46 protein-coding genes and 1 pseudogene (1 of these 47 only partly in view) are annotated in these 56,400 nt (G+C 70.7%); 24 read left to right on the plus strand and 23 right to left on the minus strand.

What is annotated here, in order from left to right; translation table 11 throughout:
• Positions 1-380 carry the 3' end of a M20/M25/M40 family metallo-hydrolase gene (locus G4D86_RS04770; RefSeq protein ID WP_163989900.1) on the plus strand. The gene continues 2,419 nt to the left of window position 1, outside the view, so the window shows 380 of its 2,799 coding nt (coding positions 2,420-2,799); its start codon lies off the left edge, out of view; its stop codon occupies positions 378-380.
• A 10-nt stretch (positions 381-390) separates the two neighbouring features.
• On the plus strand, positions 391-1,002 hold the full coding sequence (locus tag G4D86_RS04775; RefSeq protein ID WP_163989903.1) for a TetR/AcrR family transcriptional regulator: 612 nt from the start codon (positions 391-393) through the stop codon (positions 1,000-1,002).
• A 6-nt stretch (positions 1,003-1,008) separates the two neighbouring features.
• Here the strand turns inward: G4D86_RS04775 and G4D86_RS04780 are convergent, their stop codons facing one another.
• Positions 1,009-1,515: a lipocalin-like domain-containing protein gene (locus G4D86_RS04780; RefSeq protein WP_163989906.1), complete on the minus strand. Its 507-nt coding sequence runs from the start codon at positions 1,513-1,515 to the stop codon at positions 1,009-1,011.
• A gap of 148 nt (positions 1,516-1,663) precedes the next feature.
• Here G4D86_RS04780 and G4D86_RS04785 point away from each other — a divergent pair, with 148 nt between their 5' ends.
• On the plus strand, positions 1,664-2,275 hold the full coding sequence (locus G4D86_RS04785; RefSeq protein ID WP_163989908.1) for a CGNR zinc finger domain-containing protein: 612 nt from the start codon (positions 1,664-1,666) through the stop codon (positions 2,273-2,275).
• On the opposite strand, the gene G4D86_RS04790 is transcribed toward G4D86_RS04785, so the two are convergent.
• Positions 2,272-3,186 (minus strand): LysR family transcriptional regulator, encoded by a 915-nt coding sequence (locus tag G4D86_RS04790; protein WP_163989911.1) that lies wholly within the window; start codon positions 3,184-3,186, stop codon positions 2,272-2,274. The genes G4D86_RS04785 and G4D86_RS04790 overlap by 4 nt on opposite strands.
• A gap of 118 nt (positions 3,187-3,304) precedes the next feature.
• Here G4D86_RS04790 and G4D86_RS04795 point away from each other — a divergent pair, with 118 nt between their 5' ends.
• From G4D86_RS04795 to G4D86_RS04810, 4 genes are all read left to right on the plus strand, one after another.
• Positions 3,305-4,318 (plus strand): zinc-dependent alcohol dehydrogenase family protein, encoded by a 1,014-nt coding sequence (locus tag G4D86_RS04795; protein WP_205519464.1) that lies wholly within the window; start codon positions 3,305-3,307, stop codon positions 4,316-4,318.
• Between the two features lie 55 nt (positions 4,319-4,373).
• A complete protein-coding gene (locus G4D86_RS04800; protein ID WP_163989914.1) occupies positions 4,374-5,681 on the plus strand; it encodes a leucine-rich repeat domain-containing protein in 1,308 nt (435 codons plus the stop codon).
• A 150-nt stretch (positions 5,682-5,831) separates the two neighbouring features.
• Positions 5,832-6,374: a hypothetical protein gene (locus G4D86_RS04805; protein ID WP_163989916.1), complete on the plus strand. Its 543-nt coding sequence runs from the start codon at positions 5,832-5,834 to the stop codon at positions 6,372-6,374.
• 365 nt (positions 6,375-6,739) lie between these two features.
• Complete coding sequence (locus G4D86_RS04810) at positions 6,740-6,940, plus strand: hypothetical protein (RefSeq protein WP_163989919.1); 201 nt, start codon at positions 6,740-6,742, stop codon at positions 6,938-6,940.
• A gap of 687 nt (positions 6,941-7,627) precedes the next feature.
• Here G4D86_RS04810 and G4D86_RS04815 read toward each other — a convergent pair.
• Positions 7,628-8,893 carry a phospholipase D-like domain-containing protein gene (locus G4D86_RS04815; protein ID WP_240360048.1) on the minus strand — a complete coding sequence of 422 codons (1,266 nt, stop codon included), beginning with the start codon at positions 8,891-8,893 and terminating at the stop codon, positions 7,628-7,630.
• Between the two features lie 148 nt (positions 8,894-9,041).
• Here G4D86_RS04815 and G4D86_RS04820 point away from each other — a divergent pair, with 148 nt between their 5' ends.
• Positions 9,042-10,433, plus strand: a complete 1,392-nt coding sequence (locus G4D86_RS04820) for a hypothetical protein (RefSeq protein ID WP_163989923.1) — start codon at positions 9,042-9,044, stop codon at positions 10,431-10,433.
• A gap of 10 nt (positions 10,434-10,443) precedes the next feature.
• On the opposite strand, the gene G4D86_RS04825 is transcribed toward G4D86_RS04820, so the two are convergent.
• The 4 genes from G4D86_RS04825 to G4D86_RS04840 all read right to left on the minus strand — a co-directional run bounded on the left by G4D86_RS04825 (position 10,444) and on the right by G4D86_RS04840 (position 13,821).
• Positions 10,444-11,319 (minus strand): alpha/beta fold hydrolase, encoded by an 876-nt coding sequence (locus G4D86_RS04825; protein ID WP_163989926.1) that lies wholly within the window; start codon positions 11,317-11,319, stop codon positions 10,444-10,446.
• Positions 11,316-11,927 (minus strand): TetR/AcrR family transcriptional regulator, encoded by a 612-nt coding sequence (locus G4D86_RS04830; protein WP_240360049.1) that lies wholly within the window; start codon positions 11,925-11,927, stop codon positions 11,316-11,318. Before G4D86_RS04830 ends, G4D86_RS04825 begins: the two co-directional genes overlap by 4 nt.
• 130 nt (positions 11,928-12,057) lie before the next feature.
• The gene (locus G4D86_RS04835) at positions 12,058-12,831 is read right to left on the minus strand and encodes a glucose 1-dehydrogenase (protein WP_163989931.1); all 774 of its coding nucleotides are present in this window, start codon (positions 12,829-12,831) and stop codon (positions 12,058-12,060) included.
• 3 nt (positions 12,832-12,834) lie between these two features.
• Positions 12,835-13,821, minus strand: coding sequence for a zinc-dependent alcohol dehydrogenase family protein (locus G4D86_RS04840; RefSeq protein ID WP_163989934.1), 987 nt, complete (start codon positions 13,819-13,821; stop codon positions 12,835-12,837).
• A 280-nt stretch (positions 13,822-14,101) separates the two neighbouring features.
• Here G4D86_RS04840 and G4D86_RS04845 point away from each other — a divergent pair, with 280 nt between their 5' ends.
• Positions 14,102-15,151 carry a lysylphosphatidylglycerol synthase domain-containing protein gene (locus G4D86_RS04845; RefSeq protein ID WP_240360050.1) on the plus strand — a complete coding sequence of 350 codons (1,050 nt, stop codon included), beginning with the start codon at positions 14,102-14,104 and terminating at the stop codon, positions 15,149-15,151.
• Here G4D86_RS04845 and G4D86_RS04850 read toward each other — a convergent pair.
• Positions 15,087-17,300 (minus strand): molybdopterin oxidoreductase family protein, encoded by a 2,214-nt coding sequence (locus G4D86_RS04850; protein ID WP_163989936.1) that lies wholly within the window; start codon positions 17,298-17,300, stop codon positions 15,087-15,089. The genes G4D86_RS04845 and G4D86_RS04850 overlap by 65 nt on opposite strands.
• A 195-nt stretch (positions 17,301-17,495) precedes the next feature.
• On the opposite strand from G4D86_RS04850, the gene G4D86_RS04855 reads away from it, so the two are divergent.
• Positions 17,496-18,383, plus strand: coding sequence for a hypothetical protein (locus tag G4D86_RS04855; protein ID WP_163989939.1), 888 nt, complete (start codon positions 17,496-17,498; stop codon positions 18,381-18,383).
• Here the strand turns inward: G4D86_RS04855 and G4D86_RS04860 are convergent.
• Complete coding sequence (locus tag G4D86_RS04860; RefSeq protein WP_163989942.1) at positions 18,377-19,249, minus strand: arginase family protein; 873 nt, start codon at positions 19,247-19,249, stop codon at positions 18,377-18,379. The two genes, G4D86_RS04855 and G4D86_RS04860, sit on opposite strands and share 7 nt — an antisense overlap.
• Positions 19,250-19,459: 210 nt before the next feature.
• On the opposite strand from G4D86_RS04860, the gene G4D86_RS04865 reads away from it, so the two are divergent.
• From G4D86_RS04865 to G4D86_RS04875, 3 genes are all read left to right on the plus strand, one after another.
• Entirely contained in the window at positions 19,460-20,470 is a 1,011-nt protein-coding gene (locus tag G4D86_RS04865) for a 3-oxoacyl-ACP synthase III family protein (RefSeq protein WP_163989945.1), read from the plus strand.
• 96 nt (positions 20,471-20,566) lie between these two features.
• A complete protein-coding gene (locus G4D86_RS04870; RefSeq protein WP_163989948.1) occupies positions 20,567-22,294 on the plus strand; it encodes a hypothetical protein in 1,728 nt (575 codons plus the stop codon).
• A 14-nt stretch (positions 22,295-22,308) separates the two neighbouring features.
• Complete coding sequence (locus G4D86_RS04875) at positions 22,309-23,079, plus strand: hypothetical protein (protein WP_163989951.1); 771 nt, start codon at positions 22,309-22,311, stop codon at positions 23,077-23,079.
• 64 nt (positions 23,080-23,143) lie between these two features.
• Here the strand turns inward: G4D86_RS04875 and G4D86_RS04880 are convergent, their stop codons facing one another.
• Together G4D86_RS04880 and G4D86_RS04885 are read right to left on the minus strand one after the other, a co-directional pair.
• Positions 23,144-25,237, minus strand: coding sequence for a S8 family serine peptidase (locus G4D86_RS04880; RefSeq protein ID WP_163989954.1), 2,094 nt, complete (start codon positions 25,235-25,237; stop codon positions 23,144-23,146).
• A gap of 153 nt (positions 25,238-25,390) precedes the next feature.
• A complete protein-coding gene (locus tag G4D86_RS04885; protein WP_163989957.1) occupies positions 25,391-28,600 on the minus strand; it encodes an NEW3 domain-containing protein in 3,210 nt (1,069 codons plus the stop codon).
• 337 nt (positions 28,601-28,937) lie between these two features.
• On the opposite strand from G4D86_RS04885, the gene G4D86_RS04890 reads away from it, so the two are divergent.
• The 4 genes from G4D86_RS04890 to G4D86_RS04905 all read left to right on the plus strand — a co-directional run bounded on the left by G4D86_RS04890 (position 28,938) and on the right by G4D86_RS04905 (position 33,942).
• On the plus strand, positions 28,938-29,492 hold the full coding sequence (locus tag G4D86_RS04890) for a chalcone isomerase family protein (protein ID WP_163989959.1): 555 nt from the start codon (positions 28,938-28,940) through the stop codon (positions 29,490-29,492).
• 128 nt (positions 29,493-29,620) lie between these two features.
• The gene (locus tag G4D86_RS04895; protein ID WP_163989962.1) at positions 29,621-30,400 is read left to right on the plus strand and encodes an OmpA/MotB family protein; all 780 of its coding nucleotides are present in this window, start codon (positions 29,621-29,623) and stop codon (positions 30,398-30,400) included.
• Positions 30,401-30,451: 51 nt separating this feature from the next.
• Complete coding sequence (locus G4D86_RS04900; RefSeq protein ID WP_163989964.1) at positions 30,452-33,073, plus strand: TonB-dependent receptor; 2,622 nt, start codon at positions 30,452-30,454, stop codon at positions 33,071-33,073.
• A gap of 2 nt (positions 33,074-33,075) precedes the next feature.
• The gene (locus G4D86_RS04905; protein WP_163989967.1) at positions 33,076-33,942 is read left to right on the plus strand and encodes a hypothetical protein; all 867 of its coding nucleotides are present in this window, start codon (positions 33,076-33,078) and stop codon (positions 33,940-33,942) included.
• A 29-nt stretch (positions 33,943-33,971) separates the two neighbouring features.
• On the opposite strand, the gene G4D86_RS04910 is transcribed toward G4D86_RS04905, so the two are convergent.
• Positions 33,972-34,475: a hypothetical protein gene (locus tag G4D86_RS04910; protein ID WP_163989972.1), complete on the minus strand. Its 504-nt coding sequence runs from the start codon at positions 34,473-34,475 to the stop codon at positions 33,972-33,974.
• Positions 34,476-34,597: 122 nt separating this feature from the next.
• Positions 34,598-35,854 carry an Hsp70 family protein gene (locus G4D86_RS04915; RefSeq protein ID WP_163989975.1) on the minus strand — a complete coding sequence of 419 codons (1,257 nt, stop codon included), beginning with the start codon at positions 35,852-35,854 and terminating at the stop codon, positions 34,598-34,600.
• A 164-nt stretch (positions 35,855-36,018) separates the two neighbouring features.
• Between G4D86_RS04915 and G4D86_RS04920 the strand changes: the two genes are divergently transcribed.
• Complete coding sequence (locus G4D86_RS04920; RefSeq protein ID WP_163989978.1) at positions 36,019-36,936, plus strand: hypothetical protein; 918 nt, start codon at positions 36,019-36,021, stop codon at positions 36,934-36,936.
• A 225-nt stretch (positions 36,937-37,161) separates the two neighbouring features.
• On the opposite strand, the gene G4D86_RS04925 is transcribed toward G4D86_RS04920, so the two are convergent.
• From G4D86_RS04925 to G4D86_RS04955, 7 genes are all read right to left on the minus strand, one after another.
• Positions 37,162-38,064, minus strand: coding sequence for a CHAD domain-containing protein (locus G4D86_RS04925; protein WP_163989982.1), 903 nt, complete (start codon positions 38,062-38,064; stop codon positions 37,162-37,164).
• Positions 38,065-38,604 carry an inorganic diphosphatase gene (locus G4D86_RS04930; protein ID WP_163990821.1) on the minus strand — a complete coding sequence of 180 codons (540 nt, stop codon included), beginning with the start codon at positions 38,602-38,604 and terminating at the stop codon, positions 38,065-38,067.
• A 66-nt stretch (positions 38,605-38,670) separates the two neighbouring features.
• A complete protein-coding gene (locus tag G4D86_RS04935) occupies positions 38,671-39,174 on the minus strand; it encodes a hypothetical protein (RefSeq protein WP_163989985.1) in 504 nt (167 codons plus the stop codon).
• A gap of 78 nt (positions 39,175-39,252) precedes the next feature.
• On the minus strand, positions 39,253-39,882 hold the full coding sequence (locus G4D86_RS04940; protein WP_163989988.1) for a glutathione S-transferase family protein: 630 nt from the start codon (positions 39,880-39,882) through the stop codon (positions 39,253-39,255).
• The gene (locus G4D86_RS04945) at positions 39,879-40,721 is read right to left on the minus strand and encodes an SDR family oxidoreductase (protein WP_163990824.1); all 843 of its coding nucleotides are present in this window, start codon (positions 40,719-40,721) and stop codon (positions 39,879-39,881) included. The genes G4D86_RS04940 and G4D86_RS04945 overlap by 4 nt, the downstream gene beginning before the upstream one ends.
• A gap of 115 nt (positions 40,722-40,836) precedes the next feature.
• Positions 40,837-41,385: a DNA starvation/stationary phase protection protein Dps gene (dps, locus tag G4D86_RS04950; protein WP_163989991.1), complete on the minus strand. Its 549-nt coding sequence runs from the start codon at positions 41,383-41,385 to the stop codon at positions 40,837-40,839.
• Positions 41,386-41,480: 95 nt separating this feature from the next.
• Positions 41,481-42,872: a flavin monoamine oxidase family protein gene (locus tag G4D86_RS04955; protein WP_163989994.1), complete on the minus strand. Its 1,392-nt coding sequence runs from the start codon at positions 42,870-42,872 to the stop codon at positions 41,481-41,483.
• A 300-nt stretch (positions 42,873-43,172) separates the two neighbouring features.
• Here G4D86_RS04955 and G4D86_RS04960 point away from each other — a divergent pair, with 300 nt between their 5' ends.
• Positions 43,173-43,664: a DUF4442 domain-containing protein gene (locus G4D86_RS04960; RefSeq protein ID WP_163989997.1), complete on the plus strand. Its 492-nt coding sequence runs from the start codon at positions 43,173-43,175 to the stop codon at positions 43,662-43,664.
• Here the strand turns inward: G4D86_RS04960 and G4D86_RS04965 are convergent.
• Positions 43,658-45,463: a carboxypeptidase-like regulatory domain-containing protein gene (locus G4D86_RS04965; protein WP_163990000.1), complete on the minus strand. Its 1,806-nt coding sequence runs from the start codon at positions 45,461-45,463 to the stop codon at positions 43,658-43,660. The genes G4D86_RS04960 and G4D86_RS04965 overlap by 7 nt on opposite strands.
• Positions 45,464-46,145: 682 nt before the next feature.
• Here G4D86_RS04965 and G4D86_RS04970 point away from each other — a divergent pair.
• A complete protein-coding gene (locus G4D86_RS04970) occupies positions 46,146-47,000 on the plus strand; it encodes a TonB C-terminal domain-containing protein (protein WP_240360052.1) in 855 nt (284 codons plus the stop codon).
• A gap of 545 nt (positions 47,001-47,545) precedes the next feature.
• A pseudogene (locus G4D86_RS54255) lies at positions 47,546-47,671 on the plus strand (helix-turn-helix domain-containing protein); the annotation flags it as partial.
• Between the two features lie 996 nt (positions 47,672-48,667).
• On the opposite strand, the gene G4D86_RS04980 reads toward G4D86_RS54255, so the two are convergent.
• The gene (locus G4D86_RS04980) at positions 48,668-49,123 is read right to left on the minus strand and encodes a rhodanese-like domain-containing protein (protein ID WP_163990003.1); all 456 of its coding nucleotides are present in this window, start codon (positions 49,121-49,123) and stop codon (positions 48,668-48,670) included.
• 142 nt (positions 49,124-49,265) lie between these two features.
• Between G4D86_RS04980 and pdxR the strand changes: the two genes are divergently transcribed.
• Complete coding sequence (pdxR, locus tag G4D86_RS04985) at positions 49,266-50,747, plus strand: MocR-like pyridoxine biosynthesis transcription factor PdxR (protein WP_163990006.1); 1,482 nt, start codon at positions 49,266-49,268, stop codon at positions 50,745-50,747.
• Between the two features lie 4 nt (positions 50,748-50,751).
• Here the strand turns inward: pdxR and G4D86_RS04990 are convergent, their stop codons facing one another.
• Positions 50,752-51,891, minus strand: a complete 1,140-nt coding sequence (locus G4D86_RS04990) for an esterase/lipase family protein (protein WP_205519466.1) — start codon at positions 51,889-51,891, stop codon at positions 50,752-50,754.
• Positions 51,892-52,025: 134 nt separating this feature from the next.
• On the opposite strand from G4D86_RS04990, the gene G4D86_RS04995 reads away from it, so the two are divergent.
• On the plus strand, positions 52,026-54,104 hold the full coding sequence (locus G4D86_RS04995) for a S46 family peptidase (protein WP_163990011.1): 2,079 nt from the start codon (positions 52,026-52,028) through the stop codon (positions 54,102-54,104).
• A 171-nt stretch (positions 54,105-54,275) separates the two neighbouring features.
• Entirely contained in the window at positions 54,276-56,378 is a 2,103-nt protein-coding gene (locus tag G4D86_RS05000; RefSeq protein ID WP_205519467.1) for a serine/threonine-protein kinase, read from the plus strand.
• The last annotated feature ends 22 nt before the right edge of the window (positions 56,379-56,400 follow it).

Consider the following 56,400-nt stretch of genomic DNA (forward strand, 5'->3'; position numbering starts at 1 on the left):
GTATCGTCTCCACCGTCGCGTTGTCGCTGGACGGGAAGACGGCGCTCACCTACCGGAAGGTGCCGTCACCCGCGCCGCGTGGGGACATGCGCAGCTTCAACGCCTCGCTTGGCACCGTGCCGGACTACGCGGGCCCGCCGGACGGACAGAAGGGCATGCTGCTCGCGGGCGTGCGGGCCGGGGGCGCGGCGGACCAGGCGGGCATGAAGCGCGGCGACATCCTCGTGCGGCTCGGCAAGAGCGTGATTGGTGGCGTGGAGGACCTGATGTTCGTGCTCAACGCCTCCAAGCCCGGCGAGACGGTGAGGGCCGTGGTCCTCCGCGACGGGAAGGAAGTGCCTCTGGAGGTGACATTCCAGGAGAGCAAGCGGCCCCGGTGAGGGAGGCCCCATGCCGCGCAGGACGAAGCTCGCGCCGCGGAAGACGCCCACCCAGGAGCGCTCGCGCGCCACGGTGGACGCGCTGGTGCAGGCGACCGCCGACCTCCTGGTGCGCGACGGCTACGAGAAGCTGACCACCAACCGCGTGGCCGAGCGCGCCGGAGTCAACATCGCGTCGCTGTACCAGTTCTTCCCCGGCAAGGAGGCGCTGGTGGCGGAGGTGCGTCGCCGCCACGTTGAGGCGCAGCAGGTGGCCATGCGCGAGGCCATGACGGAGCTGCGAGGCCAGGGACTGGAGGCGACGGTGCGCGCGCTCGTCTCCATGGGCGTCGCGGCGCACGCGGTGAATCCGAAGCTCCACCATGCGCTCACGGAGGAGCTGCCGGCCCGTGTCTCGCGCGTGGGCCAGCCGGAGGAGGACCCCGTGCTCGCCGAGGCGCGCAAGGTGTTCGAGCGCCTCTCCGTGGGCGTCGAGGACATGGAGCGGGCCCTGTGGATGGTGGACACCGTCGCGCACGCCGTCATCCACCGGGGCGTCATCGAGCGTCCCGGAGACCTCGCGAGCGGCGCGCTCACCGAGGAGCTCGTCACCCTGCTGCTGCGCTACCTGCGGCGACGGTGAGGGCGGTTACCGCGCGCGCCGCCACTTCACCTCGCCCGTGGCCGCCGCACCGCCGCTCGTGGGAACGGGAACGGTGTACGTCAGCTCGTCGCCGGTGAGCGTGAAGGTGCGCCGCTGCTCGGTGCCCTCCCAGTTGGGGAACGAGGCGTGGTCGATGTGGAAGGTGAGGGTGCCTTCCGCGCCGTCCACCGTGTACCGGCCGAAGTGCGAGTTGCTCCCCTGCACCGTGGCCTTGTACTCGTCCGGCGTGCCCTGGCTCTTGTCATTGGACGCGAACCGGGCGCGGCCCGCGCGGAGGATGTGCAGGGAGTAGCGGCCCTGGCCGTCGAATATGAGCAACCCCTGGGGCTGGGCGCCGTAGAGCTGCACGCGCCGGCCGTCGGGGTACACGTTGTCGCAGAGGACCAGCGTCCACGTCCCCACGAGCTCCTTCGCGGACACCTTCTCTCGCGGGGCGGCGGCCAGGAGCAGCAGGGACACGGCGGCGAGGGTGATGCTTCGGGACAGGTGCATGAGGTGCCTCACATGAGCAGTCCGCCGCCGTCCACGGAGCGGACGGTGCCGGTGGAGTCAAGTAACCGTATTGACGGGTTACGTGGCATGGATATGGGCTGGAATCTGTAACCTGTCAATCCGGTTTCATGATTTGCTGATGACGCACATGTCACGCTCGAAACGTCCCACCCCGGAACCGCACGTGGCGCCGACAGGCGAGCTGCGAGATGGGTTCAAGTTCCGCTCCGGCCGGTTGGCCCTGGACCTGCCGGCGTCGCTGGCCGCGCGGCTCAAGGCCGAGCCGCGTGACTTGCTCGCGACTCCGCATGACCTGGGCCGCTGGCTCGTGGCCGCGGGGCTGGCGGCGAAGGACCCGAAGCCCTCGGACGAGGAACTGCGCCAGGCGAGAGACCTCCGGGAGGCTCTCTACCGGCTGGCGCGGGCGAGCGTGAGCGGTGAGGACTTCGACGCGAAGGACCGGGCCCTGGTGAACCGGTGGGCGGCGGAGCCACCTCCGGCGCCGCAGCTCGGGTCCGAGGGGCTCACCTGGACGAGCGGCGGCGTGCGCTCCCTGTTGGCGGCGGTGGCGCGGGACGGCGTGGAGCTGCTCGGAGGTCCGCTCGCGGAGCGCATCCGCAACTGCGAGGGGGAGGGCTGCGCGTTGCTCTTCGTGGACACCTCTCGCTCCGGCCAGCGGCGCTGGTGCTCCATGTCTGGCTGCGGCAACAAGGCGAAGGTGGAGGAGTTCCGCCGCCGGCAGCGGGAGGACGGCCGCTAACGGTGCACGGTGCTCAGCCGCCCCGGGATGTGCGCCACCAGCACGTCGATGGCGGTGCGCACCTTCGAGGGCAGGTGCTTGTTCTGCGGCCACACGGCGAAGATTTCATTGCCGTAGCGAGGCAGGTCCCGGAGCACCAGGGTGAGCTGCTTCTTGCGCAGGCGCTCCCCGACGAGCCAGCACGGCAGCCACGCCAGCCCGGCGCCCTGCACGGCGGCGTCGGCGATGGTCTCCACGTCGTCGAGGCGCAGGCGGGACGGCACGGCCACCTGCCTCATGCCGCCCTGGCCGTCCGGGAAACACCACTGCTTGGACACGCCGTTGCGGCCGTAGACGACGGCCTGGTGCCGCGCCAGCTCGTCCAGCGTCCGCGGGCTGCCGTGCTTCGCGACGTATGCCGGTGAGGCGCACACCACCATCTCCTGCACCCCCAGCCGGCGCGCCGTCAGGTTGGCGGTGTCGGCGAGCGGCGCGACGCGGACGGCCATGTCGTAGCCCTCCTCGATGAGGTCCACCACGCGGTCGCTGAAGGAGATTTCCACCTCCAGCCCCGGATGCTCGCGAGACAGCTCCCACAGCAGTGGCGCCGCGCAGTGCCGGCCGAACAGCACGGGCATGCTCACGCGCAGGCGGCCGGTGGGGGCGCGGCGGCCGGAGTCCAGCGCGGCCTCGGCGGCCTCCAATTCCGCCAGCGCGCGCACGCAGCGCTCGTAGAAGGCCTGCCCGTCGTCGGTGAGGCTCTGGCGGCGCGTGGTGCGCTGGAACAGGCGCGTGTCCAACCGCTCCTCCAGCCGGGCAATGCTCTTGCCAATGGCCGAGCGCGACAGGCCCATGCGCTCGGCGGCGAGCGCGAAGCTGCCGGCCTCCACGGCCTGGACGAAGGTGAGCACTCCGCTGAGTCGGTCCGTCATGACGCTGCTCCGATTGGTGCCTCCCTGTCCGCAGTGAGTCGACGAAGTGTCGCCACTGGAGACGGGGACGCGTCTCTATATCCGGCGTGCGGCTTTCACGCATGAACCGGAGCGGACGATGAGCGGCACGATGAAGCAGTGGCAGTTGGAGCAGCCCGGCCGGCAGCACCTGAGGCTGGCGGACGTGGCGATTCCGAAGCCGGGCGCGGGCGAGGTGCTGGTGCGCGTCTCGGCCGTCTCCCTCAACTACCGCGAGAAGCTCCTGCTGGATGGCGGAGGCTACGCGGGCATGACGGGGCCCCTCGTCCCGACGTCCGACATGGCGGGTGAAATCGTGGCCACCGGCGCGGGCGCGCGGCGCTTCCAGGAGAGCGCGCGAGTCATCGCCAACTTCCAGACGGACTGGGTGGACGGGCTGCCGCCCCGTCAGATGCGCAGCCTGGGCGCCTCGGCCCCCGGCGTGCTGGCCGAGTATGTGGCCATGCCGGAAGGCTGGCTGGTCGCCTCGCCCACGACGGTGGACGACGCGCAGGCGAGCACGCTGCCCTGCGCGGGGCTCACCGCGTGGACGGCGCTGATGGGCTCGGGCGCGCCGCTGCCGGGACAGACGGTGGTGACGCAGGGCACGGGCGGTGTGTCGCTGTTCGCGGTGCAGCTCGCCTCCGCGATGGGGGCGAAGGTCATCGTGCTGTCCGGGGACGAGGGCAAGCTCGTCCGCGCGAAGGCGCTGGGCGCGGCGCACGGCCTGCACCGGGGCCACACGCCCGACTGGGACGCGGCGGTGCTGGAGCTCACCGGGGGCCAGGGCGCGGACCACATCCTGGAGCTGGTCGGGGGCGACAACCTTGGCCGCTCCGCGAAGGCGCTGGCGCCGGGTGGACGCATCTCCCTCATCGGCGTGTTCGAGGGCTTCGACGTGCGCTTCCCCACCGTGCCACTGATGCAACGGCATGGCATCATCCAGGGCATCTTCGTCGGCCACCGGCGCGGCCTGGAGGACCTGGTGCGCGCGGTGGACGCGCTCGCGCTCAAGCCGGTCATCGACACCGTGTATCCGCTCGCGGAGTTCCCGAAGGCGCTGGAGCACCTGGACCGCGGGCCCTTCGGCAAGCTCGTCGTCCGCGTCCGCTGACTGTTCCTCGCAGCGGTTCCATGGCGTGATGGCTCCCGGAAGGGAGCACCGGAACATGGCGGAGAAGCAGGACTGGGGGCGGGAAGCGCCCGCGCAAGAAGTGTGGGCCCGCGTGGAAGCGGCGGGGACGCCCGGGTGGCGACACGAACTGGCCTCCTGGTGGCAGGGAGTCTCCGGGAAGGGTGTCCTCTTCCACGAGGGAGACCTGGAGGCCGACTCGCTCGTCATCGGCCCCCGGCCGCTCGTCGTCTCCGGCAGCGTCCGGCTGAAGGGGCTGCTCGAGGACGGCCACGCGGCGGACCACACCCTCCTGGTGGTGCTGGGAGATTTGGAGGTGGAGAACGTGGCGACGTTCTCCGCCATGTTCATCGCGGGCAACGTCCGGATTCGGGGACTGCTCTTCGGCGACTCGTATGGGGATGACGTCTTCCGTGTCGGCGGTGGGCTGAAGGCGCGTGCCCTCGTCGAGCAGCACCACCACCTCCGGGTGGACGGCCCGCTGGATGTGGACGTGCTCGTGGGCGACAAGCTCACCGCGACGGAGAAGCCCCGAAAGAAGCTGGAGCCGCACGAAGCGCTCCTGCCAGGTGCCTTCACCGTGGAGGACGAGGACGAGGGCGACGTCACCGACTCGACGGTGGACAAGAAGGGGCTTCTCGCGAAGCTGCGCGCGGGGCAGCCCCTGCTGGCGGACACCCGGCTCGGTCCCGTGGAGAAGGCCATCGCCGCCGTGAAGGAGAAGGCGGCGCGGGGCGAGAAGGCGACTCGACTGGGGCTCGCGCAGAAGAAGCTGAAGGCCATCCCCGAGGAGGTCTTCTCCCTCACCGGGCTGGAGAGCCTCACGCTGGACACCAACGACATCGCGGAGATTTCCCCGCGCATCGGTGAGCTGCGGGCGCTGAAGAGCCTCAGCCTGGAGAGCCTGCCGCTGACGACGCTCCCCGTGGAGCTCTGCCGCCTCCCCGCGCTGAAGAAGCTGAGCCTCCGTTACTGCAACAACCTCACCCGGCTCCCGGACGCGTTCGGCGAGCTGGAGGCGCTGGAGGAGCTGTACCTGGACGCGATGGCGCTGGAGGGCTTCCCCGAGGTGCTGACGCGGCTGCCGCGGCTGAAGAAACTCTGGTTCTGGCGCTTCTTCAAGACGACGCCGGGCCGGGTTCAGCTCCTGGTGGACGGGCTCGGGCGGATGCCGAAGCTGACGCACGCCGGCTTCTTCCAGGGGGAGCTGTCCGCGCTGCCGGGGGGACTCGCGCCGCTCGCCCGGCTCAAGCAGTTCAAGCTGGGGCTGGACCGCGTCCCCGAGCCGGAGGTGAAGCGACTGGAGGCGGCGCTGCCTCCTGGACGGCTGCACGTGGGGCACTGAGCCGGTGCACTACAAGCGCGTCGTGGCGCTGACCCGCATCGCGCAGACGAACCTGCGCGAGCTGAGCTGAGGGGCGCAATCGGGGGGCAGTTCCAGCGGCTGTGGGGCCAGGGTAGATTCCGCCGCACTTTCCTGGCGGCGGAGACTCGCATGCGAAGAATCCCTGGACTGACGTGGCTGAGCACGGCGCTGCTCATGGGCTGTGGCGGAGGAGCGGGCGGGGCGCTGGTGGAGGAGGAGCCACCGCCCCAGGCGGTCTGCGACATCACCGTCTCGGGTGCGGTGACGGGAACGCCCGTGTGTCGCAACGCGTCGCTCACCTACAGGGAGACGACTGACGACTTCAGCCTCACCCTGGACACAGGGACGGGCGCGAAACCCCTGGTGCAGATACATCCGAACGCGAATGGCCGTCCCTTCGTGGGGGACTTCGTCGGCCCCACCTCCGAGGTGGACTGCGCCGTGACGGTCCGCGACGGCGGCAAGGCCTGGTATCCGTACTACGAGGACCCCCGCGCGGGCGTGTCGCTGCGCGGGAGCTGCACGCTGACCTTCACGCAGGTGGAGGTCTACGTCGACAGCGGCACCGTCGTGTCGTACCGCTTCAAGGGCACCATGCAGGCACACCTGCTGGCCCTGGAGTCCTCGGGCGCCACCGGCACCGTGGACGTGGTGATGAACTTCACGTTGTGACGAGGGATTGACGGGCGCGCGAGGTGTCGTTACCTTGCGCGCATCCTCTCGACGTGGCGCCGCAGCGCCTCTCGCGTGAACTCCTCTACAGCTTGAGCTGAAGCCTCCCGGCGCCGCCTCCTCGTGGCAGCACGGCGTGAGCGGCTCGCGTCGTTCCCATTCCCAGCTCGCACGCTCGCGGGGCCATGAGGGCCTTGCCGGCTTCGTGCGTCCTTCGTGTCTCGGAAGGTGCACGGAGTCACTCCGGCCGTCCATCGCGGCCGGTCACCCGTCCCTCGGGGATTCAGCCACCCCGCGGGCTCGTCGTTCCCTCGGCTGTTCCGATGTATCGCTGTCAGTCGTGTCAGAAGTCCGTGGGTCCGGGTGTGTCCAGCCAGCTCGTCACCGTGGCCACGCGGCTCACCGAGTTCCCCGCTCGCCCCAGCACCCAGCGCTACGCCCAGGGCCGGCGCGTGAAGTGGAATGACGACCCGGGAGGCACGGGCCTTCAGATTGCCCGTGAGCTGCGTGTCTGCGCCGCGTGCGCCGCCACACGCCAGCGGCGCAGGCCCGTGCTCGTGTCGTGACGGGCGCTTCCGGCGAAGGGCGGTGCGGGCCCTTCGCCGGAGGACTTCTCGGGCTCACGCCGCACCATGGGGCTCCGGGCGGTGTGGCGAACTCGTCCCGCTGGTGCTGGACGAGCTGCCGCGCCGCACGGGCCACCGGAACCTATCGTCTGTGCTCGACCATCCCTGCTGCGCAGACGGAGTGCGCAAGCCCCGAAGCCAGAGGATCAGGGCACGCCACCTCGGTTCGCATGCCGCGGTGCGTGCGGGGCGGAGTGCCGTGCAGCCAGACCCCGCGACCGGGAAGTCAGGCCCCCCACTCAGTCGACATCACCCCCCCCCTCGGGGAAGGGGTCGCGGCGGAATGAACGTTCCTTCCGCGAGGCGGGTCGCCCGGAGGGGTGGGGACATGGGGAAGAAGTGCGCGATTGCTGGAGTATTGCCACTCCGTGAAAATGCGCGAGGCGGTAGGGGCTCCCGCAGGTGCATCTCCAGGGGGCAGGTCAGGCCTGGCGGGCGAGAGGCCTGTGGCCGATTCCAGGGCAGCAGGCCCGTCGCCATCCGTAGAGGGGCGGTGATGTCTGCACTTCCCCGCGCGGTCTCCAGCCGCGACGCCCGAAAGCGTCGCGGCGGCTCGTGGAGGTCGTCGCGTCCGGGAAGGGAGATGACGGTGACGGACGACACGCGGGAGCGGAGCGGGCAACCGCCTCAGCGGCAGGGGTAGTTGCTCCGCGTGCACGTCACGCCGCCGTTATAGGCGTCGTTGAAGTGCGTGTAATACGCGTCGTACATCGGGTGCACGGAGCCCGTTTCGGGAGCCATCTTCACGAAGAGCTCCTCGTTCTCGCTCAGCGCGTCCTGGGACCAGTTCTGCGAGCCCGAGTAGACGCGGTACGCGTAGCTGGAGCCGTACTTGCCGTACACGAGGAAGAACTTGTCGTGCACCTTGTCGCGGCGGTGGATGGCGACGCCCGCGTCGAGCAGCTCGTTGTAGACGGACTGCGACATGTCGATGCCGTCCGTCGAGTTGCCGCTCACCACCATCCACACCGCGCAGCCCCCGGCCTTCATGCGCTTGATTTGCGCCAGCAACTCGGGCCGCCCGGTGGTGACGAAGGCCATGCCGATGCGCACCCGGCAGTTACCATCCGGCGTGACGTCATTCAGGCGCGTGACGATGGTGTCCGTCTGTCCCGCCGCCTCGGGCGAGGCGTACGCGTCCGCCGGGTTCGTCAGGTAGTAGCCCCGGCCACTCGCCGAGTCGTAGTAGTCGTTGCCGGCGTAGTGGCGCCGGTTCCACATGTCGGAGTGGTTGGCGTTGAGGCCGTCGTACAGCGTGACGGCGTCGTACACGGTGAGGGTGTTGTTGAACGCGTCCGTGCCGCTCGTGTACGTCAGGTTCGCCGAGCCGAACCAGGACACATAGGGGCGCAGCACCCCGTTGGGGTCCTTGGTGGCGCTGAACGTGAACATCTTCGTGTGCATGTTGCTGGCGGACGTGGTGCTGATGCAGCCGCCGCCCCCGCTCGAGTTGGTGCAGAAGCGCGTGTTGGCGACCTGCCGGATGGTGTTCACCGCCGGGTCCGTGGACGGCGCATTCTTTCCGTCCAGCACCAGGTACACCGTGACGCCGCGCGTGTTCTGCGCCGCGAGCAGCGCATCCGCGACGCCGTCGATGCTCAGCGAGTGGATGGCACCGCGGATGGTGCCGCCCGCCGGGACTTCGTTGATGAGCCGCTTCAATTCGTCGGTGATGGTGTAATCCCGGCCGCTGTACGCGGGCGGGTTGTTGAAATGCGCCCACACGAGCTTGCCGCCCAGCGTCCCGGACGCGGAGCGGATGCCGCCCTGGAGCGTGCCCAGGTCCGCGTCACCGACGTCGGGCTCGGAGGGTGGCGGCTCGCAGCCGATGACGGCCGACGTGCAGAGGACGATGGCGAGTGCTCGCCGAAGCGAAGCGGACTTCCAAAGCATGGTGCTCTCCCGGAGGTTCATCGCCGCCGTGCTACGGGATGAAGGTGTGGATTCCGGGTAAAGCACTTGAAACGTGCCAATGCCAGAGGGGCGCCGCGGACCCCGGTGTACGATGTCGACGCGTCACCGGCTCCCCGCAGGAGGTCCCATGCACCGCCTCTCGTTCCTCGTCGCCTTCCTCGTGCTCGCGGGCGCGGCGCGTGCTGCCGATGACGCCGCGCTGTGGCAGGCCGCGTACACGCTGGACAAGCCGGGGAAGGGCGAGGGGGCGGAGGCCGTGCTGCTGAAGGGCGGCGCCGCCGCGTACGACGTGCTGGTGAAGCTGGCACGGGTGAGCGGCGAGGAGCGCGCGCTGGCGCTGGCCGCCGGCCCGAGGCCCTGCCCGATGTTCGCCGTGCACATGATGAGCATGGGCGGGCAGCTGGGGCAGTCCCGGCTGCCGGAGAAGACCTCGAAGCTGGCCCTCAAGCTGCTGGTGCAGTCCCCGGAATTGCGCCAGCGCGCCGAGGCGTCGGCGGAGCCCTTCGACCGTGCCCTGGCGCTGCTGGCCGCGGACGGCATACCCGATGCGCTGCCCGGTGCCGTGGAGCGGCTGGCCGGGGAGAAGGAGCCCTGGCTCGTGCTCTGGGCGGAGTCGTTCGTGCAGTGCACGGTGATGCGGCAGGGAGCGAAGGCGGCGTCGCTGGGCGAGCCGCTGAAGGCGCTGTCCGAGCGGGCCCGCGCGTTGCGGGAGGCGAAGACGTGCCAGGAGCCCTCGCAGGTCGACGCCCGGTGGGTGGAGCTGCTGGCAACGGGGACGGCGACCGCGAATGGCTGGTCCCGCTCCAACGACGAGCTACGGGTGCCGGTGCGTGCCGGGCCGGGTGAGTCGCTGGAGGTGGCCCCGGGCTGCGCGGTGGCGCTGTACGAGGCGGTGGCCGAGCGCGGCCGGTACCTGCCGGAGTTGCTGGTGCCGGTGGCCACCGACCAGTGGATTGCCGTGGGAAGCCGGCAGGCGGCCGGGGCGCGCGCGGTGAAGGACCTGGAGCGCTACCCCGAGGACCAGCGCAACCGGCTGGCGGCGAAGCTCGTCAACGCGGGCTTCACCGTCCCGCTGAAGGTGACCTTCAAGGTGGAGCACGCCTTCGTCCAGGAGGAGGAGCTGGAGGCGGCGGCGCGGCAGGGCCACCCGCAGGCGAAGGCGACCATCCTCCAGACCGTGTTCTGCCGGGACACGGGTGGCGGCTCGGGCGTGCAGCTGCTCGGCTTCGTGAAGGGGCGGGAAGCGGCGGACACGGCGTACCAGCTCGCGCGCAAGTGCCCGCGCGCCCGCGCGGATGCCACGGCGGCGCTGCTGCGGTTGAAGGACCGGCGGGCCCTGGAGCTGCTCGGCCCGTCGCTGGAGAGTCCGGGCTTCGGCCGGGAGGCGCTCCACCAGGCGCTGATGGAGTCGCTCACCCCGCAGGTGGCCACGCGGCTGCGCGCGCTGGTGGAGAAGAAGGCCCCCGGCGCGGAGGAGACGGTGCGCCTGCTGAAGGCCGCGCAGGTGATGCGGGACTAGGAGGCGCGCGTCAGCTCGCGAGCAGGAAACCGCTGATGCGCTCCGACAGCCAGCGCCGGAACGCGTCCGTCGTCGGCGGGCAGTGGAGGCAGTCCTTGATGAACTCCTGGTCCGCGAGCGTGGGAAAGAGCTCCGGCGCGCGAGCGAGCAGCTTCTGTCCCGGGATGCTCACGTCCAGGTCCGCGCCCAGCACCATCGTGGGCGCCTTCAGCCGTGAGAGCTCCTCCGGCTTCGCGAGCGCCGGCACCCGCATGTCCATGTTGTACGCACGGAAGGCGTCGCCCAGGTAGGGCCTCCAGTCGTCATCCCGGGTGGTGAGCAGGTTCCGGGTGAACGCCTCCAGGCGCCGCTCCGAGGGGAACAGGCGGTAGAGCATCATCGGGAGGCCCAGCTTGGTGAGCCCGTCCCACGGCGAGCCATTCACCACGCCGGCAGGGACGAGGAGGGCGAGCCGGTCGATGCGCTCAGGCGCGGACGCCGCGAGCCGGATGGCCACGAAGCCGCCCCAGCTCACTCCCACCACGTGCGTGCGCTGGAGTGACAGCCCATCGAGCACGTCCGTCAGCCACGCGCCGTACTCGTTGTTGGTCACCGAGGGCCGCGCGTCCGCGCTCTTCACCGACTGCCCGACGATGTCCACCGCGTGGACGCGGAAGCGCTCCATGAGCGGCGCCAGCTCGTGGAGCACGTGTGCGGAGCTCGCCAGTGCGCCGTGGAGCACCACCACGTTGGGGCCGGCTTCCGGGCCACCGACGAGCACGTGGGTGTCGCCGAAGCGCGTGCGCACCGTGCGGCTCTCGGTGGGCACCTTCAGGCGGCTGCGGAAATGGTCGTACCACTTCAGGAGCACACCCTTGGCCTGCTCGCCTCGAAACGCGGACTTCATCGGACCTTCCTCCGAGACGGTTTCTTCGTGGGACGGAGGCCCTCCAGGTGCTGGAGGACCAGGTGCTCCACCAGCGACACCGGAGTGCCGTGCGCGCCCTGCACCCACGAGATGAGGGCGAAGTAGAAGAAGGAGAGGTACGCGACGGCGAACAGCGCGCCGTCCACGTCGGGACGCAGCTCGCCCCGGGCAGCGGCCTCGGTGGCCAGCTTCGCGAGCGCCCCATGCACCATGCCCGCCTGCGCGGTGAACTTCCCGGCCCAGGGCGCGTCCGCGAAGAGCGACTCCTTGAGCAGGGTGCGCGAGAGCTTCGGCCGCCGCTGGTAGTAGGCGAATACGGCGCGGGTCAGCGCGGAGAGCTGTGACTCCAGCGGCCCCGGGCCCAGCCCGGAGAGCGCGCGCCGCAGCGTCTCGTCCAGGTCATCGAACAGCGCCGCGTGGAGCAGCTCCCGCTTGTCGCCGTGGTGGTGGATGACCGTCCCGGCGGACACCCCCGCCCGCGCCGCGATGGTGCGGAGGTTGGCCGCCTCGAAGCCGACGCGCTCGAACTCCTCCCGCGCCGCCTCCAGCACCGCCTTGCCGGTGGCTTCCTTCTGCGTCGCCCGCACGCCGGGCTGTTTCCTGGATTCGTTGGACACGTTCAATGAACGTGTTTAACGAAAGGGCGCGAGGATGTCCAGCCGACGTCGGGAAGGGGAGCGCGGCGGCGTCCAAGGGGCGCCGCCGCTCGAGACAGCGTCACTGCGCGGTGGCGCCTCCGTCGAGGACGAACTCCGAGCCCGTCATCAGCTTCGACTCGTCCGAGGCGAGGTAGACGACGGCGTACGCGAAGTCATCCGGCTCGCCCAGGTGGCCCAGGGGGATGGTGCGCGCCATGTTGGCGCGGGCCTTGGCCGCGTCACCGCTGCTCTTCGCCAGCGCGTCCACCATGTCCGTCTCGATGAACGTGGGGTGGATGGAGTTGCAGCGGATGCCGTAGCCCTTGTACGCGCAGTGCATGGCTACCGACTTGCTGAGCATGCGCACCGCGCCCTTGGCCGAGCCATACGCGACGATGGTGGGCACGCCCAAGAGGCCCGCCACCGAGGACACGTTGATGATGGAGCCCTTCGCCCCGCACTGACGCATGGCCTTGATGGCGTGCTTGCAGCCCAGGAAGACGCCGTCCAGGTTGACGGCGTGGACGATGCGCCACTCCTCCAGGGAGATGGACTCGATGTCCTTGGGGATGCCCATGCCGGCGTTGTTGACCAGCACGTCCAGCCGGCCGAAGTGCGCCAGCGTGCGCTCCATCGCGCTCGCCCAGTCCGCTTCCTTCGTGACGTCCAGCGGGAGGAAGAGGCCCACGCCCTCGCCCAGGGACGCGACGAGCGCGAGCCCGTCCTGCTCGCGCTCCTTGCGGTCCGTCACCACCACCTTCGCGCCCTCGCGCGCCAGCATCCGCGCCGCGGCGCTGCCCAGCCCGCCCGCGGCGCCCGTCACCAGTGCCACCTTGCCTTCGACTCGCTTCATGACTCAGACCTTTCCGTTGGGAGTGAGCAACACCTTGCCGCCGCGGCCGCCCTCCATGGCCCGCGCCAGCGCGTCCTTGATGTCCTCCAGCGCGAAGGTGCCCTCCACCGCCGTCTTCAGGGTGCCGTTGGCAATCAGCCCCGCCAGCCGGGTGAAGAGGGCGCGCTGCTCCTCGCGCGGGGTGCGCTTCATCCACAGCACCAGCCAGAAGCCGCGCAGGGTGATGTCCTTGAAGATGGTGGCCGCCGTGGACAGCTTCGGCGCCTTGCCGCTCATGCCGCCGTAGTTCACCACCACGCCGCCGGTGGCGAGCGAGTCGCCCAGGCGCATCGTGGAGTCACCGCCCACCGCGTCGAAGGCCAGCCGCACCTTCGCGCCGCCCGTCACCTCGCGCACGCGCTCGGGCAGGTTCTCCGCGTCCACCAGCACCGCGTCCGCGCCCAGTGCCGTCAATTCCGCCGCCAATTCCTCGCGGCGCACCACATTCACAGTCTTGTACCCGGCCAGCTTCGCCAGGGTGATGACGTAGCGTCCCACCGCCGAGTTCGCGGCGTTCTGCAGCACCCAGTCCCCGGGCTGCAGGGTGACGAACTGCCGCAGCATGATGTCCGCGGTGGGCGGGTTGACGAACATCATCGACGCCTGCTGCACGTCCGTGCCCGGGGGCAGCGGCATCAGCGCCTCGGCGGGAGCGGTGAGGTGGGTGCGCCAGGTGCCCGCGCCGAGCGGGAGGAACACGAGGTCCCCCACGCGCACGGCGGTGGAGTCCTTCACCTCCACCACGCGGCCCACGCCCTCGTTGCCGGGGGTGGCGGGCAGCTTGGGGAGCTGGCCGTACTGGCCGGTGAGGGTGAGCACGTCGGAGGGGTTGATGGGGGTGGCCAGCACCTCCAGCCGCGCCTCGCCGGGCTTCAGCGCCGCGTCCGGCTCCTCCACCAACTCCGTCACCTTCAGGGGATGTCCGAAGGTCGAGAACCGCACTGCTTTCATGCGTCGCTCCGTGTCCGAGGGGGAAAACCGGACCCACCCTAGCGGCCTTGCGAGCGGGAGCCGAGCGTGCAGGCAGGCACTGTCACCCGGCGTTCCCCGGCTCCGGGGGCGATGTGGGACAGGCCCGGAGGGTGGTGTGGGACGGGCTCGGGTGTCCACCCTCGAACGCGGAGGGCAGGCAGCGAACGCCTTCCGACAGTCCGCCCTCCCCGGCGGCGATCACGCTGCTCACCTTCAATCCAGGCCCAAGGGTGGGTGGGACGGCGAAGAGGGGGCGAGGGTGAGCGACGCGCACGGGGAGGTGTCCCTGGGCCAGCCGATGGGTGCCGTGATGACGGTGCCCGTGCTGCCTGGAAACGTGCGCCGGCGGATGACGGGGCTCTTGCGCCCCCTCTTCGCGCTGGCCGGAATGGGGATGCTGGCGCTGCTGGTGCGCAAGGCGGGCGCCCGCGAGCTGGGCGCGGTGCTGGCGGACGCCGCGAGCTGGATGCCCTGCGTGGTGCTGCTGGAGCTGGGCCGCCAGTGCATGGACGCGCTGGCCACGCGCTTCTCGTATGGCGCGGGCGCGGAGAAGGTTCCGCTCTCCGTGCTGGCGCGCGCGCAGCTCATCGGCACGGCGGTATCCAGCATGGCCCCGGCGGGCCGCGCGGCGGCGGAGGCCACCAAGGCGGCCCTCCTCGCGCCTCATATGGGCGGCGCCAACGCCACCGCGGCGGCGGCCACCTCGCAGTCCGCGTCCCTGGCGGCGGGGGGCTTCATCTCCTTCCCGTGCGCGGTGGCGTCATACCTCCTGACGGGCTTCTCGATTTTCACGGTGGCCATGCTGGCGCACGGCGTGTTGCTGGTGCTGCTGTCGGCGGGCGTGCGCGCGTGCATGCGCGCGAAGCGGCCCGGCGCGTGGATGGCGCGGCGCTTCCGCAGGTGGGCCTCGCACGCGGAGCAGTTCCAAGCGTCCGCCCGGTGCGGCGCGCTGTTGCCCTGCCGTCCCACGCTGGCCTTCCTGGGCAGCCGGGTGCTCCAGGTGTGCCAGTACGCGGTGCTGACGCACGCGGTGGGCATCGACACCTCGGTGGTGCAGGCCCTCTTCTCGCAGGGCCTCTACCTCTGCGCGCTGGCGGTGGGCTCGCTGGTGCCGGGGCAGGTGGGAGTGAGCGACGGCGCCTTCGCGCTCGCGGCGGGTGTGCTGGACACCACGGCCGCGCGCGCCATGTCGGTGGCGCTGCTCGGGCACCTGGTGCAGCTGCTCTTCGTCGCGGCGGGCGCGCTCACGCCGCTGGTGTGGCGAGCGCGGGCGACTCGGCCCGCTTCACCCGCACCGGCGTGCCACTGAAGGCGGCGTTGCCGCTGAGCGCGTCGAGCGCCCGTTCATCGGTGAGGTCGTTGATGCTGGCGCCCGCGCTCCCGGTCGCGACCTGGAGCCGCGTGCCCTGGCGCCCGTGCCCGTAGCCGTGCGGCAGGCTCACCACGCCGGGCATCACGTCGTCCGTCACCGCGACGGGCACCGTCACCTCGCCCACGCGGGAGGTGACGGTGACGTCCGCGCCGTCGGTGAGGCCCAGCCGCGTCGCGTCCTCCGGGTGCACCATCAGCGTGCAGCGCGGCTTGCCCTTCACCAGCCTGGGCACGTTGTGCAGCCAGGAGTTGTTGTCGCGCAGGTGGCGCCGGCCGATGAGGAGCAGCTCGCCGCTTGCCACCTCCGGAGTGGCGGCGTCGAGGAAGCGCTCGCGCAGCCGCTTCACGTCCGCCACCAGCAGCTCCGGGGCGAGGTGGATGCGGTGGTCCCTCGTCTGGAGGCGGTGGGGGAGGCAGGGCTTCAGCGGGCCCAGGTCCACGCCGTGCGGCGCCTCGCGCAGCTTCGCCAGGGAGAGGCCCTGCTTCAGCGGGTGGAAGCGGGCGCCGTGGGGCCCCAGCCGAAGGCCCAGGTCCAGCAGCCGCTCCGGGCCCATGCGCGACAGCGCCTGGTACTTCAGCGCGGCGCGCAGTGACTTGCGGCCCTTGCGCAGCACCTCCAGCCGGTGCTGGAGCGAGAGGAGAATCTGCCAGTCGTGGCGCGCGTCGGGCCCCGGCTCGAAGAGGGCGGGCGAGTACTTCGCCGTGTTGCGCACCGCGAGCACGTGGAAGGCGATGTCGTAGTGGCTGCGCTCCAGCGGTGACACGGGCGGGAGGATGAGGTGCGCGTGGCGCGTTGTCTCGTTGAGGTACGGGTCGATGCTCACCATGAAGTCCAGCCCGCTCAGCGCGCGGTCCAGTTGCGCGCCGTTGGGGGTGGACAGCACGGGGTTGCCCGCGAGCGTGACGAGCGCGCGGATGCGGCCCTCGCCCGGGGTGAGGATTTCCTCCGCGAGCGCGGCGACGGGCAGCTCGCCGCCGAACTCGGGCAGCCCGCGCACGCGGCTCTTCCAGCGGCCGATGCTGCCGCGCCCCAGGCCCAGCGCCTTGGGGCCGCCGACGATGTCGAACGCGGGCAGGGTGAACATGGCGCCGCCCTCGCGGTCCAGGTTGCCCGTCACGGTGTTGAGGACGTTGATGAGCCACTGGCACAGCGAGCCGAACGGTTGCGTGGACAGACCCATGCGGCCGTAGCAGACGGCCCCTTCCGCGGCGAGGAAGTCCCGGGCGAGGCCGCGCATCGTCTCGGGCGCCACGCCGGTGTGCGGGGCCACGCGCTCGGGCGTGAAGTCGCGGGCCAGCTCGCGCACCGCGTCCAGGCCGTCCACGTGCGCGGCGAGGTGGCCAGGACGCGGCGTGCCCTCCACCACGGCCACGTGCAGCAGGGCGAGCAGTAACAGCGCATCGGTGCCGGGGCGGATGAAGACGTGTGCGTCGGCGATGCGGGCGGTCTCGGTGCGGCGCGGGTCGACGACGACGACGCGGCCGCCTCGCTGCTGAATCGCGCGCAGGCGGGTGCGCACGTCGGGGGCCGTCATCAGGCTGCCGTTGGAGGCCAGCGGGTTGGCGCCCATCACCAGCATGTACCGGGTGCGGTCGATGTCCGGAATCGGCACCAGGAGCTGGTGGCCGAACATGAGGTACGCGACGAGCTGGTGCGGGAGCTGGTCCACCGACGTGGCGGAGAAGCGGTTGCGCGAGCGGAGCGTCCGCAGCAGCTCGGGCCCGAACATGATGCTGCCCAGGTTGTGGACGTTGGGGTTGCCCAGGTACGCGCCCACCGCGTCGCGGCCGTGCTCTTTCTGGATGGCGTGGAGGCGGCGCGCCACCTCGTCCAGCGCGTCCTCCCAGGAGACCTGCTCCCAGCCGCTCGCGGTGCGGCGCATGGGGTGGCGCAGGCGGTCCGGGTCCTCGTGCAGGTCCTTGAGGGCCAGCGCCTTGGGACAGATGTGGCCGCGGCTGAACGCGTCCTCCTCGTCGCCGCGGATGGAGGTGATGCGCTCCCCCTCCAGCTCGATGCGCAGGCCGCACATGGCCTCGCAGAGGTTGCAGGTACGGAAGTGGACCCGGGACGCGGCGGAGGCGCTCATGGCCCGGACTCTACAACGCCCCGGGCCGCCGACACGGCACGGTGCCCTTCAGTCGTAGACCCGACGGAAGGTCTTCGAGAGCCACTGCTCGATTTCACCCTGGCTGGCCGCAGCGGCGTACCGCCTGGCGAAACTGGAATCCCAGCCCCACGCGGCGGACCCGTGGAAGGATGGTCGCGAAAGGGAGAGCCTGACATGCATCGCGTTTCGTCGTTCATCGTCGCCGTGGGACTGCTGCTCGTGCCGTCCGTCGTTGGAGCCCAGGCCGAGGGCGCGCGGAAGGAACAGTCCTTCCAGCTGAAGAAGCGGCAGGCCGCGGTCGGCGACGTGGACACGGTGGACCTGCAGGTGGCGCTGCGGCTGGCTTTCGAGCTGACCGGGCCGGAGATCGAGCCCGAGCCGCTGAACGTGTCGAGCACGACGGTCAGCCACTGCACCACGACCGTGCTCGCCGCGCGCAAGGGCATCATCGACCGGCTGAAGGTGGCCTTCGGGGACATGTTCGACGAGACGGAGGAGGGCGGCAAGAAGGAGCGGCAGGCCAGCCCGATCAGCGGCAAGACGTACCTCGCCGGGATGACGAAGGGGCGCCTGGTGGTGACGGATGAGGCGGGCAAGCCCGTCTCCAAGGAGGAACAGGCCGCCGTGAAGGAGAACCTGCCGGAGCTGGGCAAGGCGGACCCGCTGGAGGCGGCGCTTCCCGACAAGCCCATCCGCGTGGGGGACAGCCTGGACCGCTTCGCCAAGGTCTTCACCGAGGAGTTCCTCCAGACGGGGGACCCGTCCACGCGCTTCCGTGGGACTCGCATCCGTCTCTCCGAAATCACCCAGGACGCGAAGGGCCCCGTGGGCATCTTCAGCGTGTCGACGACGATGACCCTCAAGCAGGCCGACTCGCCCGTGGTGATGACGATTCCCCTGGAGGGAAAGCTGTCCATGCTGTCGGAAGGCGCCCGCTTGCTTGAGTTCTCCCTCGCCGGCCCCGCGCAGGTGGCGCTGCTCGAGGAGTTTCGCAACCAGGGCGTGACGGTGGAGGGCGAGGGAGAGATGAAGCTGCACCTGACGTGCTCGGTTCCTCAGTGAGGAATTGGGACCAGCAGCGTGCGCACCTCGTCGAGGAGCGCGGAGAGCACCGCCTCGCGCGAGGCGGCCGAGTCCCCTGGCGCGTACTCGACGAGGCTCGCGCCCACCAGGTGGAGGGACTCGCGGAGGGCGCGGAGCTGGGCGACGAGCAGTGCCAGCTCCAGCCCGTGGGGCGTGGGACACGCGACGTCGGGCAGCTCGCCCGGGTCGGTGACGTCCAGGTCCATGTGGACGTAGACGTGGCGGAAGCCCGAGTCGCGCAGGGCCTGGGCCAGGGCGCCCGGCCGCGAGCGCAGGTCCGTGGGCGTGAAGCGGCGCAGCGCGTGCTCGCGGATGAAGTCGGCCTCGGGCGGGTCCAGCTCGCGCACGCCCGCGAGGAACACCTGCCGGGGCTCCAGGTGGGGCCGCGCGCCTTCGACGAATGCGGGGGCTCCCTGACCCAGCAGCACGCGCAGCGGCATGCCGTGGAAGAGCGCGCTGGGCGAGCTGTCAGGCGTGTTGAGGTCGGCGTGGGCGTCGAACCAGACCACGGCCAGGTCTCCGCCGAGCCGGGCGTTGAGGTAGCTGACGGGGGCCACCTCCACGCCGCAGTCGCCGCCAATCGTGAGCACCCGCGCGGGCTGGTGTTCGTCCAGCAACCGGCGGGCCGCACCAAGCTGTTCCACCAGCTCGCCATGTCCCCACACGCCCGCCTCGCGGCGCAGCGGATGCACGGAGGGCACGTCCACCCGGGCCCACGGGCCCACCCCATCGAGTCGTGCGCGCAGCCGCCGCGCTCCCGTCTCCAGCGCTGGCACTTCACCCGCGCCCTGCCACTGCGGAAAGAAGAGGCCGAGCGAACCGTTTCGTATCGTGGGGGGCGTCATTGGTCTGCCTTTCCAGTGCGGGTCGTGCTCGCACTCCCGGTCGGCGTGCAGCGTAGGCGCGTCATGGCCTGACGGGGATGACGTGTTGCGTTGCCGTTACCCTGCCGCGCCGCGGTGCCTTGCTCGCATGGCCGACGGCCCACCGACACGGCGGGGCCGTGACATGAGGCTGACAAAGAATTGTCAGTGTAGGGGGTTAGAGGTTCTCACATGTTCCTGCACGCGCTCGGCCACTTCCACCCGCCCAACCTCCTGACGAATGCCTTCTTCGAGGAGCTGGGCCTCGACACGAACGACGCGTGGATTCTGGAGCGGGTGGGCATCCGCACGCGGCACACGGTGCTGCCGCTGGACTACCTGCGCGAGACGCGCAACCGCGACGTGCGCGCGGCGCAGGAGGCGGCCCTCTTCAGCAACGCGGAGACGGGGCGGCGGGCGGCGCTGATGGCGCTGGAGCGGGCAGGGCTGAAGCCTTCGGACATCGGCCTGGTGGTGGCGGGCGGGTGCAGCCCGGACGAGTGCATTCCGGCCGAGTCCAACCGCGTGGCGCAGCTGTTGGGCATCGACGCGCCGGCGGTGGACCTGCAGAGCGCGTGCTCGTCGTTCTGCATGCAGCTCCACTTCCTCACGGGCATGCGGCCGGAGCGTCTGCCGGACTACGTGCTGGTGGTGAACATGGACAACTCCACGCGCGTGGTGGACTACACGGACCGCTCCAGCGCTGTGCTGTGGGGAGACGGCGCGTCGGCGGCGATTCTGTCCCCGAGGATTCCGGGGCGCTGGCAGGTGACGGAGACGCTGCTCGCGGGAGACCCGGCGGGCGCGGACAAGGTTCGCGTACCGCGCATCGGCCACTTCACCCAGCAGGGCGGCGAGGTGCAGAAGTTCGCCATCCGCCGCACGGGGGAGACGTTCCAGGACCTGCGCGGGCGCTACCTGGCGAAGCACCCGGCGAAGGGGCAGGGGGACGTCACCTTCATCGGACACCAGGCGAACCTGCGCATGCTGGAGTCGGTGCAGCGGCGCTGCGAGGTGCCCGATGCGCGCCACGTCTACAACGTGAACGTGCGAGGGAACACGGGCTCGGCGGGAGCACCGGGCGTGCTCAGCGAGCACTGGGATGATGCGTCGCTGGGCGACGCGGTGGTGCTGAGCGTGGTCGGCAGCGGGCTCACCTGGGCGGGCGCGCTGCTGGAGCGCACGGCGGTCGCGAAGCCGTAGCGCGAGGGCCGCACCCAGCGCTTTCGTAGGGTCGGGCCCACCTGAAGTCCCTTGTGGGCGTCTTTTGGTATTCCTTGGAATTCCAGGAGGCGCTGCATGGTGGATTGGCGGGCCCGAGATGTCGCGGCATTGGCGCTGGTGGGACTGGTGCTGCTGTCGGGCTGCCAGGGCTGGGGTGGACAGCGGCTCGAACCGTGGCTGGAGAGCACCCCGCTGCGCTACCGCCCCGCCTCGCCGCCACCGTTTCCCCGTGCAGAGCGGCAGGATGACGGTAGCGGCGGCGGCACCCTGGGCGGTGCCGAGCTGGGCCGCTTCATGGCCTTCGTGCGCGAGAAGCAGGTGGCGCTGCGCCGTCCCCAGGTGACGGAAGCCGAGCGGCGCGCGGGAGAAGCCGCACTGCTGGAGCTGCTGGCCTGGTTGCACAACCGGAGCGAGGAGCAGCTGGCGCGGGAGGAGCCGGAAGAGGTGTACCTGCGCTTCAAGGTGGCGCGGGTGCAACAGGGCCGCGAGGCCGAAGCGCGCGACAAAGCCGTGGAAGCGAAGCTGGAGGAGCACTGGCAGTGGGCGCGAGAGCGCAGCCGGCTGCTGGCCTCGCGCCACTTCCGCAAGGCCGGCCGCGAGTGGCTGGTGACGGAGAGTCCGCTCTACGAGGGTGCGCAGGACGCCCTCACCTCGGCGGTGCTGGCCTGGGCCTACGCGCATACCGAGGACCCGGACTACCTGCGCAAGAGTCCCCAGGAAGTGGCGGTGTACCTGCTGGCGAAGCGCAGCGCGCTGGCCACGGCGCTGGAGTTGGGCCACGCGTCGCCGCCGCACCTCGACTGGGTGCCCGAGTTCGCGGAGGCCGTGCCCGTCGAGGACGTGCTGCTGGAGGTGGCGGTGGGCCTGCTGCCGCTGGCGGGAGAGTCGGCGGACCTGCTGGGCGCGGCGATGGGCGTCAGCGTGCTGGGCCGGGAGCTGAGCCCCGAGGAGCGGCTGCTGTGCGCGGTGGCGGTGCTGATTCCCGTGGTGGCCGGCAGCGCGCTGTCCGAGGGCGTCGGTGCCTCACGGGCGGCGCTGCTGACCGGGCGCGGCCTGCAGGAGGCGCAGGTGCTCCAGCGGGTGGCGCAACACCTGACTCCCGGGGACGGGGAGCGGGTGCGGCGACTGCTGCGGCTGGCCGGGCAGGGCAAGAAGGTGCCCGCGGAGGAGCTGCAGTGGATGCACGCGCTGACGCAGCGGCTGCGTGGCCCGCTGGCGGAAGTCGCGGCGGCGGTGAAGTCGGGGGTCCGGGTACCGCTATTGGGCTCGCGTGCCACGGCGGAGGGCATGAGGCTGGTGCCGGGCAGTGCCGAGCACCTGGCGCAGGCGTGGGTGGACTACCAGTTCCGCCACCCGGGCAAGTATCCGCACTTCGAATTCGCTCCGGACTCCACGTGGGAGCGGATGTACCGCACGGTGCTGGAGAACAAGGGCCGCGGCAGCGAGTTCGAGCAGCAGGTGCTCAAGGCGCGAGGCTACGAGAAGAACACCGCCATGATGCTGCCTCCGCCGGGCAACCAGATGGACCAGGGCTTCATCCCGGACTCGGTGGTGGGCAGCCCCGAGGAGTTGGTGTGGGGCAGGCCGTATCGCTTCATCGAAGTGAAGGGCCGTGCCGAGATGTCACTGACCGGCAATCTCAAGAGCATGCTCGACTACGTCGAGGACCATGGCGGACATATTGAAGTGTGGTTCCGTTCCGCTCGGCACAGTCTGGGGCAGACCCAGCTCTCCTCCAAACTGAGCAAACAATTCAAGCAGCTCGTAGATCGAGGACAGGCGCATATTCAGTGGTACCCATGAGCCCGGGAGCGCTGGTGAGACACATCTCCACAATCGTTCATTTGCCGCCGGGCCAGCCCGCACTTCGAGAAGTGCAGACGCTATTCGACCTCGTGTTCACGAAGTACCGATGGTTCCAGCCAGTCCGGTACGGCCGCTTCGGTGACGAGGCAACGCTGGATCCGGGGAGCACGGATTACGGTGCCCTCCTCGCCTGCTACGACGCACGCCCGAGCATCACCATCAGCGGGCGCACGGAGCGGGATTACATGATGCTATTCCCTTCCCGTCGCTCTGAAGAGTTCCCCTTCACGGGGAAGCTCATCTGGACCACGTCCCTGTCCGAAGCGGAGAGCGCGGACTGGCGCCATGCCCACCTTCGCCAAGTTATGGAGGTCATGCGTTTGCTAGAATCCCCTCTTGCCTGCTCCGGTGCGGACGAGGATCTCGATCGCAAGAAGGATCGGTTCATCCCCAACCCCGATGGCTTCGGCACCGAGCAGACCTTCACCGTGAGAGACCCCAGCGAAGGGCTCGCGGGGCTCTACTGGCGCAACTTCTTCGGTCCCCCCTTCGTTCGCATGTTCGGCGAACGCCTCCTGTCACTCCCGCCAGAGACCCGCCAGGAACTCGGAGATGGAATCGTCCTCGTCCAGCCCTACGCACTCCCCACGCAGGCGATGACACCGGAAGGAGACGCCACCGAGCAGCGCCTCATCACAGTGCTCGGCTCCGAGTGCTTCTACGACCACGCGCATCACCGCAAGCCCACGCGTGTCCCGGAGCTCACCGTTCCATCCACGTGAGCGACTCACCACGGAACAACAGGCCGGGCCCCGAGCAACGGGCCCGGCCGTTCTTCACACAACGCTACGGCGTCACGCTACCCACCGCGAAGGCCACGTCGTCCACATCCATGCGGTAGTAGGCATCCGGGCAGGCGTTGCTGTTCGGGCCCCCGAAGTCGAAGTTCCCGATGACGGCGCGAATGGCCTGCACGCCGCCCTGGGGGAGCACGAAGGTGGCGGAGTACGTGTTGGGGCCGGGCCCCGTGGGGTAGTAATCGCTCACGTACGTCCACACGGGGTTGTTCGCGTCGGCGGCGTGGAAGAGCGACACCCCGTCATCCCACCAGCCCCAGTAGAAGCCCTTCGGACCGGACTGGTTGAGGCTGTGGTCCCACGCGAACACGTCCACCCGCACCGTCTTGCCCGGCGCGAGCGGACTGCCGTCGAGGGTGGAGACGCGGAGGCGCTCGATGGACTCGTCCTCGTGGTAGTAGCCCTCGGCGTCCCCGCAGCTGCCGGACAGCGTGTTGGGCGAGTGGGGCTCGGTGCTGGCGCCGCTCCCGGCGATGCGGGTGCCCGTGTCGCAGAAGGGGCCCGCGTCTACGCAGGTGGGCGCGCCGCGCACCGGGTCGAAGCTCGCGGAGCCCGGCGTGTTCACCGTGAAGGCCACCGGAGCGCTCCGGGCACCGTTGAACGCCGCGTCATACGCGCGCGCCTCCAGCGTCACCGGGCCGTTGCCGTCGACGAGGGTGTCATAGGCGAACTCGAACGGCGCGGAGGTGTCGGTCAGCCGCAGCCTGCCGTTCACCCACAGCTCCGCCCGCTGCGCGCCCACGTTGTCGGTGGCAAGGGCGGTGATGCCCACCGTGCCCTGCAGCGTGCTGCCAGCGACGGGGCCGCCCAGCTGCACCTGGGGCGCGACGGTGTCGCCCACGGCCGCGAGGAACGCGGTGTTGACCAGCCGGTTGGGCGAGCCGGTGCCCGCGTTCGTCACCTTGCCGGTGATGGCGCCCGCCGTCAGCGCGCTCGCGACGGTGGCCGCCGAGGCGGTGGGGTTGGCCTGGAGGTAGAGCGCGGCCACGCCCGCGACGTGGGCCGCGGCCAGGGAGGTACCGCTGTCGAAGCTGGTGATGGAGTCATCCCCGCCGCCCAGCGCGGTGGGCGGGCGCTCGCCCGGGGCGAAGAGGTCCACGCACGAACCGAAGTTGGCGTTGGCCAGGCGCGCGTCGGCGCTGGTGGTGGCCGACACGGTGATGGCCTCCGGCGCGTGGGCGGGCGAGAGGGTGCAGGCGTCGGCCGTGCCGTTGCCCGCCGCCACCGCGTAGACCACGCCCGCGCTGGCGGACTGGCGCACGGCGCGGTCCAGCGTATTCGAGGCGAACGCGACGAAGCTCATCGTGGCCACCGCGGGACGGATGCGGTTGGCCGTCACCCAATCCACGCCGGCGATGACGTCCGAGGCGTAGCCGCCGCCATTGCAGTTCAGCACGCGCACCGAGTGGAGCGACACGCCCTTGGCCACGCCGTACGTGCTGCCGCCCACGATGCCCGCCACCATGGTGCCGTGGCCGTAGCAATCCGTGCCGGCGGTGCCGTCGGTGGGAATGTTGAAGTCACCCGTGGCCCGGCCCTGGAGCTCCTGGTGGGTGAGGCGCAGGCCCGAGTCGATGACGTAGACATGCACGCCCTTGCCGGTGGCGTTGTGGGTGTAGCTGCCGTCGAGCGGCAGGTTCGCCTGGTCGATGCGGTCCAGACCCCACGGCGCATTCAGTTGCTGGCTCGCGGCCTCCACCACCGTGTCCTGCTCGACGGACTCCACGCGCGGGTCGGCGCGCAGCTGCTCCACCTTCGCGTCGTCCAGCTCCGCCACGAAGCCGCGCAGCGCATTCCGGTAGATGTGCCCCACCTTCGCGCCGTGCCGCTTCGCGAGGTCCGCCGCCACCTCCGCGGCGTCTGCCCGCATGGCCTCCGCGTGCACGCCGTCCGACGGCGCATCCTTGAGGACGACGATGTACCGGTTCGGAATGACCTTCCGCTCTGGAGCGCCGGCCTGTGCCTCGCTCTGTGAAGCGCCCTGTCCCGTACGCGCCGCATCCGGTGCCGTCGTGCCGCCACAACCCGTCATGACCAGCGCGGTCAGGACCCCCGTCAGGGACTTCAACCCATGGTTCTTCACGCCTGCTCCTCTCGGTGAAAGGTGCTGCGCGAAGCACGATAGGAGCAGGTCTGACATCGAAGTATAAACTGAGAAACATGTCAGATGAGACATCCGGGTCCGCGCGGACATGGGTCCGCGCGGCCCGGAAGGCGCGCCAGGTGGCGCGGTGCCTCACTGCACGGAGAAGCTCACCGTGTTGCTGGTGGCCGTCTCCGTGCCCGACGTGGCCGTGGCCGTCACGCTGTGGGTGCCGCGCACTCGCGCAGTGTAGCTCCACGCGGCCTTGCCGGTGACATCGGTGGACACGGTGAGCACCTCGGTGACGCCATCCGGCCGGCTGACGCTGAAGCGCACGCTGGCCTGCGCGGAGAGGGTGCCCCGCTTCACGGTGGTGGTGAGAGGCACCGCACTGTTGCGCTTGTAGCTCGTGCCCGGCACGGACACCGTGGCCTTGAGCGGAGGCGGGGTGACGTTCACCGTGAGGGCGCCCGTCGTCGTGCTCGCGCCCGTGTGCGAAGCGAGTGCGCTGAGCGTGTAGCTGCCCGCCGCCGTCTCCGGCGGAGTCACGGTGAGGCCCACCGTGCCGCTCGCGCCAGCAGCCAGCGTGAGTGACGGCTGCGCGAAGCCGTACGTCCAGCCCGCGGGCACCGTGGCGCCCACCGTGAAGCTGCTCGCGGTGCACGCCGTGTTGTCGGTGTTCGTCACCTTCATGGCGAAGGTGAGCGGCTTGCCTGCCTCCACGGTGCCAGTGGCTGGCGTGAAGCTCACGGCGGGCGCATTGCGCCGGCACACCACGCGCGCCTCCAGCTCCGCGCCGCCGACAGAGGTGCCGCCGCGCAGCACGCCCAGCTCGAAGTAGCGGCTCCCACTGCCCGCATTCACGGGGGCCGTGACAGTCAGCGTGGCGGTGGCCGAGCCCCCGGGCGTCACGGTGAGCGACGGCGCGGAGAGGACGGAGGCCCACGGCTCGGTGTCGGTCAAATCCAACGTGAAGGTGGACGCGCCGCACGACGCCGGGTCGTGGTTGGTGAGCGACAGCGTGTAGCTCGCCGAGCCGCCGGGCTCCACGTCCACCGTCGCGGGCTGCGCGGTGAACGTGGGCGCAACGCGCACGCACGGGTTCACCGTTACCGTCGCCGTGGCGGTGGCCTCCACCGTGTAGCCATCCCGCAGCACCTGCACGTCCACGCCGTACGTGCCCTGTGCGTCCGTGGGCACCGCCTTGTACATGGTGAACTCGAAGGAGCCGCCGGCCTCGATGTCGAAGCCGAACTGGTCATATTCAGTGGTCCAGCCCTGGGGCAGCGTGGACGCGGGCTCGAAGTACACCCAGCCGCAGGCGCGCGAGTCGTGGTTGATGAGGGTCACTCCGAAGGCGGCGGTGTCTCCGGCGGTGACGACCTGCGACTGCCGGTCGAAGCGCACCTCGATGGGCGCTGTCTGGCACGGCGCAATCACGTCCAGCGTGTCATCGACGGTGACGCTCTCTTCCTCCCGCGAGACGGTGAGGTCCACCGTGTACGTGGCGTACGGCGTGCCTTCCGGCACCTGCTTGGAGAAGTAGAGGAAGCGCTGCTTGCCGGGCTCCAGGGTGATGCTGGCGGGCAGGTCCGCCGTCGGCCAGCCCGCGGGCAGCGAGGACTGGAAGGCGAACGTGGAAGCGGGGCAGCCCACCGTGTCGTGGTTGGTGAGGGTGAGGCCGCTCTCCACCTGCCAGCCCGGCACGGCGTACTCGTACCAGGTGTCGAACTCCACCGTCGGCGGCGCGCGCACGCACGGCACCGGCTCGTAGTGGACGCTCACGGTGACGCCCGCGGGCGTGGCGCCGTCCACCGTCAGCCGCAGGTTGGTGTACGGGTCCGTCCACGTGGCGCCGGGAAGGAGCGCCGGGTCCAGCCACGAGGGCGTCTCCGGGGTGAAGTCCAAGAGGTGCGTGTAGCTGCTGGTGGACGGGTCCTCGTAGTGGATGACGGCGCCGCCGAACACCTGCGAGGGCAGGGTGACGTCGTAGTCGCCCACCGGGCGGCGGGCCTCCAGCCACAGCCAACCGTCACCGTGGAAGCCGCGGCGCACCTTCAGCGCCTGCACGCCGCTGCCCAGTGGCGCGGACAGCGGGGACACGGTGAAGGTGCCGTCGGTGCCATCCACCGTGGTCACCGCGCCCGGCTCCAGCCAGCCGATGCGCACCTTGTGGGGCGCGGCGTACTGGCCCAGGTTCCAGCTCCCCATGGTGGAGAAGAGGTCGCCGTACTCGGTGAGGCTGCCCGAGACGCCCACGGGTCCCAGCGCCTCCGCGCCGAAGTCGCGCGAGCTGGCGTGGTGCAGGGTGAGGTTGTGGCCCGCTTCGTGCGTCACCAACTCCACGCCCTGGTCATTGGGGCTCATGTACTCGGCGCGCAGCCACGACGTGGAGGCGGTGATGGGGCCGTCCTGCGTCTGCTGCGTGCCGCACGCCAGCGTGCCCAGGCCGCCGTAGTAGCAGCTCGTGCCGTTCGCCTCCGGGTGGACGATGAAGACGCGGTCGTACTGGCGGAAGTCCACGTCCGCGTCGGCGGCGGCGATGGCGGCGACGCGCATCGCGTCCGACTCGTTGCACGAGTAGCCGCGGTCCAGCGTGTACCAGCCCACCACGTCACCGCTGGCGGTGGTGCGGCCCTGGGACGCCTCGCTCCAGAAGCGCGTCAGCGAGCGCTGCGTGCTGGAGAAGAACACCTCGCGCACCTGCGCCACGGTGAGCGTCTGCGGCTGCCCCGGGAAGGTGGCCAGGATGACGAGCGTGCGCTGGTCCCCCGTGGAGGTGCACGCCGACGTCGCGGAGAGCGCCGAGCGCATCGGCACCACCGCCACGTCCTCCGCCGCAACCCGCGCTCCCAGCTTCAATCCCTGGACGCGCACGCGCAGGCCGCTGCGCAGCTCTCCCGGCGCCGTGTGGGCGAAGCGCACCTGGAGCCGCTCGCCCTTCACGCGCAGGAAGTGCTCCATGCGCACCTCGGTCCGCGCGGGGCTGTCCGCGACGAGGACTTCCCACTCGCCCTCGAACGCGCCGCGCTCCTCCAGGTGCCGCGCGGCCGCCGGGTGCTTGCGCGCCAGGCTCGTGCGCACCGACTCCGGCAGGGCCAGCGCCAGGGCGGCGCCCGCGTCCACGTCCATCAGCGCGGCCAGGGCCTCGGCGCGCTCGCTCAGCACGGGCGAGACATCCGCCGCGCCCCGGCGCAGCCGGGCGTTGAGCCGGGACACCTGCTCTTTCAGCGGCGCCACCTCGGGCCGCGTGGGGGCCCGGCCTTCCGTCTTCACGGGGGCCGGCGCGGACGGCGCGGGCTCCTCCTGCGTGGCGCAGCCCATGGCCAGCGCCAGCGTGACTGCCAGTAACGTGCGAAGCATTCCCTCTCCCGGATGAGCGGCGGCCCCGGCACATGGAGTGCGCCGTGCTGGCCGCCGCGCGCGCCTTGTGCACTGGGGTGCTGGATGTTTTCAACACCACTCCAGCACCCGGGGGTGCGAGGCCCGCGCCGTTGCGTGGAGTTGTCCTGGATGTCGCCCCTCCGTGTTACGGGACATGGGTGTGTTCACCGTCCTGGCACCCGAGGTGTGCCGCGCTTCACCACCCGTGGTCCCCGTCCACTGCCGTACAGCCCCGGGGTTTCAGACGGTGGCGGTCCGGAGCGTCCGTGCGCACCGTACGCGGTACCGGATTGAGAGGGGTTCGGGGGACCGACGCATGAGAACTCTGGCGGGGCGCATAGGTGCGCGGTGGCTCGTGCTCGGCATGGTGCTCGCCGTGGGTACGGCCCAGGCGGGGCAGAAGCAGGTCGGCGGCGTCGACATGCCGGACTCGCTGACGCTGCAGGGGCGCAGGATTGCGCTCGCGCATATGCAGTTGCAGAAGCGACTGTTCTTCAAGGTCTACGTGTGGAGCCTCTACCTGGAGAACCAGCCGCGCAGCGCGTCCGAGGCCATCGCCTCCAACTCCGTCAAGCGCCTCCACTTCCGCTTCCTGCGCAACATCAGCCGCGAGCAGCTCGTGGGCAGCCTGCGCGACGGCCTCCAGAAGAACCCGGACCTGAAGCAGGGGCCCATGGCCGACCACCTGCGCGTGATGCTGTCCTCGCTCAAGGACGTCCAGAAGGGCGAGGACCTCGTCATCACCTACCTGCCCGGTGTCGGGCTGGAGATTGGCGGCGGCGCCAGCGGAGGGGCCTTCATCCCCGGCAAGGGCTTCGCCGACGCCCTCTTCTCCGTGTGGCTGGACGCCCACCCCATCTTCCCCCGCTGAGCACGGGTGCGCTCCCTGCGAGCGGGCAGTCGTTGGTGTTCAAAATAATGTAGAGGTTCTTCCTGACCCGGGCCGTTGCTGGCGGTAGTCTGGCGGCCCAATCAACTCTGTCGGGAGGACACGTACACATGCGGACACGGCTGGTTCTGGCGGCTCTCGTCGCGCTCTCCACGGGCTGCGTCTCGAAGGGGAAGTTCGAGGCCAAGACGCTGGAGGCGGAGCAGCTCGCCAAGGGACTCAACGACGAGAAGGGCGCGCGTGCGGCCGCCGAGGAGAAGGTGAAGGCGCTGGAGGCGGAGCGGGACGCGCTCAACGCCCGGCTCACCACCGCCGAGTCGCGCCTCGGCGCCGCGGCCGCGGAGCGCCGTTCCCTGCAGGAGCAGCTCGCGCAGCTCCAGGCCCTCAACGACGAGCTGGCGCGTAACAGCAAGCAGCTCGCCCAGGCGAAGGCGGAGCTGGAGAAGAAGAGCTCCGAGTACGAGAACCTCGCCCAGAGCCTCAAGCAGGAGATTTCCGACGGGAAGATTCAGCTGTCCGAGCTGAAGGGGAAGATGACCGTCCAGCTCAAGGACAAGATTCTCTTCGCCTCCGGCTCGGCGCGCGTGGGCAAGGAGGGCGAGGATGCGCTGGCGAAGATCGCCGACGCGCTCAAGACGGTGCAGGGGAAGATCATCCGCGTGGAAGGCCACACGGACGACGTCCCCATCGGCAGCACCCAGTTTCCCACCAACTGGGAGCTGAGCCTGGCGCGGGCCATGGCGGTGGTGCGCAGCCTCCAGGACGCGGGCGTGGACCCCACGACGCTGTCCGCGGCGGGGTATGGCCAGTACCAGCCCATCGCCGCGAATGACTCGCCGGAAAATCGTTCGCTCAACCGGCGAATCGAAATCGTGCTCGCGCCCAAGTAACACCCGAAGCGCAGGGACGTATATGAGGGGCTCGGCACTTCCCCGCCCCTCATGAAAACACTCGCTCTCGTCCTCTGCCTCCTCGCCGCCGAAGCCCGGGCGCAGGTTCCCCAGTCTCCGGAGGACGCCGGCACCGTGGATGCCGGTGTCCCCACGGGCGTGCTGACGAAGCCGCCCGCCCTCCTGCGCCAGGTGGAGGCCCCGTACCCGCCGGACGCCGCCGCCCAGCAGCTCGAGGGCACGGTGGTGATGTTCATCGACATCTCGGAGACGGGCGCCGTCACGAATGTCGAAGTCACCCAGCCCGCCGGCCACGGCTTCGACGAGGCGGCGGTGGAGGCGGTGAAGCAGTTCCAGTTCGAGCCCGCCGAGGTGGACAACGTCCCCGCCCCGGTGCGCATCCAGTACGCCTACCAGTTCGTCTTCCGTCCCGCCCCGCCGCCGGAAGCGGCCGATGGCGGCGCCGCCACGCCCGAGGGCCCGGTGAATTTCAGCGGCCAGGCGTTGGAGCGCGGCACGCGCAAGCCGCTGAACGGCGCGGAGGTGGTGCTGCCGGAGCTGGACCTGTCCACCGTCGCGGACGCGGAGGGGCGCTTTTCGTTCAGGGGCGTCCCCCCGGGCAACCACGAGGTGCTGGTGGTCCAGGGCGGGTACGACCGCTTCCGCACGAAGGAGACGATTTCGGAAGGGCAGGAGACGCGCGCCACGTACTACGTGCGCAAGCGCATCTTCAGCCCGTACGAGACGGTGGTGCGCACGGAGCGCGAGCGCAAGGAGGTGACGCAGACCTCCATCCAGGTGGCCGAGGTGCAGCGCATCCCCGGCACGCAGGGCGACACGCTGAAGGTGGTGCAGAACCTGCCCGGCGTGGCGCGCCCCGCCTTCAACGGCGGCCAGCTCATCATCCGCGGCTCCAGCCCGCAGGAGTCCGGCGTCTTCCTCGACGGCCAGCGCATTCCCCTGCTGTACCACTTCGGCGGTCTCACCTCCGTGTACAACTCGGAGCTGCTGGACGCGGTGGACTACCTGCCCGGCAACTTCTCCGCCTATTACGGCGACCTCACCGGCGGCGTCATCAACGTGCGCAGCCGCGAGCCGCGCATGGACCGCATCCACGGCACCGTGGGCGTCAGCCTCATCGAGTCCAACGCGGTGATTGAAGGGCCGATTACGGAGACGCTGGGCTTCGTGGTGGGCGGCCGGCGCTCGTACATCGACCTGGTGCTGGGGCTGGTGCCCGAGGGCGACAATGGGCCCAGCCTCCAGGTGGCGCCGCGCTACTACGACGCGCAGCTCAAGCTGGTGTGGAAGCCCCTGTCGCGGCACACCTTCTCGCTGCAGGGGCTCACCTCGCGCGACAGGCTGGGCCTCGTCTTCGACCGGCCGTCGGACAATGACCCCACCGTCACCGGCGACCTGGATGTCACCACCGGCTTCAACCAGCTCCGGCTGCGCCACCAGTACCGCGGGGACGCGCTCACGCTGGACACGCAGGCGCTGGTGGGCAGCACGCTCCTGGACTTCGCCATCGGCGAGCGCGGCCTGCGCATCGACTCCACGGACCTGAATCTGCGCTCCACCGCCGAGTACGCCTTCGGCGACGCGCTCACGCTGGCCGGCGGCCTGGACGTGGTGAGCAGCTTCGCGCACGTCACCGCGCGCATCCAATCCCCGCCGCGCGAGGGCGAGCCGCCCACCCCCACCGTCACCGACGAGCTGCTCACCACCGATGGAGACTTCGTCCAGTACTTCCCCTCCATCTGGGTGGAGGCGCGCTGGCGGCCCATCAAGGAATTGCTGGTGGTGCCGGGCGTGCGCGCCGAGAGCTACGTCTTCACGGACCAGGAGTCGCCGAAGCGCACCCTCAACCCGCGCCTGGCGGTGCGCTACGCGCTCACGGAGACGGTGTCGCTCAAGGGCGGTGCGGGCGTCTACCACGGCCCGCCCATCCAGGATGAGCCGAGCGTCACCTTCGGCAACCCGGACCTCGCGGCGAAGCGCTCGCTCCAGTACGGCCTGGGCGCGGAGTGGCAGCCGAGGCCGGAGTGGTTCGTCAGCGGCGAGGTCTTCTACAACGACCTGGACGGCCTCATCGTCCGCTCCAACGGCACCGTGGTGCGCGACGGCGAGCCGGTGCCAGAGCGACTGAAGAACGGCGGGGTGGGCCGCATCTACGGCCTGGAGGTGTTGGTGCGCCGCTCGCTGACGGACCGCCTCTTCGGGTGGATTTCCTACACGCTCAGCCGCAGCGAGCGCCGCGACGCGCCCGACGCGGCGTGGCGCCTCTTCGACAATGACCAGACGCACGTGCTGACGGCGATTGCGTCCTACAAGCTGCCCAGGGGCTGGGAGGTGGGCGCGCGCCTGCGCTTCGCCTCGGGCAACCCCACCACGCCCGTGGTCGGCGCCGTGCGCGACGACGTGAACGACGTCTTCGTGCCCCTCTACGCGGCGGTGAACTCGGTGCGGCTGCCGTCCTTCAACCAGCTGGACATCCGCGTGGACAAGAACTTCGTCTTCGAGCGGTGGACCCTGGACGTCTACCTGGACCTGACGAACGCCTACAACAACCCGGCGGTGGAAGGCATCGCCTACAACTACAACTACTCGCAGAGCGCGTACTTCGAGGGGCTGCCCATCCTCCCGATTCTCGGCGCCAAGGGGAGCTTCTGACCATGCGCCCATCCCTCTTCGTCCTGCTGGCCGCGCTGCTCGCCGCGTGTGGCCCCGACCTCGAGCTGCAGAGTGAAATCCGCCGCGTGCGCGTGCTCGCGATTCGCGCCGAGCCCGCCGAGCTGGTGCTGGACCCGAACGCCACCACGCTCCCGGGCCCGATGACGTTCAACGCGCTGGCGGTGTCCGCGGACGCGCGCCCCGTCACCGTCGGCTATGCGCTGTGCCGCTTCACCGGCAACCCCTATGACGGCCGCTGCCCGGGGGACAACGGCGTCCCGCTGCCGGAAGGCGTGCTGTCGCTTCAAGACCCCAACGTGCAGGCGGTGCTGGCCGAGGCGCTGCAAGCGGCCAACCCCGGCGGCGGCCCGGTGGACCCGAACGACCCGGCGCTGCTCGAGGCGCTCCAGGAGGGCATCCCCCTCTTCATCGGCTACGAGGCCTCGGACAGCACCGGCACGCCCGAGGGCACCGAGCGCGGCGTGCGCCGCGTGACGCTGCGGGCGACGGCGGCGCCCAACCAGAACCCGTCGGTGGCGGACGTCCTCTGGGAGGGCGCGTCGCTCGCGGGCCCGCTGCCGGTGGCCACGGAGGTGACCTTCCGGCCGGTGCTCACGGAGGGCAGCGCGGAGGTCTACGAGGCGGAGGACGGCCCGCGCACGGAGCAGGTCTTCTACAGCTGGTTCGCCACCGGCGACGGCGAGGTGAAGGAGTTCCGCTCGATTGAGTCGGTGGACGACAAGCCGGGCGACCCGACGTCGAAGTACGAGACGCCGGCCGCGCCCCAGCGCGTCACCTTCTGGGTGGTGGCGCGCGACGGGCGCGGCGGGGTGGGGTGGCTGAGCCGCACGGTGGACGTGGGCCCGTAGGCGTCAGTGGTGGAGCTGGGGCTGGGGCCTCACAGCCACTTCAGCGTGTAGCGCACGGTGTCGCCCTTGCGCTCCACCGTCTCGGTGGTGACGAGCTTCCCGAAGCCGAAGAACAGCCCGCGGAAGTAGCCCACCATCAGCGAGGGCGGCACCTTCGATTCACTCTCCATCACCACGGTGTCCTTCGTCAGGGACACCGTGCGTACTGCTTCATCAGGAGTGGCGTTCCTCACCACGGCTGCCGACAGCGCGTTGAAGTCCTTGAAGACCTTCTCCATCGTGTCGAAGCCCTGGGCCTTGGTGAGGTGGAAGGTCTTCTGGACGGCGGCCTGGCCGAGCGCCGTCATGGTGGTGTCCCCCAGCTTCGCGTGCAGGTCTTGAATCATCCGCACGTAGTCCTCCATGGGGTACCAGGCGTCGTCCTTCATCTCCGCGATGCGCTTGCGGTGCTGGGGAAAGAGCAGCGTCGCGGTGGCGTCGAGCATGGAGCTCATGACGGCCTTGCAGTAGGCGCCCAGAATCTGACCAGCCATGTGGTGTGTCCGCCTTCGCGCGAGGGGGTTCGCGAAGGACATCCCTTTGCGCACGATGATGACGCACGCGTCGGGACGGGCGGAATGAGTCCGCCCGTACTCGCCCTGAGTCCGCCGCCTCCTCAGGAGGTCAGGTGGGCCGACGCGCGCCCGAGGCCCTCGGCCACCGAGGTGAAGGCATCCGCGGTGCGCACGCGCTCCTCGCCGAAGCGGCGCACGTAGAGCTGACGCACCGCGGGAATCTGCGACGAGCCGCCGGTGAGGAACACCGCGTCGATGGCTGCCGCCTCGGGGTGGCGGGCGAGCAGTCCCTCGGTGCACTGCTCCAGCTCGTCGAGCAGCGGCTTGCTGAAGGCGTCGAACTCGGCGCGCGTAATCGGCTCGTGGAGGTGGATGCGCCCCTCCTCGAAGTCCACCGTCGCCTGCTCGTCGCGGGACAGGCGCACCTTGGCCGCCTCAATCGCGCGGAAGAGGCGGTAGCCCAGGTTGTCCATGACCAGGTCATGGAGCGCCTGGATTTCCGCCTTCTTGTCGCTCGTCTCGAGCATCGTCTCGAGGAGCTCCTGGGTGGACTTCTCGCGGATGAAAGACATCTCGTGCCAGGAGAGCAGCTTGGCCATGACGTGCTGCGGAATGGGCAGCCGCTTGTCGCTGAAGCCGCGCACCCGGTACGTGGAGCCGGCGCCGAAGCGGGGCAGCAGCTTGTGGCGCATGATTTCGGCGTCGAAGCGGTCACCACCGATGCGCACGCCGGTGGAGCCCACCACGTCCGGGCGCCGGTCCACGTTGCCGCGGCGCGAGGGCCCCAGGCGCATGAGGGTGAGGTCGGTGGTGCCGGCGCCGAAGTCCGCCACGAGGACGAGCTCATCGCGGGTGAGCTGGGCCTCGTAGGCGAGCGCGGCGGCGATGGGCTCGATGAGGAACTGCACCGTCTGGAAGCCGGCCAGCTCGGCGGCGCGGAGCAGGCGCTGCTGGGCGAGCGCGTCCGCCTGCGGGTCCGGGGTGAAGACGGCGGGGCGGCCGAGGATGACGGCCTCCGGGGGGCCGCCCATGTGGACACCGGCGGCGTCGCGCACGCGGCGCAGAAGGACGGCGACCAGCTCCTCAATCGTGTACGTGCGCCCCTTCACCTGGGTGGCGCGGAACGAGTTGGAGTGGAGGAAGGACTTCACGGACTGGATGAAGCGCCCGGTGTTGTCCTCCATGTAGCGCTGGATGGCGTCCGCGCCCGCGTAGATTTGCTGCTCGTCGTCCGGGAAGAAGAGGACGGAGCGGAACAGGCGCGGCTCCGAGGTGTGGGGCTGCAGGGGCAGCACCGTGCCGTCGGGCAGCGCCGCGGCGGTGTTGCTGGTTCCGAAGTCGAGTCCACAGGCACGCATGGGGGTGCGCCCCTTACCCTCAAAGTCCGCTCAAGGGTAGCGCCGCGTGGAGGGCGCCGCCCGCTGGTGACCTGGCGGGTGGGCGGGCGCATGTCCGGGGTGTGGTTGGTTCCGCCGGAGGCCTCTCCATCTTTGCGCTGTCACTTTCACGACAGGAGATATCCATGAAATTCCGCGCGGGGTGTTTGATGGCTGGGGCGGCGGCGCTGGTGCTGGGCGTGGGCTGTGAAGAGCGGAGCAAGAGCAGTCCCGAGCAGCCGGGCGAGCAGGCGTCCGCGAGCAGCAAGGTGGAGCAGGCGCAGGAGCAGTCGGAGAACGCCTTCGACAAGGCCCGCGACTCGCAGAAGGAGGCCACCGAGCAGCAGAAGGAGGCCGCCAACGCCCAGCAGGATCTCCAGGAGAAGCAGAAGGAACTCACGGAGGCCCAGGCCCGCGCGGGACAGGAGTCGCAGCAGGCCCAGCAGGCGCAGCAGTCCGCCCAGCAGCAGACGCAGGCCGCGCAGCAGGAGGCGCAGTCGGCGCAGGCCAGCGCGCTGGAGGCCCAGAAGAAGCAGCAGCAGGAGCTGGCGCAGCAGGACCAGCTGACCCAGCAGCAGGCGCAGCAGCAGTCCGAGCAGCTCCGCCAGCAGGCGAAGCAGCCGGTGGCCGCGGCGCCCGCGCCGTCCCAGCCTTCGCAGCAGCCGGTGGCCGCGGCGCCCACGCCGTCCCAGCCTTCGCAGCAGCAGGCCCAGGCTCAGGGTGCGCAGGCGCAGGGCTCCGAGCAGCAGATTGTCGGCGAGGTGCTGACGTCGAGCGAGCAGGAGGTGCTGCTCAGCTCGCGCGGTGAGCCCCAGCTGCGGCTCCAGGTCGGTCCCCAGACGCAGGTGACGGTGGACGGCCGTCAGGCGAGCGCGGCGGACATCCAGGAGGGCAGCCAGGTGCGTGCGTCGTACCGCACGGACCAGGGCAGCGGTGAGCCGCAGGCGGTGCGCATCGAGGCCACGTCGCAGGTGAAGCCCACCGCCCCGGCCGCGCCGGAGAGCGGCGAGTCCTCTCCGGGCGCGCAGCCTTCGCAGCCCTCGCAGCCCTCGCAGCAGCAGTAACCGGGGTTCCACCCGCGCCCCGCCTGGACTCCGCCACTACACGGTGGAGGCCGGCGGGGCGCGGTGCATCAGGGGCACTGCCTCCACCCGCGCCTTGTTCGGACCCCACCGTCCGGTCCGGCGGGGCGCGGTGCAGGCCATGAATCGTCCGCGAGCCTGTCGTGCGAGAGCCGCCGCGAGGGTGGCGCCTCCCGATGAGGCCGAGGCGCCGGCCTGCGCGTCCCGTCACGCGAGCATCCGGCGCAGCCGCCGGGGAATCTCCTCGGAGTGCCAGCGCTGAAGCTCGCGGGCAATCTCCTTCGCCAGCTCCGCGCGCTCATCTCGTACATGCGGCAGCAGCGCCCGCGCGGCCTTGCGCTCCTTCGGCGCGGCGTCGGCGGCGAGCCGCTCGAAGAGTTCCAGCCGCACGTCCGCGTCGTGCAATTCGCCCAGCCCGTCCTGCAATGGAACGAGCACCTCCAGCATCGCGTCCATCGTCCTTCGGAAGGCCGGCTGGAAGATTTCCAGCTCGTAGCGCAGCTTCTTCAGGTCCTTGCGCAGCGCATGCGCGGACTCCGCATCCGGCGCGTCCGCGTACGTGTCCATCCGCTTGCGCACGGTGCGCACGCGCGCTCGCAGGACCTTCCGCACCCGCCGGCCACCGAAGCGGTGCGCGTTGTCGTCCAGCGCATCCACCTTCTCCAGCAGCCGCGGAATCGTCCGCTTCACCCAGCCCTTCAGCTCCGCGCGCAGCAGGCGCTCCTTGTCGTCCAGCGAGGCCAGCCGTGCGTCTCGCAGGGCGAGGACGCCCGCGCGCGTGCCGCGCTTCTCCTTCTCCGCCTTGCCGGCAGCGCCCTCCAGCCAGGCCGCCTGCACGTGCAAGTCCCGCACGCCCCCCAGCGCGTCCTGGAGACGCTTCACGTCGCGCTCCAGCTTCTTCAGTCCCCCGAGGGAGCGGAACACCAGGAGGGCCGCGCGCAGGCGGCGGGTCGCCACGCGCATGTCATGGACGGACTCGTCATCCACGCCGTCCTCGAGTCCGGCCTCCGGCTTGCGCACGTCCGCGAGCCGGCCCGCGAGGAGGCGCCGCGCGGCGTGTCCCAATTGGCTGTCGGGGCCCAGTCCCCGGATGGGTGTGGGGTGTGCCACTCAGCCCTCCGTGAGCGCGTACTGCCGCAGCATCCGCTCCGCGCCCTCCGGCCCCTCCCACCCGAGGATGCGCGCGTCCTTGTCCTCGAAGTGCACGGCGGCGAGGAAGAAGTGCTCCAGTTCTTCGCGCTCGCGCTTGGAGAGCTGTTGATAGGTCTGCAGGTGCTCGGCACGGGTGGAGGAGACAGGCACGGCGAGGATGCGGTCATTGCGCTCGCGCTCGCCGGGCTTGCCGCCGCGCTTCTTCTGGTCCACCTGGAGCACGCCGAGCGCGCGGCTGGGCAGCACCACGCCGGGCCACGTCGTGTCGTCCCAGTACACCATGACGTCCAGCGGGTCCCCGTCCGGCCCCTTCGTGGAGGGGATGAAGCCCCAGTCGAAGGGGTAGCGCAGCCCGCGCGTGAGGGGCCGGGAGATGGAGAAGGCCTTCAGCGTCGCCTCGTACTTCAGCTTCACCGTCGAGCCGCGAGGCGACTCGACGACCACATGGAAGGCGCCATTCTGGCCGCGCAGCGGCAGGCGGGTGAGGTCCGTCACCATGAAGGCAAGGTTGAGCGCGTCACCGCCCGGGGCAAGCACCCACCCCTCGCCCCCGAGGAGCGCGGCCTACCAGCCAGGGCCCGGAGTCTCCAGGGGTGGCGCCGCGTCGAGCAGCCCGCGCGTGGCTCGCGCCGCCGCCAGCCCGCCCAGCGTGTACCAGGCGACGGTGAGCAGCGACGTGGAAGTCCGCGCGCGAGCAGGCCCGCGGCCCAGCCCCAGGTACGGCGGCAGCACCACCGCGCCCAGGCCCGCGAGCAGCCCCAGCACCGCGCCCCGCAGGTACGGCCGCTTCGGCCGGCCCAGCGCCACCAGCGAGAAGAAGAGGCTGTTGGACAGCACATCCCCCGCGAGCGACTGCCGGTGCAGGCGCAGGCCGTGCGCGGGCCTGCCGCCGAACCAGCGGATGCCCTTCTTCAGGGCCCGCTTGCCCAGCACATCCATCCGGGGCGGGTGCTCCAGCACGCGGCGGGCGCCCTCGTGGACGAGCGTCAGGGACGTGGCGCCCACCAGCCCCGGCCCGAGGGCACGGAGCAGGAGGCGGGGACGCGAGGGGACAGACGGTTCCATCATGCGCTTCAAGCTACGCACCGGACTTCCGCTGCCCCGCGCCCGCCCCGCCTGCCCGCCCGCTGGGCACCCGGGCGGCTGCTACTTCTTCAGCTCCGGCACCTTCATGCCGCGCTGCACGGCGGGACGGCTGCCCACGCGGTGCAGGTACTGCGGGACGTTGCGCAGCCCCTGGAAGAGGTCGGGGTTGTACTCGCGCGCGCCCGCCACCCACGGGTAGATGGCACAGTCAGCGATGGAGAACTTGCCCGCCACATAGTCGCCCTGGCCGAGCTGCGCATCCAGCACGCCGAGGATGCGCTTGGACTCGTTGCGGTAGCGCTCGATGGCGTGCGGCACGTACGCCTTGCTGAAGCGGGTGAAGTAGCCGAGCTGTCCGAACATGGGGCCGATGCCGCCCATCTGGAACATCAGCCACTGCGTGACTTCGGCCTTGCCGCGCGGGTGGGAGGGCAGCAGCTTGCCCGTCTTCTCCGCGAGGTAGAGCAGGATGGCGCCCGACTCGAAGACCGTCAGCGGACGGTGGTCCACCGGCGCGTGGTCCACGATGGCCGGAATCTTGTTGTTGGGGTTGACGGCCAGGAACTCGGGCTTGAACTGGTCGCCCTTGGTGATGTCCACCACCTTGACGTTGTAGGGCAGCTCCATCTCTTCCAGCGCGATGGACACCTTGCGACCGTTGGGCGTAGCGAACGTGTACAGGTCAATCATGCCTTCACTCCCGTGAGCTGCTCGCTCACCTGCCAGAGCCGCTCCGCGAGGGCGTCATCCCGGGCCGCGGAGGACGCCTTCTTCGGGCGGCACTTGTAGAAGTACTCCCCGGACACCGACTCCACTTCGGGCGAGGACGCCAGGTAGATGGACGTCCGCGCCCCCTTCTCCGCCGAAATCATGAACGGCGCGCCCAGCTTGACGATGTGGCGGAAGAAACCCTTCGTGTTGTGGCCGAAGCCCGTACGCACCACGCCGGGGTGCAGGGCGTTGGTCGTCACCCCCGTCCCCTGCAGCCGCTTCGCCAGCGCGCGGGTGAACAGGATGTTGGCCAGCTTCGAGGTGCTGTAGACGCGGATGCCGTCATAGCGGCGCTCGCACTGGAGGTCCTCGAAGTCGAGCTTCCCGATGCGGTGGCCCTCGGACGAAACATTGATGATGCGCGACGGGGCGCTGGCCTTGAGCACGTCCAGCAGCAGGTGCGTGAGGAGGAAGGGCGCGTAGTGGTTGGTGGCCATGGTGGCCTCCAGCCCGTCCCCCGTCACCTCGCGCTGGTCGAGGATGAGGCCCGCGTTGTTGAGCAGCACGTCCAGCCGCGGGTAGCGCGCCTTGAAGGTGGCGGCCAGCTCGCGCACGGATTGGAGCGAGGTGAGGTTGGCCTTCAGCCACTCCACCTTCGCGCCGGGCGCGGCGGCGCGCACGGCGCTGACGGCGGCCTCGGTGCGCGTCGCGTCACGGCCCACCAGCACCACCGTGGCGCCCAGGGCCGCCAGCGCCTTGGCCGCCTCCAGGCCGATGCCGCCGGAGGCCCCGGTGATGAGGCAGACCTTCCCGTCCATCCGCGTCTGTGCAGTCAAGAAGCGTCCTCCGTCGCGAGAGGACGCCTTCTATACGCCGGAGCAGGGCCGCGCGCTCGCCCAACCGCGCGCGGTGGTGCCTTCTGCTCAGTGCCCGTCAGGCGTTGGGAGGCCGGGTGCCCGCGTCGTCCCCGGCGTCCGCGCCGCGGCGCGCGGTGGCGCGCACGTCACCGTGCAGGTGGCTCTCCAGGAACCACAGGTCCAACTCCACCTCGCCCAGCGACTGCGTGAGCAGGTCCGCGGTGACGGGGTCATTCAGCTCCTCGGAGCGGTGGATGCCGTTGCGGATGCTGGCCCCGTAGCGCGCGAAGCGGTCCACCAGGGCGCGCAGGTGCGCGTCGCCGTCCACGGCCTGCAAGTCGTACTCGGGCAGCTCGCTGTTCTTCGCGGCGAGGCGGATGGTGCCCTCGGCGTAGCCGCCCAGGGTGCCGGCGCGCTCGGCGAACTCGTCGGCCTGTTTGCGCGCGTGCTTGGCCAGCTCGTCGAACAGCTCGTGGCGGCTGTAGAAGTGCTTGCCGCGGATGTTCCAGTGGGCCTGCTTTATCTGCCAGTGCAGGTCAATGGAATCCGCCAGCAGGGTGTTGAGGGAATCGATGAGCTCTTCACGCGCGTCGGCGGGGAGATTCACGTGGCTGGGAAAGTTCATGTTCCGGCCTCCTCCAGAGGGCCTCCCAAGGGTGGGGACGGCCCACGGGGACGCCAATCCACGCCGCGACGGCCGGAGGGCAGGCGGCCGGGCCTCTAGAGGGCGCGGCCGCGGACGGCCACTTCACCGGGGGAGGCCAGCCGTGCGGACAGCTCCGTGGCCGCGCGCTCGCCGGACTCCACCGCGCCGTCGATGTAGCCGCAGCCTTCGATGGCCGTCTCCGTGCCCGCCCAGTGGACGCGGCCGAAGGGGGCGCGCAGGGCCTCGCCAATGGCGGTCAGGGTGCCGGGGCGGGGGAGGCCAACGTAGCAGCCCCGGCTATAGGGCTCGGCAATCCAGTCCAGGTCCGCGACCGCGGTGGGCTTCAGGGCCTGGGGGCCGAAGAAGCGCGCGAAGGACTCCAGTGCGGCGCGCTGCCGCTCCGCCGGAGGACGCCCCGTCCACGCGCGTGCCGTCTCCCCGAGGAAGAAGCCCACCAGGGCGGGATGGTGGCCGTCCGCGCCGCAGTCGTCGAAGCACAGGCGCACGGGGCCGGTGTCGCTCACGGCCTCGCCGGAGAAGCCGGCCTCGCGCCAGAAGGGGCGCTCGTACGTGGCCACCACCTTGATGGCGCTGCCCATGGGAATGTCCGCGTGGGCACGGCGGCGCGCGGAAGGCAGGGCGGCGCCGAAGTCGATGCGCTCGGCCAGCGCGGGCGGCGCGGCGACCACCGCGTAGCGCGCGCGCCACGTGCGGCCGTCCTCGGCGGTGACGGTGACACCGTCCGAGTCCTGGAGCACGGCGCGCACGGGAGTGGAGAGGTGGACGCTTCCGCCCAGCTCCGAGGCCATGCGGAGGCTGAGCGTCTGGGCACCGCCCTTGAAGCGCTCGGCCTGGGCGCCGCCCTCGATGGTGGTGAGGGGCATGAGGCCGTTGTTGGAGTGGACGTAGAAGAGGAAGTGGAGGAAGGACACCTCCGAGGGCTCGGCGGCGAAGACGGCGCGGGTGGCGATGTCCAGCGCGGCGCGGGCGCCCCACGTGGGCACGTGGCGCTGCTTCCACTCCTCCAGCGTGAGGGCGTCCCACTCGGCGGCGCGGGGCGCGGCGTCCGGGCGTTCGCGGGGGACGCGCTTCGACAGGCCGTCCAGCTTCCAGATGATGCGCTGGAGGTCCAGCAGCGACAGCAGCGGCAGTGACGGCACCTGTCCGCGGTAGGTGCGCCGCTCCCCGCGCACGTCGAGCACCTTGGTGCCCTGGTGGTGCTGCGGGAAGCGCTTGAGGCCCAGCTCGTCCGCGAGGCGCAGCACGTGGCGCTGGTAGGGGCCCACCCACTGGCCGCCGAGGTCCACGGCCTCACCCCCGAGCGACTGCGTGAGCGTGCGTCCACCGACGCGCTCCCGGGCTTCGAGGACGGCGACGGAGAACCCGGTCCGGGAGAGCGCCCGCGCGGCGGTGAGCCCCGCCACCCCCGCGCCCATGATGACGACATCCGCTCCGCTCGCGTTCATGCGTCCTCCGTGGCGGGACTCTATGCCGGGCGTGAGTGACGGGGGGCAGCGGGATGTACGAACGCAACGCGGTTTCACATATCGGTCGGGACATGAGGAGTGCGACCGGGACGCGAGCTGCGCGCGGTGCGGCTTGGGACGGAACTGGCGCGGGCGCCGGCAGGGCCCGAGGCGCGGGAGAGGGGCCCGCGTCACGGAGAGCCCGCGCCGCAAGGAGCGCATCGGTTTCCACTCAGGAGCCGCGCATCCGCCCGCGCTGGCGCTACGATGTTGGCCCTTCGTTGTGGATGGTGAGGAGCCATGCTCGCGCTCGACCTCGTGGAACGGCTGCGCCAGGTGTCACCGGCGGCGGCGAATGCCCTGATGACGGTGGCGGTGAAGAACATCATCCCGCTGTCGGCGGTGATGGGCTTCAAGGTGGAGGAGGCGTCCGACGCGAGGACGCGCGCGTCCGTGCCGCTCAAGCGGCGCACGCGCAACCACGTGGGCGGCGTGTACCTGGGCGTGCAGGTGACGGTGATGGAGCTGACGATGGGGCTGTGGCTCTTCCGCCGCTTCCCGCCGGGCCGCTACAACGCGCTGGTGGACAAGGTGGAGGTGTCCTTCCACGCCAAGGCGAAGGGCGGCGTGCGCGCCATCTGCGAGCCGCCCGCCGAGGTCTTCACCACGCTGGATGCCGCCCTCCGTGAGAAGAACGACAAGGCCCGAGAGTGGGTGCCCGTGCGGCTGGAGGACTTCGAGGGCAGGCACGTCGCGGACGCACGTTTCCTCGCGGTCCTCAAGCGCTACTGAGGCGTGGCCACTTCCGGCAGCCTGCGCGCGCCGTCGCCCGCGAAGCGGACCTGGACGACCTGCCGCCCGCGACCGTCGACCTGGACGACCTCGCGGTAGAGAAGCAGGCCCGGGCCGTCGTCGCTCGGGTTCGTGGCGAAGACCGTGTAGGGCCCCGGCACCAGCTCGCTGAAGTCGTTCTGCGTCTCGTAGTAGATGATGCCCCCCGAGTATTGCTCCTGCATGTCCTTGCTCAGGTTCTCGACCAGCGGGTACTCCACGAGCTTGACCCAGCCCGGGACGTCGGTGGGCCAGTCGTGCGCTCCGGGAACGACGAAGATGGCGTCGTAGTGCGTCGACTCGGGGAGCAGCACGCGGAGCCGCCCCGTGCCTTGCGTGGCCTGGACCACGACAGGCGTGCTGTTCTCGGGGGAGACCTGCACGCGCACCGGTGCGAAGCGGTACGGGACGCGCGGCCCCGTCTGGCTCATGGAGGGCTTGTAGGTGACGCGCAGCTCGTAGCTCCCCGCGGGGACGCCGTGGACCGCACGGCCCTCGCCGTCCGTGCGCAGGGTGACCAGGCCCCACGTGCCCTCCGCCGTGACGTTCAGGCCCGCGAGGGGCGCTCCCCTGGCGTCCTTCACGAGGACCTCCAGGCGGGAGTCCTCCGTGGGGAAGCGCACCTCGACCTTCCCCTCCTTCCCGGGAGGAACGCTCTGCCGCAGGAGCCGGTCTTCCCACTTCGTCCAGAGCTTCACTTCCCGGCCCACCGGTACCGGTCCGATGGAGAACCGGCCAGAGGCCTCCGTGCTCGCCATTGCGGGGCCGCCCCTGGAGCCATCCCAGCTCCCGCGGAGACTCACGGACTCCACCGGCTTGCCATCCGGGCCCACGACGCGGCCCGTGAGCTCGCGTCCCCGCTCGAGCACGATGTCCGGCAGCTCCGCATTCAGCGACTTCAGGCTGAGCAGCGGAAGCTCCTGGGGCACGAAGCCGGCGGACTCGACGGTGGTGAAGCAGGAGGACTTGAGCTGGAAGCGCCCCTTCGCGTCGCGCACTCGCATCGAGCCCACCTCGAAGCTCTTGAGCGGAGTGCCGTGTTCGTCGACCACGCGGCCGGTGGCGCTCCTCACGCAGCGGGGGACCAGCACGATGTCGGAAACGGGGCCGCCCGTCCGAGCCATGACATCACCCAGGCCCGCCTCGTGCTGGACGTGCAGTCCGTACTCTCCCTCTCGAAAGGGCTCCAGCGTGAAGCGGCCCTCGGCGTCCGTCGTCGCGGTTGCGAACTCGCGAGGCCCGGACGTGTTGCGGAGGAGGTCTCCGTCCAGCGGCACGGAGGGGAAGGGCTGCCGGGCCGCCACCGTGGCTCCGGCCACGGGCTGTCCATCCAACCCCCGCACCTGTCCCGAGATGGGAGGCGCGGAGCGCGGCGAGAAGCGGAACTCCATGCGCACGTCGTCAGTGCCGGGGCTTGATTCGAGGTCCTGCCACACGTAGCGCTGGAACCGTTTCTCCTCCACCCAGAAGGCCAGCACCCGATAGCGGCCGGGCGGGGGCACCGCGTGGCCCACCTCTCCACGGTCGTTTGTCTGGAGCCAGAGGTTGGTGGCGTCCAGCGACTCGGGAACGACCTGCACATGGCTGGCCGGGAGGGGCGCTCCGTCGGGGCCGAGCACTCGGACCTGGAGCGCGCGTGGACCCTCCAGTCGCGCGCCGGCATCTGGCACCCCCGCGTCATCCGTGGGCGGGGCGCCAGTCGAGCAGGACGCCAGGGTGGGCAGGAGCAACGCGAGCAGGACACGGAGGAGGGACCGCATGCTGTTCACTCTATGTGGGACTACCCATGGACACGGACTTCGCCGCGCTCGCGGCTCGAAGAAGCCGCTCACGGGCGACGTCAGGCGGGAGTACCGGTGGACGCGGACCGCATCGCGCTCAGGGCTCACGGGAATCACCTGCTGCCCGACGCCAGGCGAGATTGATGGTGGACGTGGACAGCGCCCGGTTCGTGGCTGCCTGCGGCCGACCCCACGCTGGCTTTCCGGGTCAAGGAAGTCGTCGGGATGGCTCGCGCACGTCGGAGCGGGCGGGGACGCAAGGGTATGTCTCGCGGTGAGCGGCGCGACATGACGGCGGAGGTGCCCGGCAGGCAGGACGGCATGACGGGTCAACACCCGGACCTCAGGGCGCTTCACGCGGTGGGCCCGGCGAGGCAAGCTGACTCCCGTGTCACGTCGCTCCAGGCTGGGCCTCACACTGCTGCTCTCGGTGCTCCTGCACGCAGCGCTCTTCTTCGCGCTGTCGCGGGTCCCGTCCGCACGGCTTCCGGGGCGAGCTCCGACGCAGGTGGTGGAGTTGGAAATCCTGCACTCGTCCCCGAAGACGCCAGTGCCGGCTGCTCCCGGTGCAACCGTGCGACCGCCCGAGCGTGAGACGACTCCTCCCAGGCGCCAGGTCGAGCGCCCGACGTCATCGAACACAGAGACACCGGCGCCTCAGGTGGCGACCGCGCCCCCGGAAGCGGGCGCTTCCCGGCAGGACACGCCGCCGGAAGCGAAGACAGGACAGGACGACGCGACCGCGAAGGCGGAACGCTCGAAGCCGGACGCGCCGTATGCCCCTACGGAAGAGCGGGCGGCAGCGGAGCGGCCCATCCTGGTACCGGGGCATCTGCTGGGTGAGGGGCTGACGGGAAAGCCACCCTCGACGGGACGGACGTTGCGCAACACGGGAGAGGAGCCCGACCCGAAAGCCGTCGCGCGGCAGCAGGCGGAGGATGCGCGCGAGAAGGTGGATGGCTGGGCCCAGGACTCGCTGGCGTCGGCGCGCGCGGAGAGCGGGGCGCCCTCGCCGTACTTCGCGAAGCTGCAGAAGGACTTCTCGAAGGAGCTGGTCAATCCACCGCCGCCCGACCTGAAGGTGCTCGCCTCGCGGATGAAGCGCGAGCAGGTGGAGGCCATCGAGCGCTTTGGCAAGACGGGCAGTCCCTACGCCCCGAAGGAGCGCGACCATCGCCTGGAGCAGCGCAACCGCTTCCAGGCAGCCGTGGAGGCGGGACGCGCCGCGAACATGTTCATGGTGGACGTCACCGAGCCCATCCTCGCGCTCGCCGCCATCGTCGAGGTCCGCCAGGCCCGCGACGGGAAGGTGCTGGACCTGCAGGTGATTGAAGGCTCCGGCGACCCGAGGTTCGACGAGTGGGCCGTCTCCCAGCTCCGCGAGGCCCTCGCCCGGGCGGACGCCCCCGGCGACGGCGGCGTGGGCATCCACGACGACGGGATGCGGAGCCGGTGGCGGTTGAAGGAGTTCCTCGGCAACCCGAGGGTGCAGATCCACCTGATTGGCGTCTACTGACTCAGGGCCCGAAGGGAGCCCGCGGCGTCCTTGCCTGCCCGGACCGCGTGAGCAGCCGCTGCGCAACTGGCGCTGGCACCCTGGCGCCGTGGCCACCGGTCCACCCACCGGCTCCTATTTGGATGGGCGACAATGCCGCCGCGCGGCGCAACCCCGGAACAGCTGTCGACCCGGGTTCTGGCCCGTGAGCACCCTCTGGGCGCGTTCGGCTCGCGGCGGGCATCTCCTATCCGAGCGGAATGCATCTGGGCTGTCGCTGCTGACGCCCTGATAGCTGCCACTGCCTTGCCGCCGATTCTGACCTCGCGGCGACGGGACTCCCTGGTCTCCACGGCCCGCCCAGGTGGCGAAACGCGGAACGCACCGGGCCTGTGCCCGCGTCGCGAGCCGCTCCCTCCCGAGCCACCGCCACCGGTTGCTCACCCCATGTCAGACCCACCCGGTAGACATGAGCGCGTGGGAGGAACGTTCCTTCCAGCCGACAGTCGCCCGGAGGGGCAGGGGGAAGGGGCATGGGGATTCTGGAGCAGATGCGCGTCGACGCCATGTGCGAGGCGGCGGGGTTGCTGGCGCGTCGGGGGTACGAGCACGTGCAGGCCTCGGAGCTGGCCCGGGCGCTGCGCATGTCGGTGGGCACCCTTTACCGGCGCTACGGCAGCAAGCACGGCTTCGCGCTGGCGGTGCGAGACTTCGCGGAGAATTCCCTGTGCATCCGCGCGCGCAGCGGCTTCGAGTGTGAGCACGGCAGGGAGGATGGGGACTTCCGTCAGGCCTTCTTCTCCTTCTGGTGGGAGCTGGTCAGTGCGGCCCTGGAGGAACCCGGCCTTTTCGCCTTCACCTTCTTGCACTGGCACCCGCACGTCTCTGGGCCTCATGCGCGCTACGCCCTCACGCCGTATGTGCCGCGCTCCCTCGGGCCACTCCCGTCCTACGCTCCTGCGGAGCATGCGCCAGCCACCTTCAATTCGGATGCGCTGGGACCGCATGTGCCAGACGTTCCCGGGCCAGAGGATAGGGAGCCGCATGCGCGAGATGCCGCAGAGCCAGATGGCCTGAATCCGTATGCGCCAGACGCTTTCGGGCACGAGGCGCTGGATGCGTATGGCTCAGATGACTCCGAGCCAGATGACCTGGATCCGGATGATCCAGACGTTTCCGGGGCCGATGACCTGGGGCCGCACTCGCTCCAGTCCTCCATGCCTCGCGCGCCTCGCGCCCTGGGGCCGCAGTCGCACGGCAGGGCGGCGAGGGCGTTGGTGCGCGAGATTCTGGAGCAGGGTGAGCGTGAGGGAGCGCTGGCTCCGGGAAGCGCCCGCGTGGGCGAGGGCCTGGTCTGGGGCGCGCTGATGGAACTGGTACGCGCGCCGGCCGAGGAGGGCGTGCAGGTGACTGAAGCCGAGGTCCTCGCCTCGGCCACGGTGCTCTGGCGCGCGCTGTCACCCGCCGCGGACTCTGGGCCTCAGGGCACGAATACTCCTCCGCCAGGTACCACTCAGCCCCCCACCATGATGCCTGAAGGCCCTTTGGCAGCGCCTACGCCGGCACCAGGGGAACCGATTGCTGGCTCGTCTCTCGCGAGTGAAGCAGCCACGGTGAGAGATGCCGGTGCGAACCCGGGTGGGCCATCGCTCGCGCGTGCCGTCTCCCGTCGCGTCTCGGGTCTTGAGTCAGGTGTCGCCGCAGTGCGTGTACACGGGGGCGCCTCGCGGGGACGTGCCCTCGGTGGCGTGGCCTTCCTTCACCCAGTACTCGATGCCGCCAATCATCTCCTTCACGCGGAAGCCCAGCGCGGCGAAGCGCACGGCCGCCTTGGTGGAGCCGTTGCAGCCCGGGCCCCAGCAATACGTGACGATGACGTCGTCCCTGTTCAGGTGCGCCGTCGTCTCCTCGCTGATGGTCCGCGAGGGGAGGTTGAGCGCGCCGGGCACATGTCGCTCGGCGTAGGCCTCCTTCGAGCGCACGTCCACCACGACGAACCCCTTCTTGCCGCGCTCCAGGTCCAGGTGGACGTCGGCGGGGTCTGTCTCGACGGACAGCTTCGCGAGGAAGTGACGCCGTGCCTCCTCGGGTGTGGCGGCCGGGGTTTCGAGGACGAAGGAGAATGGGGTGGCGGCAGCGGTCATGACGAAACCTCCAGTGACTTCGACGCGGGGAAATGTGCCTCCAGAGTGGTCCGGTGTGAAGCTCCATTCCGTGTCACGGGTATGGGCCATTATGGCGGTGGCGACGGTTGCCTGAAGGTCCGGGCCCTGGCTTCATGGCGCCATGCCGAAGCGGGCCGCCGGGGTGCCACTTCCCTTCCTGCAGCCGGACGCGGGAGGAGGGGAGCCCCTCCACCGTCAGCTCTACGAGCGCTTGCGGGAGGCCATCCTCTCCGGTGCGCTCGCGCCGCGCAGTCGGCTGCCTTCCACTCGCACGCTGTCGCGCGAGCTGGGTGTCTCGCGAGGCACGGTGGAGGGCGCATTCGCGCAGCTGGACGCGGAGGGCTTCCTGGAGCGGCGCGTGGGCTCCGGCAGCGTGGTGGCTCTGCCCGAGCATGCGCGGCTGCCCCGGAGCGTCGCGGCGACGCCGGGTCGTCGGAATGGCGTCCCGGCACGTTCGGGCCTGTCTCGTCGGGGCCAGCGGCTGTCGCGCGACGTGCTCCCTCCGGAGCCCCGCGACGTCCAGCCCTTCACCCCATGCCTGCCCGCGCTGGACCTGTTCCCCACGCGCCTGTGGGGCCGCGCGGTGGCGAAGCAGGCCCGGCTGCTCGGCCCGGAGTCGATGACCGCGGGGGAGTCCGCGGGCTTCCGTCCGCTGCGAGAGGCGATTGCCGCGCACCTGGGCACGGCGCGCGGGGTGCGCTGTGCGTGGCGGCAGGTGCTCGTGCTCGCCAGCACGCAGCAGGCGCTGGACCTGTCCGCTCGGCTGCTGCTGGATGAAGGGGACCCGGTCTGGCTGGAGGAACCCGGGTACCTCGGAGCCCGCGCCGCATTCGAGTCCTCGGGGGCTCGCGTGTTTCCGGTGCCGGTGGACGCGGAGGGGCTGCGCGTCGAGGTGGGGACCCGTCGCGCACCCGGGGCGCGGCTGGCCTACGTCACGCCGTCGCACCAGTACCCGCTCGGCGTGACGCTGAGCCTCTCCCGGCGGCTGGCGCTGCTGGAGTGGGCTCGGGCCGCGAGCGCCTGGGTGTTCGAGGACGACTACGACAGCGAGTTCCGCTACGCCACGCGCCCGCTGGCGGCGATTCAGGGCCTGGACGTGGCGGGACGCGTCCTCTACGCGGGCACCTTCAACAAGGTGATGTTCCCCTCGCTGCGGCTCGCGTTCCTCGTCGTCCCGGAGGCGCTGGTGGACGCCTTCACCGCCGCGCGGGCCGCCACGGATGGCCATGCACCGCTGCTCTCCCAGGCGGCCATGGCGCACTTCATGGAAGCCGGGCACTACGCCGCGCACCTGCGGCAGATGCGGCTGGCCTACGCCGAGCGCAGGGACGCGCTGCTGGATGCCCTGCGGCGCGAGGCGGGCGGGTGGCTGCGCCCCGGAGCGGCGGAGGCGGGCATGCACGTGACGACCTTCCTCGCGTCGGGCGCGCGGGACGAGGACGTCGTGCGGCGCGCGGAGTCGAAGCGGCTCGGGGCCCGAAGGTTGTCGCCGCTCTACCTGGGCCGCGCCGCGGAGCAGGGCCTGGTGCTGGGCTTCTCCGGCGCGAGCCCCGCGGGACTGCGCGCGGCCGTGCGCGTGCTCACGCGGCTGCGGGACGGCTGAGCCTTCAGCGCCCCTCGTCCTCCATCAGGAAGTCCACGATGCTCTTCCACATGGACTCGAACTGGGGCCGGCGGAAGCCTGAGCCGGAGATGAGCCAGTCCACGTGCGGCGGCTGGTGCGCAGGCTGGTCGAAGTGGCCAATCGCATCCAGGTGGTCCGCCCGCACCGCCGCAAGCACGCGGCCGTACACCTGCGAGCGCGTGGGGACGATGCCGTCACACGCGGTGGGCCCCGGCAGCGCTCCATAGGCCTGCACCAGCGCCGCCGTCTGCGCGGGCGTGTGCGGCGGCAGTGACGTCAGCGGCATCCGCTGCGTCTGCCCGTACACCAGCGCGTAGATGGTGTGCGTCAGCTGCGCGTACGGGTCCAGCCCCGCGGCCATGCGCGTGCGGAACGACGGCGGGCGCGACTGCGTCACCACCGAGCCGTACCGCACCCCCGGCCGGTCGATGGCGCTCGCGTTGAAGAGGTCGATGCCCTCCGGCGTGAGCTGCGGAATCAGCGACGTGTCGTTGCCCACGTCACTGAGGAACTTCGCCACCGCGTCCCGCCGCTCGGAGGAGAAGTCTCCCAGGAGCTGGTCATAGAGCTGGTCCAGCAGCGTGGGTTTCCACCCGAGGGTGTCGTCCGCGCGCGCCAGCACGTGCCCGAAGCGGAACGCCACCCGCAGCGGCAGCCGCCCGTAGCGCAGCACGTACACCGTGAAGAGCGACAGCAGCTTCAATATCTTCTGGCCGAACAGGCCCATGAAGAACGTGGCCAGCGGCGTGCCCGCGTGCGGCGTGGACACCGTCACCACCGAGCGCACCCGCTGCGCGAAGGGCTCCAAATCCAGCCCCTCCGCCAGCTGCGCCCCGGGACTGACGAACAGCCGCGAGTCCAGCCCGCCCGTGGAATGGCCCACGAGGTGGATGGGCCCGTCGTCGCCGGCCGCCGTCTCCTGCACCGCCTTCAGCAGGTCCGCGGTGCGCGTCCGGATGGAGGCCGTCGGGTGAGAGAGGACAATCGTCACCTCGGACTCCACCCCACGGCGGGCCAGCTCCGCCTTGAGGTAGTCGTACGCGTGGCCGAAGTAGATGAGCTCGCCCAGGTTGATGAAGCCGAAGAAGCCGGGGACGAGGTAGACGTGGTGCTTCGCGGGCATTGCCCCCACCATACCTGACGCGACGCGTGAAGCCCCGCCGGGAATGCACCCCGCGCACGGTGGTTGACGCGCGCCTGTCCTCACGACGAGAACAGGCCCCCCTACTCCCAGTCATTCCAGAAGGACGACCGCACGTGGACCGCAGACTGCTCGCACTCGGCCTGCTGCTGTCCCTCCCCGCCTCGGCGGACGAGGGCATGTGGACCTACGACGCATTTCCCTCGGAGGCCGTGAAGAAGGCCTACGGCTTCGAGCCCACGCAGGCGTGGCTGGACAAGGTCCGCCTCGGCTCGGTGCGGCTCGCCGGCGGCTGCTCCGCCAGCTTCGTGTCACCCGACGGCCTGGTGATGACCAATCACCATTGCGTCCGCGAGTGCATCGAGGACCTGTCCTCGCCGAAGCAGGATTTGCTGGCCAAAGGCTTCGTGGCGAAGACGCCCGCCGAGGAGCGCCGCTGCCCCAAGGTGGAGGCCAACCAGCTGGAGAGGATGACCGACGTCACCGAGCGGATGAACGCGGCGACGAAGGGCCTCACCGGCGCGGCCTTCAACACCGCGCTCAAGAAGGAGATGGCCGCGGCCGAGTCCGAGTGCGCCACCTCCGTGGACCGGCGCTGCGACGTGGTGACGCTCTTCAACGGCGGGAAGTACCACCTGTACCAGTACCGTCGCTTCCAGGACGTGCGGCTCGTCTTCGCCCCCGAGTTCTCCATGGCCGCCTTCGGTGGAGACCCGGACAACTTCAACTTCCCGCGCTTCGGCTTCGACGCGGCCTTCCTGCGCGTGTGGCAGGGCGACGCGCCCGCGAAGAGCCCGGACTTCCTGCCGTGGGCGAATGAGGGCGCGAAGGAGGGGGACCTCGTCTTCGTCTCCGGCCACCCCGGTGGCACCGAGCGCAAGGCCACCGTCGCCGAGCTGGAGTTCCAGCGCGACGTCAACCTGCCGTACACGCTGCTCCAGCTCGCGGAGCTGCGCGGCATGCTGCGCGAGTTCGCCAGCAGCTCGCCCGAGCGCTACCGCACCACGCGCTCGCGGCTGCGCGCCGTGGAGAACGGCCTCAAGGCGCTGCGCGGCCGGCACCAGGCCCTGGCCGACCCGGCGCTGCTCGGCCGCAAGCGCCAGGAAGAAGCCGAGCTGCGCAGGAAGGTGGATGCCAACGCGCAGGTGAAGTCCGCCACCGCGGGTGCGTGGGAGGAGACGGCGCAGGCGCTCGACGCGTACCGCCGCATGCTCCCCGAGTACAAGATGAAGGAGGGAGGAGACGCGTACCTCAGCGAGCTCTTCACCCTCGCCCGGCAGCTGGTGCGCGCCGCCGAGGAGCAGCCCAAGCCCAACGCGGAGCGGCTGCGCGAGTACACCGAGGCCCAGCTGCCCTCCCTGCGCCAGCAGCTCTTGCGCGGCGCGCCCATCGCCGTGGAGCTGGAGCAGGCGCAGCTGGCCTTCAGCCTCAACCGCGTGCGCGAGACGCTGGGCGCGGATGACCCCTTCGTGCAGCTCGTGCTCGGCCGGGAGGCGCCGGCGGACCTCGCCCGCGCGCTGGTGAAGGGCACGAAGCTGGGCGACGTGAAGGTGCGCCAGGCGCTGCTGGAGGGCGGCAAGGCGGCGGTGGAGGCGTCGAAGGACCCGATGATTCTCCTCGCGCGCAAGGTGGACGCGGAGGCCCGCGCGGTCCGCAAGCGCTACGAGGACACGGTGGAGGCGGTGCTCAAGCGCAACGGCGAGCGCATCGCCAAGGCGCACGTCGCGGTGTACGGCACCGCCGGCTACCCGGACGCCACCTTCACCCTGCGCCTCAACCACGGCCAGGTGAAGGGCTGGGACGAGAATGGCCGCGCCGTGCCGCCGCTCACCACCTTCGGCGGTGCCTATGCGCGCCATACCGGCAAGGAGCCGTTCAAGCTGCCGGACTCCTGGATGAAGGCGCAGGGGAAGGTGCCCGCCGGGACGCCGCTGGACATGGCCACCACCAACGACATCATCGGCGGCAACTCCGGCTCACCCATGGTGAACCGGGACGGACGCGTGGTGGGGCTCATCTTCGACGGCAACCTGCACTCGCTCGGCGGCCGGTACGCGTACGTGCCCGAGACGAATCGCGCCGTCGCCGTGCATGGGGACGGCATCCTCGCCGCCCTGGAGCACATCTACGGCGCCACCCGCGTGGTGGGCGAGCTGCGCGCCGCCCGTGACGCCGGCGCCCCGCCCGCGAAGTAGGCCCCGGCCCCGGGACGCAGGAGGTCGGCTTCCCGGGTCGGCCTCCTGCTTTCTCAAAAGTCAGAAGCATTAATCCCTCTCTCGGAGTCCGCGGGAGGGGTGGACAACTCGCCAAGGGGTGTCGGGGGGGACAGGATAGAATTGGCTTTCGGGTTTGAAAGCCCATCCTTCATGTCTTCCTCCGTGACTCGCGATATCCCCCTCGGCACCGTCCTGCGGGGAACCTACGAAATCGTCGGCGTGCTCGGCCGGGGCGGCATGGGCACCGTCTTCCTGGCCAACCACCTGCGGCTTCCCGGCCGGCAGGTGGCCATCAAGGTGCTGCGCGGCGACGGGGGCCTGGGCAAGGAAGTCTTCGTCCGCTTCCGCCGCGAGGCGGAAATCGCCTCGCGCCTGGGGCACCCGAACATCGTCGAGGTGCTCGACTTCGACAACCTGGAGGACGGCTCGCCGTTCCTCGTCATGGAGTGCCTGCGCGGGCAGCCCCTGTCCCGGCGGCTGCGGCGGGGGGCCCCCCTCACGCTGGAGGAGGTGTTCTCCATCGCGCGGCAGATGGGCTCGGCGCTGCAGGCGGCCCACCGCGCGGGCATCGTCCACCGGGACCTCAAGCCCGGAAACGTGTTCCTCATGCCCACCGAGATGGGCGGCGTCGTCGTGGAGCACGTGAAGCTGCTCGACTTCGGCATCTCCAAGGTCATCGACTCGCAGAGCATCAATACCCAGGGCGGCATCCTGCTGGGCACGCCGCAGTACATGGCGCCCGAGCAGGCCCAGGGGAAGAACCAGGAGGTGGACCCGCGGACGGACATCTTCGCCTTCGGGTGCATGGTGTACGAGATGCTGGCCCGGCGGCTCCCGTTCAAGGACGGGCCGCTGCCGGAGCTCATCTACCGCATCGTCTATGACCCGCCGCAGCCGCTGGCGTCGCTGGTCCCCGGCGTGCCGCCGAACGTGGTGGATGCGATTGAGCGGGCCCTGGAGAAGAAGCCGGAGAACCGCTACCCGGACGTGGGCAGCTTCATCTCCGAGCTGACGGGGAGCCCGCTGCAGACGCTGCCTCCCAGCGCCATTCCCGTGCCCAACCTGTCGGTCCGCCCTTCCCAGCTCGAGACGGTGGGCGGGAGGCGCGAGCCCCCGGCGGCGAAGGCGCCCCCGTCGAGGGCGGAGACGGTGTCGGAGCGGGGGCCGCTCCAGTCATCCGCGTCGGTGGAGGCCTCGGCGAAGCGGCCCGTCGTCAACGTGCCGCTGCACGAGGTGTCGACGATGACGGTGGAGGGGCCGCCGCTGGACGGCGCGCCGCCCGGGCCCGAGATGCAGGTGACGCCCCCCGGAGGCGCCACGCATGTGGTGCGCCCGGACGTCGGCGTCGCCCAGGGGCCCGCGCCGTTCATCGAGACGAAGCGCTCCGGGAAGCGGTGGTGGGTGGCCGCCGCGGTGCTCGTCCTCGTCGGTGCCGTGGGGCTCGCCGTGGGGCTGCGTCCGGGCATCACCGGGTCGAAGCCCGACGCCCCCGTCGCGCGAGGGGATGCTCCTCCTGGAATGACGACGCCCCGCCCCGAGGTCGCTCCCGCGGGGACTGGCGTGGGGAGTGTGCCGTCGCAGCCTGTGTCGGCGCGGCCCGAGCAGGGTGGAGCCGTGCCTTCGGCCGACCCGGCCAGTCCCGCGCAGAAGGAGCCCTCGCCGGGTGTCGCGCCTTCGCAGCCGGGGCCGTCCGAGCCGTCCGGTACGGCGCAAGTGAACCCCGAGCCGCCCGGCACGGCGCAGGTGAAGCCCGCGCAGCCGGGGAGCGAGCTGAAGGAGCCCTCGCAGGGGACGGGGCCTTCGCAGCCCGAGCCGTCCGGCACGGCGCAGGCGGAGCCGCGACAGACCGGTCCGGTACCGTCGCAGCCGATGGCAGCACTCCCTTCCGTGGACGCAGGCACCACCCTGTCCCCTTCCGGCACGCCCGGTGTGGCGACGCCGCCCGGCGCTTCCGTGACAGCGCGCCCGCCGACCCAGAAGCCGAAGGGCACGTCCGCGCCCATCTCCGAGGCGGCGCTGGCGGACCTCATGGCGGCGGAGCGGGCCCTGGCGCGCGGGGACTCGGACGAGGCGCTGCACCTGGTCCGCCGCAGCCAGCGGGTGCAGGTCACCGGCACCTCCTACGCGCTCCTGGTCCGCACGTACTGCCTCCAGAAGGACCTCTCCAACGCCCGCACCACGTGGCCGCGCGTCCCCGCCTGGGAGCGCACCCGGGTGCGTCAGTACTGCAAGCAGTACGACATCGCGCTCTGAGCGCCGGGCCCGCGCGCCGGGC

The sequence above is a fragment of the Pyxidicoccus caerfyrddinensis genome, from assembly GCF_010894405.1.
GTDB classification, from domain to species: Bacteria; Myxococcota; Myxococcia; order Myxococcales; family Myxococcaceae; genus Myxococcus; species Myxococcus caerfyrddinensis.

Excerpts from the sequence above, each read along its gene's own strand:
- G4D86_RS05000 (WP_205519467.1), top strand. The coding sequence starts at position 54,276 with ATGTCTTCCTCCGTGACTCGCGATATCCCCCTCGGCACCGTCCTGCGG.
- G4D86_RS04855 (WP_163989939.1), top strand. The coding sequence starts at position 17,496 with ATGCATCGCGTTTCGTCGTTCATCGTCGCCGTGGGACTGCTGCTCGTG.
- G4D86_RS04915 (WP_163989975.1), bottom strand. The coding sequence starts at position 35,854 with ATGCGTGCCTGTGGACTCGACTTCGGAACCAGCAACACCGCCGCGGCG.
- dps (WP_163989991.1), bottom strand. The coding sequence starts at position 41,385 with ATGAACTTTCCCAGCCACGTGAATCTCCCCGCCGACGCGCGTGAAGAG.
- G4D86_RS04775 (WP_163989903.1), top strand. The coding sequence starts at position 391 with ATGCCGCGCAGGACGAAGCTCGCGCCGCGGAAGACGCCCACCCAGGAG.
- G4D86_RS04910 (WP_163989972.1), bottom strand. The coding sequence starts at position 34,475 with ATGGCTGGTCAGATTCTGGGCGCCTACTGCAAGGCCGTCATGAGCTCC.
- G4D86_RS04890 (WP_163989959.1), top strand. The coding sequence starts at position 28,938 with ATGAGAACTCTGGCGGGGCGCATAGGTGCGCGGTGGCTCGTGCTCGGC.
- G4D86_RS04895 (WP_163989962.1), top strand. The coding sequence starts at position 29,621 with ATGCGGACACGGCTGGTTCTGGCGGCTCTCGTCGCGCTCTCCACGGGC.
- G4D86_RS04790 (WP_163989911.1), bottom strand. The coding sequence starts at position 3,186 with ATGACGGACCGACTCAGCGGAGTGCTCACCTTCGTCCAGGCCGTGGAG.
- G4D86_RS04990 (WP_205519466.1), bottom strand. The coding sequence starts at position 51,891 with ATGCCCGCGAAGCACCACGTCTACCTCGTCCCCGGCTTCTTCGGCTTC.
- G4D86_RS04960 (WP_163989997.1), top strand. The coding sequence starts at position 43,173 with ATGCTCGCGCTCGACCTCGTGGAACGGCTGCGCCAGGTGTCACCGGCG.
- G4D86_RS04885 (WP_163989957.1), bottom strand. The coding sequence starts at position 28,600 with ATGCTTCGCACGTTACTGGCAGTCACGCTGGCGCTGGCCATGGGCTGC.
- G4D86_RS04905 (WP_163989967.1), top strand. The coding sequence starts at position 33,076 with ATGCGCCCATCCCTCTTCGTCCTGCTGGCCGCGCTGCTCGCCGCGTGT.
- G4D86_RS04955 (WP_163989994.1), bottom strand. The coding sequence starts at position 42,872 with ATGAACGCGAGCGGAGCGGATGTCGTCATCATGGGCGCGGGGGTGGCG.
- pdxR (WP_163990006.1), top strand. The coding sequence starts at position 49,266 with ATGCCGAAGCGGGCCGCCGGGGTGCCACTTCCCTTCCTGCAGCCGGAC.
- G4D86_RS04825 (WP_163989926.1), bottom strand. The coding sequence starts at position 11,319 with ATGAAGTCCGCGTTTCGAGGCGAGCAGGCCAAGGGTGTGCTCCTGAAG.
- G4D86_RS04840 (WP_163989934.1), bottom strand. The coding sequence starts at position 13,821 with ATGAAAGCAGTGCGGTTCTCGACCTTCGGACATCCCCTGAAGGTGACG.
- G4D86_RS04935 (WP_163989985.1), bottom strand. The coding sequence starts at position 39,174 with ATGATGGAACCGTCTGTCCCCTCGCGTCCCCGCCTCCTGCTCCGTGCC.
- G4D86_RS04930 (WP_163990821.1), bottom strand. The coding sequence starts at position 38,604 with ATGGTGACGGACCTCACCCGCCTGCCGCTGCGCGGCCAGAATGGCGCC.
- G4D86_RS04965 (WP_163990000.1), bottom strand. The coding sequence starts at position 45,463 with ATGCGGTCCCTCCTCCGTGTCCTGCTCGCGTTGCTCCTGCCCACCCTG.
- G4D86_RS04945 (WP_163990824.1), bottom strand. The coding sequence starts at position 40,721 with ATGGACGGGAAGGTCTGCCTCATCACCGGGGCCTCCGGCGGCATCGGC.
- G4D86_RS04785 (WP_163989908.1), top strand. The coding sequence starts at position 1,664 with ATGTCACGCTCGAAACGTCCCACCCCGGAACCGCACGTGGCGCCGACA.
- G4D86_RS04870 (WP_163989948.1), top strand. The coding sequence starts at position 20,567 with ATGGTGGATTGGCGGGCCCGAGATGTCGCGGCATTGGCGCTGGTGGGA.
- G4D86_RS04920 (WP_163989978.1), top strand. The coding sequence starts at position 36,019 with ATGAAATTCCGCGCGGGGTGTTTGATGGCTGGGGCGGCGGCGCTGGTG.
- G4D86_RS04805 (WP_163989916.1), top strand. The coding sequence starts at position 5,832 with ATGCGAAGAATCCCTGGACTGACGTGGCTGAGCACGGCGCTGCTCATG.
- G4D86_RS04815 (WP_240360048.1), bottom strand. The coding sequence starts at position 8,893 with ATGCTTTGGAAGTCCGCTTCGCTTCGGCGAGCACTCGCCATCGTCCTC.
- G4D86_RS04900 (WP_163989964.1), top strand. The coding sequence starts at position 30,452 with ATGAAAACACTCGCTCTCGTCCTCTGCCTCCTCGCCGCCGAAGCCCGG.
- G4D86_RS04820 (WP_163989923.1), top strand. The coding sequence starts at position 9,042 with ATGCACCGCCTCTCGTTCCTCGTCGCCTTCCTCGTGCTCGCGGGCGCG.
- G4D86_RS04780 (WP_163989906.1), bottom strand. The coding sequence starts at position 1,515 with ATGCACCTGTCCCGAAGCATCACCCTCGCCGCCGTGTCCCTGCTGCTC.
- G4D86_RS04860 (WP_163989942.1), bottom strand. The coding sequence starts at position 19,249 with ATGACGCCCCCCACGATACGAAACGGTTCGCTCGGCCTCTTCTTTCCG.
- G4D86_RS04865 (WP_163989945.1), top strand. The coding sequence starts at position 19,460 with ATGTTCCTGCACGCGCTCGGCCACTTCCACCCGCCCAACCTCCTGACG.
- G4D86_RS04850 (WP_163989936.1), bottom strand. The coding sequence starts at position 17,300 with ATGAGCGCCTCCGCCGCGTCCCGGGTCCACTTCCGTACCTGCAACCTC.
- G4D86_RS04940 (WP_163989988.1), bottom strand. The coding sequence starts at position 39,882 with ATGATTGACCTGTACACGTTCGCTACGCCCAACGGTCGCAAGGTGTCC.
- G4D86_RS04835 (WP_163989931.1), bottom strand. The coding sequence starts at position 12,831 with ATGAAGCGAGTCGAAGGCAAGGTGGCACTGGTGACGGGCGCCGCGGGC.
- G4D86_RS04980 (WP_163990003.1), bottom strand. The coding sequence starts at position 49,123 with ATGACCGCTGCCGCCACCCCATTCTCCTTCGTCCTCGAAACCCCGGCC.
- G4D86_RS04800 (WP_163989914.1), top strand. The coding sequence starts at position 4,374 with ATGGCGGAGAAGCAGGACTGGGGGCGGGAAGCGCCCGCGCAAGAAGTG.
- G4D86_RS04795 (WP_205519464.1), top strand. The coding sequence starts at position 3,305 with ATGAGCGGCACGATGAAGCAGTGGCAGTTGGAGCAGCCCGGCCGGCAG.